This is a genomic window from Galbibacter sp. L-19, assembly GCF_056857615.1.
Genome location: NZ_JBSXNL010000048.1, coordinates 1 through 57,671, shown reverse-complemented (window position 1 = coordinate 57,671; position 57,671 = coordinate 1). Strand labels below are relative to the sequence as shown.

Here is a 57,671-nt window from a genome sequence, read left to right as displayed (position 1 = left end):
AAAACATGCATCGGGCAATTGATAAAGTTGTTGAAGTTATGATTCATGATATTTTTTCGCCAGTGGTAGCGAGTAGGATTTTTGTATATCCAGATATTGCTGCTTATGAAATTATTGCAAAGAATGACCCAAATTACAATTCGCTTGCAGGTACTATAAATGGATTAAAACCCATTCCAAATCCTATTGATACTGTAAATGTAAACTACAAGGTTTCTGCATTGATTGCTCATTTGGAATTAAGTAAGAGTCTTATTTTTTCTGAAGATAGAATAACTGCTTATCAAGATAGCTTATACAATACTTGGAAAAAAACCAACGAAAAAGAGTTTGAAAAATCTAAAGAATATGCCATGCAAGTGGTAACACATATGAAAAAATGGATGGATACGGACAATTATAAACAAACCCGAACCATGCCAAAATTTACAGTAAACACAGACGACCCTTCTCGTTGGCAACCAACTCCTCCTGCATATATGGACGGAATTGAACCCCATTGGATGAAAATAAGAACCCTTGCAATAGACTCTGCTGCTCAATTTAAACCGATTCCACCTCCTGAGTTTTCAATGGAAGAAGATAGTCAGTTTTACAAAGAAACTATGGAAGTTTATAATGTGAGAAATAAAATGACCGAGGAAGGCGATGATTCTGAAGAAATTGCTATTGCTAAGTTTTGGGATTGTAACCCATATGTTTCTGTTACCAAAGGACATTTAATGTTTGCAACCAAAAAAATTACTCCAGGCGCACATTGGATTGGTATTACTAAAATAGCCTGTAGGAAAACAAATACAGATTTCAATAAAACAGTTTTTGCTTATACTAAAACTGCCATTTCTATATTTGATGGTTTTATAAGCTGTTGGGATGAAAAATACAGAAGCAACCTTATCCGTCCGGAAACTGTAATTAATCAATATATAGACGAGAATTGGAAGCCTGTTTTACAAACCCCTCCTTTCCCTGAATATACGAGTGGGCATTCGGTAGTTTCTGGAGCTGCAGCAAAAACACTGACTTCTATTTTTGGAGATGATTTTGCTTTTGATGACGATACTGAAACTCCATATGGAATTCCTGTTCGTTCCTTCTCTTCCTTTAACAATGCTTCTACTGAAGCTGCTTTAAGTAGAATGTATGGTGGAATTCACTACCGTGCAGCTATAGATGTTGGTTTGAGTCAAGGTCGATCTTTGGGAGAGTATGTAATTAATAAATTATCGGTAATGACTAATAAAGAAGTAGCAAGTACTTCCGTAAAGTAATAAAAATCAAATGAAAAAAATTATAAGCGTTTTAATCCTTATTGTTTTATGTATTCTTGGCTGGTATTTATTCATTAAAAAAAGTGATTATATCTATAGATTTGAAACCAAAACTAGTCAGGCTACAGTATTTTATAGTATCTCAAATTGGAAAAAAACTAACGATTCTATTCACACAGAAACCATAGATAGCACCCTATATAAATCCATCACCCAAAAGCTAAATTATTTGGATAAAAACTATACATTATTTTGGGATATTAAAGCTGAAAATGATTCCGTTACAAAAGTAGCGCTTGGCATTAAAGGAGCTAAAAACAATGCCATTAATAGAATTACAGCGCCTTTTTTAAATACTGAATTTAAAAGTATGTCAAAGGATATTGTAATGAACTTTATCCGTAAATTAAAAATGAATCTATCTACTTTTAGAGTAAAAATTACAGGAAAAACAGATTCTCCAGCTAAAAAATGTGCTTGTGTAAATGCAAAAACAAAACTAGAAAACAAGGCTAAACACATGATGCGAAATTACAATTACATAGCCGATTTTGTTGATGAAAACAATTTGCAACCAGATGGCAGACCAATGGTGGTTATTAATAACTTTAATAAAGAGGAAAATACTATTGATATGGATTTTTGTTTCCCTGTAACAAGAATTGATAAACTCCCTGAAAACCCTGATATTTTCTTTAGGGAATTAAAGGCTGTCCCATCTCTTAAGGCTGTTTTTAATGGGAATTATATGTATTCTCATCATGCTTGGTTTCAAATTTTTGATTATGCTGAAAATAATGCTATTGATTTAAAAAACAATATAATAGAGAAGTTTCATAACAACCCTAATTTTGGGGGAGATGCATTGCAATGGACCACAGAGGTATATATTCCAATTAAATAATCCTCTATGCGCCTTTTAATGGAGAGATTTATAACTAAATTTTATAGAAACTAAAAAGAATCATTAATGGTCTCGTATAAGAATAGTAGCGGATTTACGCCCTGATTTTCGGTTAAACACAGACCTTTTTTATATTTACTTACTTTCGTTTTAGCGATAAAACCGCTATTATTTTTATACATTGTAAGGGTTGCTCAAGCCATTAATTTTATAAAAAAAGAGGATTATGCTAATTTTTAATAATAGGTAAATTGTTGTTTTCTAAGCATATGTCATTTTCAAGAACTGGTTTTAATTAGAAATTTGGTTAAAAAAAGCTTGTGCAACAGCCACCATTGTTAGCCACTGGTTTTTCCTTTCAAATAAGTTTCTGGTGTCAATATTGCCAAATCACTTTTTTTGAAATCCTTTATATTTCTTGTCAGGATAATATTTATTTTTCCAATTTGAACCGCAGAAAAATTTTGTAAAGCATCTTCGAAATCTTTAAATTCTGAATTAAGAGCATCCAAAACAACATCTCTGTCCATTTCTATGATTTCTATTATACTTAATAGCTGTTTGATTTTTTCTATTATCAGTTGATGTTTTGCTGTTTTTCTCAATAAATAATAAACATTACAGATTATGACTGGTGTTGTAAAACCATTTAGTCTTTTTTCTTCACAGCGATTTAAAATTTCAGTCGAAAATTGAGCAAAAGGTTCACGGTCAAAAAAGAAATCCATTAATACATCAGTGTCGATTAAAATGTTGTCCATTATAAATATTTTTCTTCTAATCGATTTCTAAGCTCTTTTTTATAATCCATATTTTTAGGCATTTTAAAAGAACCTTTTAAAGACTTCACAACTGGATTTAATTTTGTTGATTTATTGGCTTTTTCTTCTTTTGTTAGAATTTTTAAATAATTTTCTATAATATCAGATAAGCTCCTGTTTTTATCTTTGGCATATTTTTTAGCTTTTTGGATAATTTCCTTCTCTATTGTCAAAGTGAGTTTTGTGTTCATTTTGATTGACTTAATTTATTATTGAATCAAAGATAAGAATTTAATTTATTGCACGTGCTGTTTTGTATTTATTTACACGTTTTCTGGCTTGTGATTATTGTCCGAGTAAAAATACAAGACCGCTTCGCTGTAAGAGAAAAGAACAAAGACTAAATATTAACTATTATAAAATGAGTAGTTTAAAGAAATAACATTACTAAACTCCTCTTTTTATTCATTTTTATTAATAACAAGAGGTTATTTTAAAAACCTCTATTAACCCTTGATATATGTGGAATGAAATAAACGCTGTCTGCTTTTATCAGACAACAATAAAAAAGAATCAAACCTGAATGTTTTTACACAGTCAATTAGGATAGTTTATAAATCATTAATGTCCGAGTAAAAATACAAGACCGCTTTGCTGTAAGAGAAAAGAACAAAGACTAAATATTAACTATTATAAAATGAGTAGTTTAAAGAAATAACATTACTAAACTCCTCTTTTTATTCATTTTTCTTAATAGCAAGGGGGCTATTTTAAAAACCTCTATTAACCCTTGATATATGTGGAATGAAATAAACGCGGTCTGCTTTTATCGGACAACAATATTTATAAATAAAACATAATTCCCTTGACATAAAAAGCTTTCCTGCACCATAAAAAGGCTTTCCCCGCATGGTAAGTACCTATCCCGACGAACTTTTATAGCTTCCTGCAGGTATAGTTACCCTTCCCGCCAGCTTAGTATGCTTTCCCCGCATACTTGGAATGCTTCCCCGCAGCGGGGAAACAATTATTTACCCAATAACCCAACAAAAGTAGGATGTGCAAACATAAAAAGGGCTCAAAAGGAAACAAAATCAACTACCTCTAGGCAAGCCTACGAGGTATTCAAAATAAAAATATTTTAATTCATTTCGACGTAAAGCCCTTCGGGAAACTCAGACAAGCTTTGGGAGATAAACTCTTCCAGAGGGATTAATTTTCAGGAATCCTTTTACATTTACAGTGTAGATTCTCTTTTTACAAGACTGGATTTAATAATTTCGGTTTCGTAAGGACGCGATTCAAAATCTTCTTCTTCCAAACGTTTTATAAGTAAGTCTACTGCCTTCTCTCCTATCTCTTCTCCGTGTTGACTTACGGTGGTTAATGACGGACTGCTACTAATAGATATAATCCCGTCTGTAAAACCAATTACCGAAACATCTTTTGGTGCTGATTTCCCCATTTTCTGAGCAATTTTCATTGCAGAAACAGCAAAAAATTCTGTAACTCCAAAAACAGCATCTACTTCATTATTTTTAAAAAGCTCTTCAACAGGTTCAAAACCACCATAAAAATCTTCTACTTTCACTATTAGGTTTTCATCAACCTCAATTCCAGCATCTGCAAGTGCTTTTTTATAACCTTCGGTACGTAACTTTCCAACACTCATATAATCGGGCATCGTAATTAATGCAATGCGCTTACGCCCACTTTCTATTAAATATTGAACAGCACTGTAAGCCCCATGAAAATCGTCTATAATTACCTTATCACAATTTACTTGATCGGTTATTCTATCAATCATAACCACAGGCATTCCTTGGTTAATTACTTCATTTATATGATGAAAATCTTGCTTTTTTTCGGTGTCTTTAGAAAGCGACATAATAAACCCATCAATACTTCCATTTGCCAACATTTGCATATTGATAACCTCTTTATCAAAAGATTCATTTGAGATACATACAATTACATTATAACCTTTGGCAGTTGCCAAACGCTCTACACCAGTAATTACGGAAGAGAAAAAATAATGAACAATTTCTGGAAGGATTATTCCAATATTTTTTGTTTTCTGATTCTTTAAACTTAAAGCAATATTATTGGGTTTATAGTGATGTTCTTTAGCAAAAGCTTGAATAATTTCTTTTGTTTTTTCACTAATTTCCGGACTATCTTTTAATGCTTTTGAAACTGTAGAAATAGAAACATTAAATCTTCTTGAAATCTCTTTAAGCGTTATTTTTTGCTTCATAGTGTAATCTTCCTTTTATAGCTAAGTTCAAAATTACGCTTTTTCAATTAAATGGAAGTTTTTATTTCGCTAAGTAACTCTTAAATTAATACAATCTACTTGTATTAAATAACTTTCGTAGAATGAAAGTAAATGCTCAATAATAAGCTCATTAAATAGAAAAGAGAATCATAAAATGTTTTTCTCTAAGTATTAAAACTTTAAAACTTAAGTAGCCTATGCAAATTGGGTTATTTGTATTTTATAGATTCCCAGTATTTATCTGCTCTTTCTGCTAATCTATCTGCACCTTCTTCTGTCCATAAAGTCAATGTATTGGTTTTTCCAGCATTATAAAACAGATACAATTTCCCATTTCTAATTTCATAGGTTTCTGGGTTTATTCTGACCTTTTCTCCACTTGCAATTGCATAAGCGCAATAACCTCCATATTGTGGAATGTATTTTTTAGGTGAATTTTTAAATGCTTTTAAATGTGCTTCGGAAGCAAATAAAAATTTAGCCTTATCATAAACAACAGCTAAGTTCTCTATCCCCTTAGTGGGTTTTCCTTCAAAATAAGAAACAACATCATAGCCTTGGGCAACAGCTCCCTTTTTGGTATTGTAATCTATAGAACTTTGTGCAGTGATGGTACTAAAAGTAAGAAGAAGAAATAGAGAAATAAGTGTCTTCATAATAAATACAAAATATATTAATTACTAGCTTAGTAGCCATTATAATAGAAACATTACAGAAGACTTTATAAAACCATTAAATTACAACCACGGATGTCGGAATTATCAAAGCGACCAATAACCTCAAATTCTTTTCCGTTTTTCCTCCCTAAATCTTGAGTAGCAATAAAAGAACAGGAATTTATATTTGCCAAATCAATTACATTGATTCCTCCAGACTTTCCGTCATCAAAAATAGTAAGTGCATCTTCTGGATCTCGAATTATAATATCCATCCACGGAGGACATTCAAAAACTCCATTCCCTTTAGAATACCCTTGTGAAAGCAACTCGGTCATTCCATATTCAGAATGGATTTTATCAACATTAAAACCTGCTGCTAAAACCGAATGAAGTTCGGTGCGAATCATTTCCTTTCTACGACCTTTCATACCGCCAGTTTCCATAACAATGGTATGCTGTAAATTAAAATTGAAGGTTTCTATTAAATCCAATAACGCAAAAGAAACCCCAATAAGCAATACTTTTTTGCCAGCTGCGTCCAATTTTTTGAGATGCTGCGCTAATTCTTCTAAATTGTGAAGGTAAAAGCCACTTTCGGGAGCCTCAGACTGCTCAATCATATCGTTTACCATATAAATAAGCGAAGAACCTGTACGCTCTAAATATGCAGGTAAAAGTGCTAAAACAGTATACTCTTTAATATTTCCATAGAAATAAGAAAACCCTTTTCTAAAGCTTTCTTCATAAACACTTATATCTGTAACCAAATGTTTACTTGTTAAATTTCCTGTGGTTCCGCTACTGGTAAAGATAGTTTGTGGAGGTTTTGAAGAACTTAGAATTTCGCGAGATTTAAAAAACTCAATCGGCAAAAAAGGGATTTCTTCTTTTGTTTTTACATTTTGCGGATTGCGCTTAAGATAGTTGCAAAACTCACGGTAAACAGGATTGTTTTCATACTGAAATCCAAAAACATTTAATGCTGTTTTATTAAAATCGGCATTCGTTTTAATTTCAAAAACACTTTCTGGACTCATACACCTCTTATTATGTTGCAAAAATAAGTTTTAGTTATAAGGTAAAGAAACATAAAAGGCATAAAAAAACCACCCCGCAATGAAGCGGGGTGGTTTGAAAAAATATTTTTATAAATCTGTTAATTTTAATCCTTTTTTATTTTATAGGTTTCATCATTCGCTTTAATAATATAATTTCCTTTGGGCAACGATTGAATAACTTGTTCTTCTTCCTTGCTCATCACTTCTTTTGACAATACTTCATTTCCCGAAAAATCGAAACCTTGGAGTTTATAGGATGTTAATATTGATTTCGAAGCTGTATTTGTAGAATAGATAAATCCTACACGATTTTCATATTCAGACTGGCTATTATCTTCATTTTTATAAACTATTGAAAAAATAAAGTAATATCCTTGATTATTCGAAACACTTGCATTTCCAATATAACCATAATCTGGATTAACATAGGTTCTAAGTGTGGCTTCACCTCCGGGTAAGATAGAACTTATCTCATCATCGGCTATAAAATAATCGTTGTATCTATCAAACGAACTATTATATGAAAAGAACTTAGAGAGGGTTACATCAATAGCATCCCCTCCATTATTTTTTAAGGTATAAATAAATTCATAACTATTATTATAACTTAAAGTAGGTGTACTATTAGTATTCGAATTAAATATTTCGCTGCTGCCGTTACGTAAAATTCTTAGATTGGTAATTTCAATATCAGCTAATTCTACATCTGAACAATCAACATAAAACGATGTACCAACATTATTAGCTCCAATTGTTGTTGGAGCACTTGTTTGTGGAGTATCTTGTGCAGAAGTTACTTCATAATATCTATATCCAATACCGGAGCCTCTATCAATATTGTATATTTTACCAATAGTAAGCTTTTGAGAAATATTAATATTAACTCCTACTGAATTTTCGGAGTCGTTGTTACATTTAGACAAATTCGCTTCATCCTTAGTCTTACCTCGATACTTAATCGTATGATATTTAGCATTTTCTCCTCCCATTGTATAAACATACTGCGTGGTCAAGCCTGCATATTTTACAACTAAAATGAATTTCGTCCCTGGAATAGTCGTGATATTTCTATTATATATAGTTACCCACATTTCTTTTTTAGTATAATCATCAAATTTTAACTGATAATCACCTTCCCTATTCCAATATATCCTATTAATTTCATTACTCGATGAGACACTTCCTTCGTATAATATCAAGTCAATTTGTCTATATCCATGTGTCTTATATGTATAGTCGCCCTTTATCTCAAAACTATAATGAAACCGATCTCCCATAGTAAAGGTTTTGTTTGAACTTTCGTCTATTTTGAAGTTTCTAATATCTATGGTTTGAGCAAAGCCAATAGAGACAATAAATAGAAAGGATAATAATAAAGTAATTTTTTTCATGATTAAAAGATTTAAGGTTAATAGTCTAAATTTAGAAAATAAATCACCTCCCTAATTAACCACTATGTTATGTTTAGTTAAAAAATTTAAAAAAACCACCCCGCAATGAAGCGGGGTGGTTTGAAAAAATATTTTTATAAACTTTATATTAAAAACTCAAACTATACCCTAATGAAAGAGCCATTCCTGGTTCTCTATAGGAGAAATTTTGATCAGCTGCTCCGTATGACTCATAGAAGCTTTGTCTTTTTTCATCTAAAATGTTTTCCATTTTAAAGCTAATTTTGGAATTCTTTTCTTTTCCAAAAGCTTTTGCTAGATTAAAGTTTAAACTATTAAATGGCTGTGTAAATACATCTGGATTTTGACCAAAACCTACAACCTCCAATGTTTTTCCTTGAACATTGAAAAAGACTCCAGTTTCTAAACCTAAATCTCTGTTATTATAACTTAATCCAGCATTAATTAAAAATGGGGATTGACCTTGAAGTGTTCTAGTGTCTTTAATAGTTTCTCCATCTCTAGCGAAAATTACTCTAGAATCATATTCTTGACCTTCTCCTTTTGCCATTTCTATTTCTGAATCAATAATTGAAACATTTAAATTGACACTCAAGTCTGATAATCCTTCAGAAATAAATCCAAAATTCTTTCTAGCCTCTAGTTCAATTCCTAAAACCTCAGCTTCAGGAGAGTTACGAGGTGTAAATTGATTAGGCGCAGTAATATCGTATGCAACAATTTCAATCGGCTTTTTAAACTTCTTATAAAAACTACTAATAGCAAACATTTGTGCTCTATCTCCAAAAATTTCAAATCGGAAATCAAAATTATCAATGTAAGTAGGCTCTAAATTAATATTTCCTAAAAATATAACACCTGTTAACAAATCTGGAATTTGCACCACAGAAAGCTCTTTAAAGCTAGGTCTTGCAGTAGTTCTAGAATAAGAAGCTCTAAAGTTTTTACCTTCTTGAAACTCATAAATTAAATTAGCAGATGGGAAAAAATCTAATTCATCAATAGTTTTTTCATTATCATACACCTCTGAACCTGTATTATTTTGACCGGTAAAGAAAGTAGTAAAATACTCAGCTCTAAGTCCTAAAATAGCCCTGAATTTTTCTGCGAATTTAAACTCATTTGACACATATGCTGCTGCTGTATTTTGATTAGAATCAAAAGTATTTGCTGGTTGATAATTTCCTCTTATATAAGACCCTGAATTATTTTCTGGCGTCCATATATTATCAGGTTCCAGAATAGCATCTGGGTTTCCGTTTAAACTACTTGTATCAAAATCAAAAAAGGCAATATTATAATTATTAATTGAATAATCACGTTGTTTATAACTATATAGTCCTCCAAATTTCAATACTGCTTTATTACTAAACAAATTATAATTTTTTGTAAGATCTAACTTTCCTACGGCATTTACCTCTTCTAAGTTTCTCCATAATCTGTTTGGGAAACCAGCATCAGAACTAATACTATATCCATCTGGTTGAATAATGAAAGTAGTTAATCTTACATCTTTATCTTCTACTTTACTCAGCGTTGGAGAGACACTCCATTCTGTAATAAAAGAAGCATCTTTAGAAGTATGCTTTCCAGAGAGTAAAAGGTTACTAACAGATCTTTGTGTATACTCTAAATTATCTTTAACTACATCTATAGCATTCGAAATCTCTGTTCTTTGATCAAAAATGGCAGCTCTTTTCTCTCCATTCTGTATATGAAGTAAATTTAAACGATATTTAGATCTATTTGTTTTGAATGATAACCCAGCTAATGCAGAAGCTAACACATTATTTTTTCCTAAATCTCCTTGCTGTCTTCTATCAAATCGTAGTTCGTTAATATCACTTTCAGGATTTTTTTGGTAAATACCATTTTCAAAACCTTCATAAAATTCAGTTTCATTTTTATAATCTAAAGAAGCAATTACTCCTAATTTATTTTCTCCTATATCAAATTGATTCCCATAACTAAATCCTAAGCTAAAATCTGGCATTGAAGTCTGCTCCTGCGCTGCCATATTTGGTTCTAATCTACGAGTGAAATCATCTAAAATACTGTTATTAACTTGATCTGAAGGACTAGGTATATTAGCATTTTCAGAAAAAGGCAATTCTCTTGTACCATCATCAAAACCTAAAAAATCTGTAGCACCACCATCGTATGACAAGTAATTGCTTTTAAAATGCATACTAGGTGTATATCCTACAGAGGCTGAAAATGACATCTGCTTTTGCGTAGGAAAATCTTTTGTAATAATGTCTACTACTCCCCCCGTAAAATCGGCAGGTAAGTCGGCAGAAGCAGATTTTAATACAATTATATTTTCAAGGATATTGGTTGGGAAAATATCCATTTGTAACGTATTCTTATCTGGATCTAAACCTGGAACATCCATTCCATTCAAAATAGATTTAGTATATCTATCTCCCAAACCTCTTACATACACATACTTTCCTTCTTGAACCGATACACCTGGCACTCTTTTAATAGCAGAAGCAATATTACTTGCTCCAGTTTTCTTTATCCCTTCAAGAGACAATCCATCCATAAGCGTTACCGAGTTCTTTTGTAAGTTCAATACAGAAGCTTCGGTATTTTTTCTTACAGTAGTTGTAACAACTACCTCATCTAATACTGCTGAAGACGGCTGTAAAGTAACATTCACTTCTACAGTTTTACCTGCTTCAACAACAACATCAGTAATTTCTTGAGATGTATATCCAATAAATGAAAACACAATAGTATAAGTCCCCGCATTTACATCTAAGGAATATGCCCCTTCAAAGTCCGTAGTAGTTCCTTTACTTTCGCCTTTTATTGCAATATTAGCAAAAGGTAATACGTCATTAAATTCTCCATCCATAACCTTACCTTTTACAACTCCTTGCTGAGAAAAAGCAAATTGTGAGAAGATTAATATGAGACCTAATGTTGATATAAAATTTTTAAACATTATTACTTATTTATGTATTTAGTTTTAATTCCGTAAAATGTCCAAAACCTTAAATTAATAAGACTTTGGACATTTGATATTATAGTTTTAATTGTATAAGATTAGATTGCATCTGCAGAAGAAGCACTAGTCCATGTGAAAACCGATACATCAGCTCCAACTGTTCCTTCCGTAACTACAGTTGTATTGTCGATAAATTTAACTTCATCACCTGCTGTATAATCTCCAGCAAAAACATCTGTTAAAACAGTTCCTGTTGGTAAAATAATTTGCCAGTTAGCAAATGTAATTCTATCGTTAGCTAATTCTGTAGCAGAGTCTGCACCGTTTACATTAACTGTAGCGTCTGCTCCAAATCCGTATGCAAATACATTTTCTAAATTTGCTATAAGTCCGTCTCTTAAATCAGCATACTTACTAGAAGTACCAGCTCCGATTAGTGTAAGGTTTTTCATAGTATATCCACCCTCAGTAGTAGCGGATCCTTCTGGTCCATCTAATTCTAAAGCAGTACCAGATTCTGTACCCATAATAGCAACTCCATTATCTAAAGTACCTGTCCAAGCTTGATCTGCATCAAAAGCATCATCTCCTTGAGACCAAACTAAAGCATTTGTTACATTTACACTTCCACCAAACCACTCGATACCATCATCTTGGTTGGCAACAACTTCAATGTTTTCAACTACAGTTCCAGTTCCAACACCTCCTAAAGTAAGACCATTGATTTCGTTGTCTTGTCCTATAGTTATACCTCCATGACGAATAGATACATATTTAATAACTCCAGAGTTATCTGCAGCATCTGTTCCACCGTATTGTCCGTAAGGTTCAGAAGCAGGAATTCCTTCTATCTGAGCTGTTTCAACGTCTCCGTTTACAGAAATAGGTGCTTTACCTAATACAATTACACCACCCCAAAGACCTACGTCTGAGGTTGACAATGTTCCTTCTGTTTGCCCTGGCTCTATTCCATCTAATACAGATGTAAATATAATTGGACTATCTGCTGTTCCTTCAGCCATTAACTTACCTCCTTGATCTACTACTAAAGCAGACGCTAAAGACTCTTGTCCTTCTGCTCCTTTAATAATTGTACCAGGCTCGATTGTTAAAGTAACTCCTTCGTTAACTACTACTTTACCATCTAAAACATATACATTTTGAGATGTCCAAGTTTCATTGCTTAAAAGAATTCCAGATTTAGTAATTGTAGTTCCTATTGGTTCTGTTGGAATTGCTTCTTCAATAGCTGCTAATGTCCAGTTAAAAACATCTACATCTGCACCTACTGTACCTTCTCCAACTGCTGTAGCATTTGCTAAAAACTTAGCCTCATCTCCATCTGTATAGTCTCCAGCAAATACATCTCCAATAACCATTCCTTCTGGTAAAATAATTTGCCAGTTAGCAAATGTAATTCTATCGTTAGTTAATTCTGTAGCAGAGTCTGCACCGTTTACATTAACTGTAGCGTCTGCTCCAAATCCGTATGCAAATACATTTTCTAAATTTGCTATAAGTCCGTCTCTTAAATCAGCATACATACTAGAAGTACCAGCTCCGATTAAAGTAAGGTTTTTCATAGTGTAACCACCTTCAGTAGCAGTAGATCCTTCTGGACCATCTAATTCTAAAGCAGTACCAGATTCTGTACCCATTACAATAACACCGTTATCTAAAGTACCTGTCCAAGCTTGATCTGCATCAAACCCATCATCTCCTTGAGACCAAACTAAAGCGTTTGTTACATTTACACTTCCACCGAACCACTCGATACCATCATCTTGGTTGGCTACAACTTCGATATTTTCTATAACAGTTCCGTTACCAACACCTCCTAAAGTAAGACCGTTGATTTCATTATCTTGTCCTATTGTAATACCCCCATGACGGATAGACACATACTTAATAACTCCAGAGTTATCTGCAGCATCTGTTCCACCGTACTGTCCATAAGATTCAGAAGCAGGTATACCTTCTATTTGAGCTGTTTCAACATCTCCGTTTACAGAAATAGGTGCTTTACCTAATACAATTACACCACCCCAAAGACCTACGTCTGAGGTTGATAATGTTCCTTCTGTTTGTCCAGCCTCAATACCGTCTAATACAGAAGTGAATATAATTGGGTTGCTAGCTGTTCCTTCAGCCATTAACTTACCTCCTTGGTCTACCACTAAAGCAGATGCTAAAGACTCTTGTCCTTCTGCTCCTTTAATAATTGTACCAGGTTCTATCGTAAGAGTAACACCTTCGTCTACTACTACTTTTCCATCTAAAACATATATATTTTCAGAAGTCCAAGTTTCGTTTTCAGTTAAAATACCAGTTTTTGTGATTTCCTCCCCTTCTGGTTCAGGAGTAGGCTCTGGATTGAAATCATCATCACTAGAGCAGGATATTGCAAACATTGCTAATAAAGAAGCAATAGCTAAAAAATTAAATTTTCTCATTTTAATTAAGGATTTTAGGTTTTGATTCATTGTGTTTGTTAATCTATATGTTAAAACAACATATCTTTATTATTCGACTTTAATTCCGATGCAAATAAACGAGCCATCTACAAAAAGGAAGTTACCCGCGTGTTAAACATAAGTAAGTCCAATGTTACATTTGTGTTACCATATTAAATCATTGTTAACTGCTTTCATATTTTAATATTATCTTTACTTTTGACCTCGGAAAGGATAACCGAAAACTTTTAAATCATTAAAAATGTTTTAGTTATCTAAAAAAAACAACTATAAAATGTTTTTGCTGAAGAAATGCGAGACATAACTAAACCTTACAATACAGATGAAAAAAAGGGAAATTAAAATCCTTTTAGTCGATGACGAACCGGATATATTAGAAATCGTAGGATATAATTTATCTACTGAAGGATACAATGTTACTACTGCAAAAAACGGTATTGAAGCAATTGCTAAAGCAAAAAAAGAAAAACCACACCTTATTATTCTCGATGTAATGATGCCAGAAATGGACGGTATCGAAACTTGTGAACAAATAAGAAAATCTACCGATTTAAAAGACACTATTATTACTTTTCTTACTGCACGTGGTGAAGATTACTCTCAAGTAGCAGGTTTTGATGCTGGAGCAGACGATTATATTACCAAGCCTATCAAACCAAAAGTATTGGTAAGCAAAGTTAAAGCTCTACTTAGACGCTTAAAAGAAGATGATGAGCCTGTTGAAAGCATTGTTAAGGTTGGTAATATTACCATTAACCGTGACGAATACAAAATTATTCAGTCTGGAGAAGAAATTATCCTTCCAAGAAAAGAATTCGAATTACTTTCATTATTAGCCAGCAGACCAGGAAAGGTTTTTAAAAGAGACGAAATTCTAGATAAGGTATGGGGTAACGAAGTAATTGTTGGAGGGAGAACTATTGATGTACACATCCGTAAACTACGTGAAAAAATTGGCGACGATCATTTTAAAACTGTAAAAGGAGTTGGCTATAAATTTGTATTATAAATTCTATTATCCAAAGTATAACACCCAGAGAAAACCTGTAATGTATTCAAAAAAAAATCCTTTCACATACTTAATACAGAACCTTTCGATAAAAATTTAATGAGATTTGAGAGGCTTTCTAAAAAGTAATTTGTAGTTATCATCCTTCGACAAGCTCAGGATGACAGACAAGCTCAGGTTAACAGACAATCAGGTTGACATATAAATTTTAAATACTTTTTAGATAGTCTCCAACAAACAAAAGGAACAACATTCTAAAATTAAAAATTGATAGATTTTGATTTAAGTTTATTCTTACAATCTAAATCTATCATCTTTATTTTATAACTTTAACCATGGTTTCATAAACCCTAATTTTTAGTATTTAACAAAACACATAGCAACCTTTTAGCAGATTTAACATAACAATCTTGGAAACCAAATTAAAAAAATCATATCGTTTTGCACTGCGCTCATCAGCAATGATTGCAGCAGTAACAACCATCATTATTTCCTTATTTTTCTATTTCGAACTAAGAGGCTCTATGTATGCTGCAATTCTAATTTTAAGTGTTTTTATTGTTTCCTTTTTTATCATCCAATACCGTGTTGAAAAATTTATATACAAACGGGTTAAAAAAATATATGATGATGTTTCTCTTTTAGAATCTACCAATTTCCAAGCGCAACCTATTACTACAGATATGAGGACGCTAACAGAGGAAATTGAAAAATTTGCAGCTAATAAAAAACTAGAAATTGAAACTCTTAAAATTCGCGAAGGCTATCGAAAAGAGTTTATCGGAAATGTTTCGCATGAGTTAAAAACACCTCTTTTTACTGTTCAAGGCTATATTCTTACGCTTTTAGACGGCGCAATGGATGATAAAGTTATTAGAAAAAAATACTTATCGAGAGCTAGTAAAGGGGTTGAAAGACTTATTTATATAGTGAAAGATTTGGATATGATTACCAAATTAGAGGCAGGCGATTTAAATTTACAACGCGAAAATTTTGATATTGTAGAGCTTACTCAAGCTACTTTCGACTTAATGGAAATGAAAGCTCACAAGAAAAAAATCACCCTTACTTTCGACTTAGATTACAAGGAGCCAATTATGGTTAGTGCCGATAAAGAACGTATTCAGCAGGTTCTTACCAATCTCATTGTAAATTCTATTAAATACGGAAAAGAAGGTGGAACTACCGAAATTAGCATTGAAAACTTAGTAAAAAATAAAGTTATAGTTAGGGTTACCGACAATGGAGAGGGGATTGAAAAACAAAATATCCCTCGCCTCTTCGAACGTTTTTATAGAGTTGATAAAAGCGGAAGCAGAAAAGAAGGAGGCTCTGGACTAGGACTTTCCATAGTAAAACATATTATTGAGGCACATAAAGAAAAGATTTATGTGGAAAGCGTTTTTGGAGTAGGTTCCGAGTTTTCTTTCACCCTAGAAAAGTCTAAAAAGAGCGCTTAAATCGAATCTAGATTCAAAGCTGGCCAAGCCCTTAAAATCTGTAACCGTTTCTAACATTTCAATTTTAAAATCTTCTTGTTTACAATAAGGAACAAGATTTTCTTTTTGCAATCTTTCTGCCAAATACTCTTGCTCATATTGCCCTGGCGTAGGAATAAAAAATGCTTTCTTTCCTAGCTTTGCCAAATCTAAAACTGTAGTATAACCCGAACGCGATAAAACTAATTCACTTTCATTAAACGCCGTTTCAAGCTGGGTAGAATTCATATAATTATAAACTGTTACGTTTCCTTCTTGACAAAAATGCTGCTCGTCTTCAATCTTCCCTCTTACAAATAAAACATTGCCTTTATATTTTTGAGTTTCTTTAAGTAAATTACTTTCTAGTAGAGTACGCTGTGGTTCTGGCCCCGAAATAATAACCATTAACTTATATTTTACGGGCAACTCTTTACGTTCTAATCTACTTAATGGCCCTATGTATTTCAATTTCGGATTTTCTTTTTTTAAATGACCTAAGCGGCCACTTAAATTTGGCTCTCCAGCAACATCTGGCACCCAACATTCGTCAAACTTTTTGATTATTTTCTGATGCATTTCAGAACTAAACCATGTAGTATTTCCCGTCAATACATTTAATTGATGCGTAATAAAAACTGAAGGAACTTTTTTAGAATACACCCCCAAACGATTGTCGGAAATTATTCCGTCTAAAGCCAATTCTTTTACCAATTCTTTGGTTCTCTTTTTCTCCTTTTTGATGGCATTTAAAATTTTGGGCGAGTCCCAAAGCATCTTCAGTTTAAAATTCTTTGCTTTTTCAGCATATTTTATTTTATAAGAAGGCAATTCCACAAATTGCAAATCGGGGAATTCTTTGTTTAATAATTTATAAGCCTCTCCATCTGAAGCAATAATTGGCTCAAAATTTTCGGCTATTAATGCTCTTAATATCGGAATGCATCTTGTTGCATGTCCAAGCCCCCAATTTAAGGGAGCTACAAGAATTTTCTTCTTTTTAATCATAACTACAAATGAAGTTAATTTTTCACTACGAAAGATTTCCTTAATTTTGCCTTTTAATTAAATAATTGTTGTGGGGAGTAAAAACAAACTAAAACGCTTTAAGGAAAACGAAACATTTTCAAATGTACTTCAACCTACGCGTGATGAATTGGTAGAAGGAAACTTCAATCTAAAAGGAAATTGGAAAGCGTCTTTCTTTAAAAACAATAATCCCATTGTATTGGAATTAGGTTGTGGAAAAGGAGAGTATACTGTGAGTTTAGCTCAAAGAAACCCTAACAAAAATTATATTGGTGTTGATATAAAAGGAGCTCGTTTTTGGCGCGGTGCAAAAACATCGGTTGAAGAAAACTTAACAAATGTTGCTTTTATAAGAACCCAAATAGAACTTATAGAATACATTTTTGCTGCTAATGAAGTGGACGAAATATGGATTACCTTCCCCGACCCACAAATAAAGTACAAACGTACTAAGCATAGACTTACAAATTTTAAATTTTTAGAGCGCTACAATAACATTCTAAGCAAAGAGGGAATTGTACATTTAAAAACCGACAGCGAGTTTATGCATGGCTACACTCTAGGGCTACTCCACGGACTAAATTATGAGGTTTTATATGCAAACCACAATATTTATAAAAATGAAGGAAGTCCAGAAGAAGTAACCTCTATTCAAACTTTTTACGAAAAGCAATACCTTGAAGTAGAAAAACCAATTACATATATTAAGTTTAAACCCAACTAATGTCGCATTTATTCATCCTTTTTTTTGCTACTTTTTCGGCATCTTTAATGGCGGTAGTTTTCCCTGGTTTAATTAATATCACAGCAGCAAAAACCAGTGCTAAAAAGGGAAAAACTAGCGGAATGATTTTTGCTCTTGGCGCTTCAACCACAGTTATTTTTCAAGCTTATATTGGAGTTTTAATCTCCAAGTATCTTTATAAAAATCCAAATGTTATTGACATACTGCTAAAAATAGCTTTGGTAGTTTTTGGTTTTTTCGCTATTTATTTTTTCATCTTAGCAAAAAAGAAAAAAGATATAAAGCACCCTAGAAAGGTAAAGATTAATAAAAACAAGAAAAATGTATTCTTTAAAGGAATGCTTATTTCTGCTTTAAACGTTTTACCTATTGCTTATTTCTGCGGACTAAACGCCGCGTGGAATGTTTCTGGCTGGATTAAGTTTCAATTATGGGATATCCTAGTTTTTGTAATTGCTGCAGGACTAGGAACCTTTGCAATGCTCTATATGTATGTTTTTTATTTTGATAAACTTCAAGAACGCACCGATACCTTTTCACGCTATTCGGATTATATTTTAAGCGCCTTAATGGCTGTTTTATTAATCATCACCTTTGTACGTTTGTTTTATTCATAACACATGGAATCTTCAAATTTTTTTGATCGGGTATATAAAGTTGCTAAACAAATTCCCTACGGAAGAGTAACTTCCTACGGAGCAATTGCTACATACTTAGGCGCTGCCCGCAGTGCTCGTATGGTTGGCTATGCCATGAATGGTAGCAGTCTCAAAGAAGATGTTCCAGCCCACAGAGTGGTTAATCGAAAAGGGATTTTAACAGGCAAGCATCACTTTCAAGGCACCAATCTTATGCAGCAATTGCTAGAAAGTGAAGGCGTTGAAGTAATAGACAATCAAATTCAAAACTTCGAAAAGTATTTTTGGAATCCTTCTGAGGAGCTATAGGCATAGTTTTTGAAAACTATGGTTTTTGAATAAGTCAAAGATTACATCCTCAAATTATTCAATTGTAACTTATCAATAAAATAACTTCATAACAACGTAACTCGATAGCTACTTAATTTTAGAGGCGAAGTAATAAAATCTGTAATTTTCATTCCTAACAACGTAATCCCTAAACTTATTCTCTCTTTTACTCAATACTTTGTACTTTGTACTTTTCAACTTTCAACTTTCAACTTTCAACTTTAAATATGTATCTTTGTAATTTAGAATGAGTTTAAAATAAAATCAACTCCAAAAAGACCTAAAAAGCTAGGAAATAGCTTTTTAAACAACTCTTTCTACAAGGAAAAAAGTCACAAAGTGACCACAAGCATAAGAAGAATAAAACATGAAATTAGATAAAAAAGAAATTTTAAAAGCACTCGAAACGATTTCCGCTCCAGGTGAAGGAAAAAACATGATAGAAAGTGGTGCCGTTACAAATGTTATGGTTTTTGGCGATGAAGTAGTAGTAGATATTACTATTAACAATCCAAGTTTACAGGCCAAGAAAAAAACAGAAGTAGAAATTTTAAAAACAATACACGATAAGGTTTTCCAAAAGGCTAAGGTAAAAGTAAACATCAAAGTTCAAGCGCCAGAAAAACCAGAAATTAAAGGAAAAGCAATTCCTGGAATTAAAAATATTATTGCAGTAGCTTCTGGAAAAGGAGGAGTAGGAAAATCTACCGTAACTTCCAATTTAGCTGTTACTCTTTCTAAAATGGGATTTAAGGTAGGACTTTTAGATGCCGATATTTATGGCCCTTCTGCCCCAATTATGTTTGATGTTGTTAACGAAAAGCCACTCGCTATTAATGTTGATGGGAAATCAAAAATGAAACCTATTGAAAGTTACGGAGTAAAAATACTTTCAATTGGATTTTTTACACAACCTAATCAAGCCGTTATTTGGAGAGGACCAATGGCTTCCAAAGCTTTAAATCAAATGATTTTTGATGCCGCTTGGGGCGACCTCGATTTCCTTTTAATAGACCTCCCTCCTGGAACTGGAGATATCCATTTAAGTATCATGCAAGCGCTCCCAATTACGGGTGCTGTTGTGGTAAGTACCCCTCAGAATGTAGCTTTGGCAGATGCTAAAAAAGGAGTTGCAATGTTTCAGCAAGAAAGCATCAATGTTCCTGTTTTAGGTATTGTAGAAAATATGGCGTACTTTACACCCGAAGAACTGCCAGACAACAAATATTACATTTTTGGTAAGGAAGGTGCTAAAAATCTGTCTAATGATTTAAATGTGCCATTTTTAGGAGAAATTCCACTAGTACAAAGCATTCGTGAAGCAGGAGATGTTGGCCGTCCGGCAGCATTGCAAGACAACACACCTCTTGAAATATCGTTTAAAGAAATTACAAAAAATATAGTGCAAGAAGTAGTTGGTAGAAACAAAAGTTTGCCTCCTACAGAAGCCATCAAAATTACCACTATGGCAGGTTGTTCTGCGGTTACTAAGAAATAATTTATACAGCAATGACGTCTGAAGAAGTTAAATTAAATGTACAAAAAGCTCTAGAAGAAATAAGACCTTTTTTAGAAAGCGATGGAGGAGACATCAGTCTAGTTTCCATTGATAATGACAAAATAGTAAATGTAAGACTCGAAGGAGCTTGCGTAGGATGTAGCGTTAACCAAATGACCTTAAAAAGTGGTGTGGAAATGACGATAAAAAAATACGCCCCGCAAATAGAACAAGTAATAAATGTAGAATAATTTGGGCGTATTTCCCTACCAATAAGCGCTGCTTATTGGTAGGGAAACCGGGCTTTTGCCACTCGCTTCTAGGCATTACTATGCCTAAAGAGCTCAAACAAAGGCGCAATCCCTTACGCATACTAACAAATATCATATAAAAAAAAGCATTGGGAGAGTACCTTTGCATTTTCTAAAAGTTATTTTGTAATGATTCAAACAGATATACTTATCATAGGAGCTGGCCCAACAGGACTATTCACTGTTTTTGAAGCTGGTTTATTAAAACTCAAATGCCACCTTATTGACGCGCTACCACAACCAGGTGGACAATGCTCTGAAATATATCCTAAAAAACCAATTTATGATATTCCAGGGTTTCCAGAAGTTTTAGCAGGAGATTTAGTAACCAATCTGATGAAACAAATAGAAGCTTTCGAACCCGGATTTACTCTTGGAGAAAGAGCAGAAACTATTGAAAAGCAAAAAGACGATTCCTTTATTGTTACCACCAATAAAGGCACAAAACACCAAGCAAAAGTAGTAGCCATAGCTGGCGGATTAGGAAGTTTTGAACCTAGAAAACCTCAGCTAGAAAACATTCTTGATTTTGAAGATAAGGGAGTTGAATATATTATTCGTGATCCAGAAATCTATCGAAACAAAAAAGTAGCGATTGCTGGAGGTGGAGATTCTGCGCTTGATTGGAGCATCTTTTTAGCCGATATTGCTCAAGAAGTAACGCTTATTCACAGAAGAAATGAATTTAGAGGCGCGCTCGATTCTGTAGAAAAAGTAGAAGAATTAAAAAAACTTGGTAAAATTAACCTTGTAACTCCTGCCGAAGTTACTGCACTTAAAGGTAGTACAAAACTTGAAAATATTACTATTAAACAAAACAACGAGGAGTTTGATTTGGAATTAGACCATTTTATTCCGCTTTTCGGATTATCTCCTAAACTTGGACCTATTGCCAATTGGGGATTAGAAATAGAAAAAAATGCCATCAAAGTAGATAATACATTAGACTATCAAACTAACATTCCTGGTATTTATGCAATTGGAGATGTAAATACCTATCCAGGGAAATTAAAATTAATATTATGTGGATTCCATGAGGCTACTCTAATGTGCCAAAGTGCCTACAAACGTATTTTTCCTGATAAAAAATATGTTATGAAATATACTACTGTTAGTGGTGTTGATGGTTTTGATGGTTCAAGAAAAGAAGCAGAAAAAGCTGTTGTTAAATCCATTAATTAAAAACTCTACTTATTTACTAGAGTTTTATAGTTTTTCAAGGAAGTTTTATTTATTTTTGCTGCTTTAAAAACACAATGCAATGTCCGACATCACAATAAAAATTAAAGACCGAGAAGGAGAAGTTCACGAAATATTAGCACCAACAGATATGGCTATGAATTTAATGGAAGTAGTTCGTTCCTACGAGCTTGCTCCAGAAGGAACTATTGGTGTATGTGGAGGTATGGCAATGTGTGCTTCATGCCAATGCTATGTAACCTCAGACCACACCCTACCAGAAATGAGTTATGACGAGGATCTAATGCTTGCCGAAGCCTTTAATGTAAAAGATAATAGCCGTTTAGGATGTCAAATCCAAATGACATTTGATTTAGACGGGCTCGAAGTGGAGTTAGCTCCAGAGGTATAAACACCCAATAATTAAAATATATAAGAGTGAGTATTCTAGTTTTGATGCAGAATACTCACTCTTATTTTTTTACTTTAAAAGATTCTTTTTTCGGATCTCAAATAGAATTTGAGTTACAAAACTACTATAAGCTTCTTTAGAAGGATGTAAATCGTCTGAGGCAACCAACAAACTGTTTTTTAAACCTTCTCTAGTAATGTTTGTGACATTTACATAACTCACTCCCATAATCTCTGCAGTCTTTTTAGCAAAGGCATTGTATGAGTCAATTTCGTTTGAAATCTCTTCAGTATTACCTTTCTTTTGTCCAAAAGGTGTATACGCATAATCTGGGATTGAAACCACAATTACTCTACTTTTATCGCCTTTTGCCAATTCAATTGATTTTGCTAATAACGCAGGAAAATCTTCTTGATATAAAGAAAAATCTTTTCCTTGATATTGGTTATTCACCCCTATTAAAAGGGTTACTAAATCAAAAGTACTTGCAGGTTGCTCTTCTTTTATTGCTTGAATAAGATCTGCTGTTGTCCAACCTGTTTTTGCAATAATTTGGAGTCCAATTTTAGCATTGGTATCTTCCGCTAAATCTTCTATTAATTGTATAGGGAAATTACAGCTTTCGCAAACACTTTCTCCTATTGTATAACTATCTCCTAAAGCTAAATAATTAAAATCTTCTGCTGTTGGAGCACTTGTACTCTCCATGGATGTTTGTTGTGTTTTACAACCCACAACAAATACCATCAATATAATTACATATTTTTTCATTTGTTTATTATTTAAGTAGCTAGGGGGATAATAAAGGACTTATGCACTCTTTAGGTTGGCAATTTACTACTATTTAGATAATTTAAGAATATATACCTCTAATTATTGGCTAAAAATTAAGAGTTAACTGATATGGTTTGCGCTTTAATATCTCGCAAAATTCCATCCCAAAGTTGTGTTCTTTTTTCTAAAGATACCAGCGCAACTTCTTCTACTTCTTGCCACTTATTTTCATCATTTCCGCAAAGTTCTTCTACCATTTTATAAGCTAGAGGGCCATGTGTATCTCCATCAACTTCTATATGCCTTTCAAAATAATACACCAATCTAGTCATATCTATTTCTGGATACTCTTGTTGCATATCTTTTAAAATAGCAGTAAACATATCTGGAATTAAATCTTCTCGTCCAAAGGTAAAAGCAGCAGCTATTTTATGTGGTTTTCCTTCAGCAATAACTTCAAAAGTAAATTTTAGAAACTCTTGTATGCCACTCGGCAAGGTATTTTTATCTAAAACACTTTGAACATCTTTTACAGTGGATAAACTATTTACAAAATCTTCTATAGTACTAATTGAAGCTCCACACAGTTGCATGGCTTCTAGATACATTTCATAATGACTTTTGTAAGCTCCATTTTCGTCAACATCTGTTTCTTCTCCTAAAACAATCTCATTAATTAGATACCTAGTTACAGGATTCCCAACAGGTTTCCAAGGCAAAGAAGTACAGGTTAAACTATTTTGAAGCGCCTTTAAAAGCGACATAAAATCCCATACTGCATATACATGGTGCTCTAAAAACGTTTGTAAATGAATTGGAGTTTGGATTGCTTTATACAATGGATGTGCCAATAAAACTTCTCTTTGGCTACCTATATGTTCATTAATTTTTTCTATATTCATAACAATAAATCATGCAAGGCTTATAAACAATCTAAAACCTATACAGTTCTTAATTTGCAAATATAGAAATCTCAGTCCCAAATAAATATAAGAATTTAAGACTTTTATCATAAAAGACATTAATGTCTGAGCAAAAACACAAGACTGCTTCGCTATAAAGAAACAGCGTAAAGACTAAATTTTAGCTATCATAAAGTTATGAGCTTTATATAAATATAGTTGATGGGAACAAATTTGACTCATTTTCAATACAAAGTCCTATAATAAACTCAGGGCAGATGTTGGGGAATTAAACCCTCTACGAGGGATTGAAACGAACTTTCATTTATACTTTTTAACAGCAAGAGGTTATTTGGAAAATATCTTTTAAACCTTGATATAGCTGGAGTTTATATTTATCGGACAACAGTTCTTAAAAGATAGAAACGAAAAACAAACTTTTAAAAACTAAAAATGGACTTAAAATCAATCTAAAACAGTATATTCTCTAAATTAGAGTAAATTATTTATTTTATACTTAATATTGATCTATAGATTACTATTAAAAAGTTTTAATCTCTATTAAATTGTATGCTAAAAAAATTCTTGCTTTTTTTTCTCTTCATATACGCTCCGTATTGTATTGCTCAATACAGTGTAAGCAATGCTTTTTATAATGCTGTTGACGATACACTAAAGCCTGCAAATAGAGAAAACATTAAGTTAATGGAGTTGTTACGAATGATAGATCACAACTCATTATTTTACCCAGAATTTAATAGCGAAAAGGATTCTTTAATAGAAGTTATCAAAAAAAACACCTCCCCACTAGCTATAGAGGACAAAATTGATGCATACTTCATGCTAATGCTTTATAATTTTAATCATAATCATAGAGATAGTACACAAACGCTAAAATATGGAGATTCCTTAAAAATGTTAATTCAAAATAAGGAAGAAGGACATTTTTATCAACTCTATACACAAAATGCCATTGAAGCAATTCATCATCTTAATGCTAACCGATACGGAAAAGCTATTGAAATCCTCAATTTAACTATTGAAGATGCTAATAAAATAGAACACCCTGAATATCTAGCAAATGCCTATTCTGCCCTATCTTTTGCATATTATCAAACTTTTCAGTTTAATGAATCTCTAAAATATTATCATAAAACCGACTCCATTGCAGCACTATATTCCACAAAACAGTTTAGAGAACATATTAAAGTTGTTGCAAAAGATAAAGAAGTTGAAGAGCCAATTCTAAAATATATTGATATCAAAAATGCTGAAATGCTTACAGCTGCTGAAAAACGACTTAAGGAAAATAAAATCTACTATCAAAAAAATAAAAATGATTGGAATTATATATATTTTTTAAGAGCCGCCTATATAGCCTACCTAAAAAACGATGTAGAAAAAGCCAATGAGCTATTTAACAAAATAGACATAGAAAGATTAAGTAATAATACATATTTAACTTCTGTATACCCAGTAAAAACCATGAAAGCCTTATTGCAAGTTCACAATGGGGCTGTGGACGAAGCTTATAACTTCTACAACAATACCGAAGCTTACAAACCTGTGGAACATTTGTATAAAGAGTTACTTATTGAAGCGCTTTACAAAGCATTTTTAAAAAAAGGAGACCTAGAAAAGGTTGAGTTCTTACACAAACAAACAGATAATAATACTATTACCCAAAACATATACAAATACCAGGGTCTGGTAGCAGTTGCAGAAGCAGAACACCTAACACATGTAAAAGAACTAAAAATATTAGACCTAGAAAACCAAATTCAAGAAGACAAGAATCAAGATATTATATTATACGCAACTTCAACTATCCTCATACTTTTATTATTAGGAATTGTAATTATTCGAGCTAAAGAAAATCAGATTAAGCGACTTATTGATGAAGAAACATACAATAACCGAATTAGGTTGTTAGAAGAATCTCTAGAAGAAGTAGATAGAAAAATGAAAGATAATAGAAAAGACATTGGAGAGCAATTGCATAACGAGTATTTAGGCAATCTACTGGCTTTAAAATACCTTGTTTCCGATTATCATGACAAAGCTAAAATCCAAAAAAACAAAGATAAACTTAACGTTATTATTGAGGAACTAGATATGCTCTATCAAGAATCAAGAAATTTTTCGCACCAATTAATCCATGGAAAAGATGAAAATGTATCCTTAAATATTGTTGATTATTTAGACAGTCTACAATCTAGATTTGAAGAAGTAGGACTCTTAAAAATTCATTTACTATTAAACGATGATACAAAAGATAAATTACTAAACATACTCAATAAAGACCAACAACAAGTTATCTTCCAATTATTAAAAGAAACCATTTCAAACACCATTAAACACGCCAATACTCAAAACCTAAGTATTGCCATTCGTTTTACAGATTCCACTTGTGCAATAGTGTTAGAAAATGATGGTATTAAAAATACAATTAAAAAACCGAGTAAAGGTGTCGGCCTTATGAGTTTAAGACAACGTTTTCAAAAAATTAATGGAACTATAGATTTTTCTTTAAGCGCAAACGGATTCAGAACAGAAGCCTCCTTTCCACTTCAAAACAATAGCAAACCAGCTAAAAGCAAGCTCGAAAAACATCAGAAAGAGAACTAAAAAAATTAATTTACAAACTACTTTTTTGTTGATTATAAAATGCATCTGCTTGAAGCTGCATAATCTCTCTTGCCGATTTTCTTTTATATTGATACAACTCATCTTCCGACGCTAAATCTTCATAAACTTTATCGTTTATAGTTGCATCTGTAGCTAATTGTTTATTCCTTTGATACGCTTTTTGTTCAGCCCAATTTCTAACTGTATTTTCAGAATCTTCAAGTTTTATATCATATTCTCCTTTTGGCGCTAATAATTTAGAAATAATGGGAGCCGATTCAATAGCCAAAAACAATAAAAATATAAACAAAGAAGGCAACCAAGGTAATTTATCCAAAGCATTTACTCTGGCCATAAGTCCGTCAAAACCATCTATAGTTGGCTGTGTTGTATTTATTTTATCGTTTAGGTTTGTCTTCAAAACTGCTATTTCATTTTCTTTATTCTGAATAGTATTTTGATTTTGAAGCTTCAATGCCTGTAGTTCTGCTAATGCTTTATCGTGTTTCTCTCGCTTCTCTTTATAAACAGGTCCTTTTCCTATTTTCATAGTCCCTTTTGTCCCTTCAGCTTCAGAAATAAATGTATTATACAAGCTGTTCACTTCTGCTTCTTTTGAAGCTATATCTTCTTTTAATCCTAAAATTTCAGCATTTAATTTTTCTATTTCAGGCGAAAATTGCAACGCTATTTGCTCTTGGTTATCGAGTGTCATTTGGTTTTTTTCCTCTAAAAGAACACGATCTATTTCCTTCTGAAAAATTTTAAGCTCTAATGGTTTAGCAATCACCACAGCTATAATAATTGCCAAAATAAGCCTTGGAATTGCCTGAAGAAATTCACTTTTAAAATTATCCCTCTTCTTTATAGTTGAAACTATAAATCTATCTAAATTGAAAATAAGTAATCCCCATATCAACCCGAAAAAAACAGCAGTATATACATTATCAAAAACAGTATATAGCGCATAACTGGAAGCTATAAAAGCCATAATAGCTGTAAAAAATACAGTCCCTCCTATTCCAGCCTGTTTTATTTGTTCTGCTTTTGAACATTTAGAAAGCAAATCGGTATCTGCGCCAGCGCACATCCAGAAAAAATTTTTAATCATAACATAGTCGATTTTAGATTGATGCTATATATAACGCTAAAACCCTGAAAATGTTACACTTTAAATCATTTTAATCTTTTAAAGATTTGATTTCCAACAACTTTAATTTTTTCCACATATTTGGAGTATCTAAAATAATAGCTCTTGTATCCAACAAATAACGCGCTCTCTTTCCTGCATATGCTTTTTGAAGCTCTTGCTCCAAATTCATAATTTCTCCCAATTCCAAATTTTCGTCTCCATAAACTCGATACACCACATGGTCGTACTTCATTACTGGCTGACTCCTAACGTATGATTTTGTATAAGCTTCTACCTCCTCTATATTTAGCAATGTATTATGGACTTTTATCTTCCCTTCATAATTTATAATTGCATCCACATATAAAGCTTTAGAATGCATCAAATCTGATTGAGAATATAGATGGTTTGCTGAAAAAATCAGTAAGAAAAGTACCCCTGATAGCTTTAAAATATATTTCATAATTAATTGTATATTTCATAATTAATTGTTTCTCAACACACAATCAAAAAATATTCCATAAAAAGGAGTAAACTCCCTCGGAGCAAGCTCACGAAGCACTATAAGGAAAAGCTAAAAATATTTCAACGCAATTCCTTCGGGAAACTCAGGACAGACTTTGGAGCACTCAAACCTCGATTATTGAGTAAATTATCTTGTTCTCGAAACATTAGAACAAGATAATTTACTCCGTTTTTATGAAATATAACTAGCTAAAATTTTAGTCCTATTTATTATGTTCTAATAGATAATTTGTAATTAATGTATACAAATGTCTAGAAGTATTAGCCCCCTCATAAATGCCATGCGAACGATTTGGATATACCATGATGTCAAATTGTTTGTTCTGACGAATTAATTCGTTTATTAAAAACTCCATATTTTGATAATGCACATTATCATCTCCAGTACCATGAATTACTAATAAATTCCCCTCCAAATCTTTAGCATAAGTTACTGGTGAACCTTCTATAAAATCCTCTTCATTTTCTTGTGGCAAGCCCATATAACGCTCTTGGTATACATTATCATAAAACAACTGGTTTGCAACTGCAGCAACTGCAATTCCTGTTTTATAAATATCAGGATATCTAAACATTAAATTCAACGTCATAGATCCACCTCCACTCCAGCCCCAAACAGCAACATTATCGGTATCAACAAAATTCCATTTTAAAACTTCTTTTGCTGCCAGCGCTTGATCTTTTGTGTTAATAACGCCTACTTTTCTATAAATAGATTTTCTCCACTCACTTCCTTTTAAAGAAGGAGTCCCCCGATTGTCCATTTTTATCACCACAAAACCTTGTTGCGCCAAAAAAATATCATATAATCCAATCCAACTATCTACAGCCATTTGCCCCCAAGGCTCTCCATAAACATTAAAAACAACTGGATATTTTTTAGTACTATCAAAATTTGCAGGTTTTGTAATTCTTCCATCAACGTCTATTCCTTCGGAAGTAGTAACCGTAAAAAACTCGGTAGTAGGCAAGGTAAGCGTTTGTAACTTGTCATTCAATCGTTTGTTAGCTACTAAAGTAATTATGGTTTCGTGCTTTGGCAAACTAATTAAACGTGTAGTTTTAGGACTATTAATATTTGTATGATTATGAATAGCATACGCTCCATTTGGAGCTATATTATAGGTGTTAATTCCTTCATACTCACTAGGAGTAATTTTATGTAACTTTCCTTTTCCATTTAAAGAAACGCTGTACAAATAGCGTTGGGTTGGATTATCTGGCGAAGCACTTAAAAATAAATCTTTATCTGAAACAGCATAAAAAGACGCTACGTCATAATCTCCAGGGGTTAAAAGTGTTTTCTTCCCATTTTCAATATTCACTTTATACACATGTCTCCAACCATCGGTTTCTGTCATTCTTAAAAAGGAAGAATTATTATCTGTAAGCAATAACTTATTCCCATCCCATTGATTAGAAGACACATCTGGATATCCTATATCTACCCATGTATCTTCTGTTTCTGTATATATTTTTTTTACTGAATTTGAAGAAGGTTTATAAGTAAAAATATTCAGTTCATTTTGCTTTCTGTTTATCTGCTGAATTAATAAAAGATCACTATTTACCCATTGCATACCTGGAAGATAATGCTGCACAGCATCTCCAGGAATATCAATCCATGTAATATCTTTTGAAACTGTATTTACCACAGCAACCTTTGTGCTGGATGGGTTCTGTCCCACCTTTGGATATTGCACAGGAATAGGCTTTGAGTAAATAGAATCGGTATTATTAATCATATAAAAAGTTCCTATTTCCGAAGCATCCAACTGCCAAAAAGCAATTAATTTTGCATCTGGGCTCCATGAAAAACCATCACGCATTCCAAACTCTTCTTCATATACCCAATCAAAGGTTCCATTGATAATATCTTTAGTACCATCGGTTGTTAATTGCGTAATGTTTCCCGATTTAAAATCCTCTTTATACACATTAAAATTATGCACATAGGCTACATATTTATTATCCTCAGAAAATTTAGCAAACATCAGAGAAGAAGCGGGAAAATTAGCTCCAATCTGTTTTAACGTATTGTTTTCAAAATTGTAGACCCAATAATCGCCTTTTGTATTAGAGCGCCAAACGCGACTAGAATTTGTAAAAATTAACACTTTACTTTCGTCTGAAGACAAGCTAAAATCTTCTATTCTTAGTGTTTTTTCACTTCCTTCAGGTTTTAATCCTTCCGCAGAAACAAAAACGCTTTTTTCATTATTCTTACTGATGTATTTAATGAGCTGGTCTTCACCAGCATCATTTTTTTCAATAGTTACAAATGCTTCCCCATCAGAGATCCAAGAAATTGAACGCTGATGATCGCTTCTAAATTCCGAAGAATTATAAATTCTATCCAGCGTTAACATTTTATCTTGCTGCGCTACAGCATTGGTGCAAATAAAAATTGCAAGGCAAGAGAGCCAAAAGTAGATTTTCATATTTTTTATTTAAGCGTTTTTTAATTCTTCAATATCAGCAACCGTTTTTGCTAATGGATTTCCTAGAATCTGGCTCCCTTCTTTTGTAATCAAGATATCTTCCTCCACTCGGATTCCCCCGAAATTTTTAAACTTTTCAACCTCCTCATAATTCACAAAATCGGTGTATTTACCTTGTGCTTTCCATGCATCAATCAAAAACGGATTAAAATAAATACCAGGTTCTACTGTAATTACAAAATTTTCTTTCAATGCTTTCCCTAAACGTAAAGACTTCAAACCAAACTCGGTACTTTTTTTAAGAGTATCGGTATATCCAACATAAGGCTCCCCAAGATTTTCCATATCATGAACATCAAGCCCCATCATATGTCCTAACCCACATTGAAAAAACAACGTATGTGCTCCTTTCGCAACAGCTTCTTCTACATTTCCTTTCATCAATCCCATTCCCTTTAACCCTTCAACTAATTTAGTAGCTGCCAATAGATGTACATCTCTAAAAAGAATACCTGGCTTTAAAGCATCTATAGCAGAGTTATGAGCATTAAGAACAATAGTATAAACCTCTTTTTGAAGAGTCGTAAAACGCTCTGAAGCGGGGAAAGTACGAGTCATATCTCCAGCATATCCCATGCCTGTTTCTGCCCCACAATCGCAAAGCACCAAATCTCCTTCTTTGATCAAATTCTCCGTGGCATGGTTATGTAAATATTGCCCGTTTGTTGTAAGAATAATTGGAAAAGAAATATTCCCTCCGCCACCAATAGCAATAGCTTGAAGATCTCCAGCAATTTGCTTCTCTGTTTTTCCTGCATTTCCATTTTTAATTGCGTAGGTATGCATTTCTGCAGTAATATTTACCGCTTTTGTAATCTCTTGAACTTCTTCAGTTATTTTAATTTCTCGCTGCGCTACAATTGCTTTCGTTAATGCTACAGAAAAAGCCCCTGCAACTTCTTGCACAGGAACATCCAATAATTCACTTAACTGAATAGTGGTTTCCGAACGATAAGGAGGCAAGTAATGAACTTTTGCCTGTTGCTTTCCATTTTTAATGTAGTTTGCAAGTTCGCTAAGTGGTTTTACCTTTTTTATTCCAGCTTTAGCAGCCAACTCTTCAAGTGGAGTTGTTGCTCCAATCCAAACAATCTCCTCTGGAGTTGGATTATTACCAAAAAGTATTTCTTCATCTTTTTCAACATCTATTACAAAATATACATCTGGAATATTAACTCCTGTATAATATAAAAAAGTACTGTCCTGACGGAAAGGGTACCAATTGTCTTTACAATTCATTCCCATTTCCCCATTCCCTGGAAATAACAGTATTCCACTTTTTAAAGTTGACTTTAAATGATTTCTACGAGCTATATATATTTCTTTGGTAAACATGCTTGAAGTTTTTATGAATTTAATTTAACAAATTTGAAGATAATACTGCATTATAGCAACATTTTAGCACGTTAAGGTTAATATAATACCATTAACAGCTAATATTTGCAGAAAAATCTTCTTGTCTTAAAAGAAAAAAGCCACTTATCTAATTGACAAGTGACTTTTATAATTATGATACTCTTTCTGTATTTACTTACTTAATTCTGTAAAATATTTATAGAAATAAGGAATTGTTTCAATTCCTTTAAGGTAATTCCACACCCCATAATGTTCATTAGGAGAATGTATAGCATCGCTATTGAGTCCGAATCCCATTAAAATAGTTTTGCTTTTCAGCTCTTTTTCAAAAAGAGAAACGATAGGAATACTTCCACCACTACGCTGAGGAATTGGCGTTTTTCCAAACGTTTCCTCGTATGCTTTGCTTGCAGCTTGATACCCTAAACTATCTATTGGAGTTACATATGGATACCCTCCATGATGTGGTTTTACCAAAACCTTTACTCCTTTTGGAGCAAGACTCTCAAAATAAGCTTGAAACAGTTCGGTAATTTCTTTCCAATCTTGATCTGGCACCAAACGCATTGAAATTTTAGCATAAGCTTTACTCGCAATTACTGTTTTAGCACCTTCGCCAATATAACCACCCCAAATTCCATTAACATCTAAAGTTGGTCTAATACTTCCACGCTCGTTGGTACTGTATCCTTTTTCTCCATAGACATCTTCAATAGCCAATGCATCCTTATAATTATCTAAAGAAAAAGGAGCTTTAGCCATTTCAGAGCGTTCTTCTACAGAAAGCTCAGCTACTTTATCATAAAAACCTGGCACAGTAATATGGTTATTTTCATCGTGTAAAGCCGCAATCATTTTAGTAAGTACATTTATAGGATTTGCAACAGCTCCACCATATAAACCACTATGTAAATCTCTGTTTGGCCCTGTAACTTCTACCTCCACATAGCTTAACCCACGTAGCCCCGTAGTAACCGACGGCACATCTTTGGCAATCATCCCTGTATCAGAAATTAAAATTACGTCATTTGAAAGTTTCTCTCTATTATTTTTAACAAACCATTCCAAACTTTCTGAGCCTACTTCTTCCTCTCCTTCAATCATAAACTTAACATTACAAGGAAGATTTCCAGTTTGCGTCATAAACTCCAATGCCTTTACATGCATATACATTTGCCCTTTATCATCGCAAGCTCCACGGGCAAAAATCGCCCCTTCTGGATGAATTTCTGTCTTTTTAATTACAGGTTCAAAAGGAGGAGAATTCCATAAATCTAATGGATCTGGTGGCTGCACATCATAATGTCCATATACCAAAACCGTTGGGAGTGTTTTATCTATAATTTTTTCTCCAAAAACAATTGGATATCCTGGAGTTTCGCAAACCTCTACATGCTCACATCCTGCCTTATCTAACGCTTCTTTTACAGCTTCTGCTGTATTAAGAACATCTTGAGAAAATGCAGGGTCTGCACTTACAGAAGGTAACTTTAATAATTCGATGAGTTCTGCAATAAATCGATCTTTATTTGTATCGATATATGACTTTATATTTTCCATGAAGTATTTTGTTGTGAACTCAAATGTACAAAAAAAGAACTTTTTTTAATTATAAAGTTTGATTATTGAAAAATTGAACTATATTTGCACCCACAAAATCACAACGCGGGTGTGGTGGAATTGGTAGACACGCTAGACTTAGGAGTTAACCAAATAGAGGTTCTTAAAATATTGTTAAAACGCGGGCGTGGTGGAATTGGTAGACACGTCAGACTTAGGATCTGATGCCGCGAGGTGTGGGAGTTCGAGTCTCCCCGCCCGTACAAAAGTCGAAGAGAAATCTTCGGCTTTTTTTTGTTAAAATAGGGGTGATTTCTTGGTTGTTTTTTTGCTCGGGTACAACATAGGTACAACATTTTGCCATTTTTGAGGTTAAAATATAATTTGATAACAATTGAGATTAAAAAATATTGCAGGAGTTAATTACAATAGTATTTCCATTAATTTTATATTCACTCTGTCCCAAAAATGGAATGAATTTAGGACGGCAAATCTTCCATCCCTGCAATGTTGGATGATTATGCCTTCGTCATTTCCGCATTTATCGATTTGTATCAGGCCACTTTTGATGAACAATGGTTAAATAAAGCAGAACTTCTAACGGATTATACCATCAATCACTTTTTTGATGCAAATTCGGGTATGTTCTATTACACGCATAATGAACAATCCAATTTGATTTCCCGTAAAATGGAAATTTCGGATAATGTGATACCGGCTTCTAATTCAGAGATGGCTAAAAATCTATTGTTTCTTGGCAACTATTTATGCAATGAAGATTACATTGATAAATCAAGACAAATGGTAGTGAATGTACAAGGAGAAATTTATAAAACCCCACATTTTTATTCGAATTGGGGCATCGTAGAATCCTATTTCATCCACCCTCCTTATGAGGTGACCATTCTTGGCAATGATCATGAAAAGATAAGAAAAGAAATGGATGCGCACTATTTGCCCCAAGTACTTTTTATGGGAGGTAAAGAAGAAGGGAATCTTGAACTATTGCAAAACAAACTGGTAGAATGGCAAACAACTATTTATGTGTGTCAGGATAAGATGTGTAAGTTGCCCGTAACAGAGGTTGCTAAGGCATTAAAACAGTTAAATTCAAACTGAAGAAGATGTTATTTTACTAGTCATAAAAGTTGTTGACATAAGAGATAAGTCGAATTCTAACGATTGCTACATTTCCAAAAAAAACTGGTTCGGTAAGGTTATTTCTTTTTTATAAAAAGCCTTCAATCAAAGACAAATTTTAGATCAGGTCATCTACAATGGCCCCCCCTAGGGCATTTTTCTTGACCTATGCGATACCGTTTTCCATGGCACTGAAAGAAGAGTACATCTCACTGGTCCCGACAACTTGACCGTTGGAGGCCTTTAGGCGGAACCTGAATTCTCCGCCCCTGTCCTTGTAAATATCAAATTTTTGCATAAATATTGGTATTATGATTGACACTGAAAAGATACGAAAAAAAACAGGATCAGAGCTGCACCTTTATTGACCCGTTTCGGAACACCACTTCGGCATCCACTGTAATAGGGTTTCTGGTCCGTCTTGAGTAATAGATGTCATCCTCGTAATAGTAATCGTCATTGTGGTAAAAGGCATGGTTACAGGTATGGCATTCTTTCAAATGCTCCAATTCCCGTTTTCTTAGTTCCCTGTAATATTCCCTTTCATGTTTTGCCAGCTCACGATAGTTTTCATATTCCTTTTTTTGCATTTCCCTATGGTGTTCCGCTATCTTTTTATCGTGCTCCCGCTGCCGTTCCATTTCCTTTTTATGGTATTCTTTTCTGTGTTTCCACTCGTCCTTGTTTTTGTGCTGGGCAAAGACCTGTCCGGCCATTAAGAGTATGATCGATATAAATAATACTTTGGTTTTCATGATCGTTGATTTTTAATTTTTTTAATTAAAACAAAAGCTGTGCCAAAGAAAATAGCAAAACAACTTTTAATATGTAATTAATTGACTTTTAGTTTTGCGAAATTTAGATTATATTTCAGCCCATTCCCCTGCCTGCCCGTTCCAAAGGCGGGCATTCCGCTGCTCTACATTCCAGAAAAATGCGCTTCGTGGAAAAAGACCTTGGACACAACTTCAAAGATTCCGATTTCCATTCCTCTTACCCACTTCTTCCCAAGAAAATTCGGGGAGCGGACAAATGCTACTTCGGCTCTCTACAGGCATTTCCAATCTCCATCTTTAAAGTCAAGTCCGCTTTAACCATACTTCCAAAAGAATAAGTAGTATGTGGTAATATTCATACAATATTCCCGAAAGATAAACGTCCCAAATGTTTCTGGGACAAAGGAAAGCCACTCCTTTCTTGCTACCTGCTTGGTCGGCCGGCAGGTTTATTCCGTTTCCTTTCCGCTCCAAAATTTTGTCTTCCGTTTGAACGGTACTGCAAATATTGTTTAACTTAAAATTCAATTGTCATGTATTTAAACAAATTACAGCAGGACAAGGTATTGGTGCAAGTCCCATGTGAAACTTTATGGGAACTCACCCAAATGAAACCCCGAAAAGGGCTTGAAAATACTATTGTCTCCAATGGAAAGATTGTCAACGTCTTGTCCAAGAGCTACGAGCATATCCCAATAAATTTTTCCTCAAAAAGGCAGAGCAAATGCTCATTAATGCGTATAATACCAAACTATATAGGTACGGGAATGTTTCCCGTCGAAAATAGCACAAAACTTTCGGGAATTTGAAGGTTATTTTTTATTCCTTTTGTTTTGTATTTCCGGTTTGGTCAAGTGCCTGTTTAAGGCTTTTGGCCAGTTTTTCGGCAGGACCCACTCCCCAGTAGTGCAAAAAATAGATCTGAGGTTCTTCGTGCACCATGTGATTGTGGACCGCCACGACTTCAATACCGTTTTCCACCAGGGCTTTGATCACGGGGGCTACTTCGTTAGCCAACATGGTAAAATCTCCTGCTACGGCGGCTTTTTCCTGTGTACCCTGCCAACTCGCCCAGGTATTGAAACCCATAAATGTACTAACGGGAGCCCCGTGTTCGCGCAAATCCACATCTGGACGGCCTATGGTAATTTTATACACTCCACGGTTCATTTTACCACTATGACCGAGTATTTCAGCGATCTTTTCAGTATCCAGAGTATTTTTAACCTCGATTTTGGGACCATCCACCGGATTGTCTCCCCTGACTTCTTGTACTTTGTCCAAAACAGCTTTAGCTTTGGCGGCCAATATGGCTCCATCTCCCATGCCCCCTATATGCATGTACATCACATTGGGACGGTTTCTTACGAAGTGGTTATGGATGGCTGTGATCGTGAGCCCTTGCCGGATTACCTCTTGCTGTACCGGCCAAAGGTCGGTTTCTGTAACCACTATGTCCCCCATCAGCATAGCCCCTTCTTTTGCAGGGGCAAAAGCAGCCCAGCTTCCCAATCCCATTGGGGGGATGATCTGAAAACCATCAACGATAATCTCCAAATCGTTTTGCGGTATCGTCACCTTATACTCCCCATTATTTTCTGTTCCTTTTAGGCCGTCAAGGGCACTTTCAATGGCCGGAATATCCAGGGAGTCAAGAACCACTTCCTTAGCAGTATGTTGTACCGTTTGTGGGTGGAGCTCCGGTTCTTTCTTTTGGTCTTGTCTGGTATTACAGGAAGAAAGCAATATACAGACAGTTATTATCCCTGTTATGAATTTTTTGATTAGCATAATTGTTATTTTTAATGTTAAATATTTACTCATTGAATTTCTCGATTTCAAAATCATCAAAGTAGGTTACGGCATCCGCTTTTGTCCAGAAACCAACTTTACCGGTACTGACAAAAGTGGTGTCCTGTACGGTAAAAAGTTTTTTGTCATCTAGATAAACAGTAAACAAATCTTCTTTCACTACCAATTTCATCGTATGCCAGCTATTGCCCAAGGGTGATACATCCGTTCCGTAGGTTCTTCCTTTGCCTACTAGGGGCAAATCGGTGCGTTTGCCGTTTTCTACCTTGTACAGTACCATATTGTCTTCAAGCGGATTGGCTCGGACTACATAGTAGTTGTTTTTGTCCGTAAACCGCCATACAAAACCACCACCCTGATCGTGATTCCCGGTTATTCCTTTAAAACGGGCTGTAAGTACCATATCTTTTGCCGTGATATTATTGTTCACTACAACATTAAAGTGATTGTTCGGGTTGTCACTGTACAACTGTGCCAGTACTTTATTTCCGTTATCGTCTACAATTTTCCACTCGGTATCTCCCGAACCGGTATGGTACTCAGACCATTCGCTGGGCAATTCACCAGCAGTGTAATTTTCAAAATCAAACGTGGTTTTTTCTGCCGGATCCACAGTATCCGGAAATTGTGTCCGGGCAGATATTTCTTCTATTTGCGCATCGGAATGCTTCGCTTTTGAATCCTTACAGGCCATAACGGTGAAAACCGATGTTATAACCAATATTAAAATGTGTGTTTTAGTTTTCATGACTTTTAAAATTTTAAAAATGATTTTACATAATTGGATGTTGAGTTGCAGATTTCTTCTTTAGTTCCTGCTGCTTCTATTTTCCCCGCATTCATAACAAGGATGTGATCACCGGTATGAAATGCTTCTTTGTGGTCATGGGTTACATAAAGCATGGCAAATAACTGTTGCTTTTGGACCGTTTTCAGATGCCCCAGTATATCTTCTTTTAAATGGGTATCAATATTGGCCAATGGCTCATCCATAAGGAGTACTTGCGGCTGTAATACCAGCGAACGGGCTATGGCCACCATTTGTTTCTGGCCTCCTGAAAGCTGATGGGGATATTTCTGGGCTTTATCGCTTATACCGAACAAATCCAGTATGTCTGACACTTTCTCTTTAATGTTCCGTTCTCTTTTTTCCTTTAAACCGAAGGCGATATTGTCATACACCGTAAAGTGTGGCCAAAGGGACAGGTCTTGAAAAACAAAACCAATATTGCGCTTATGGGGCGGGACAGCGATCTCCCCGTTTTTGCTTACCGTTGCCCCATCTATTTTCACGATCCCGCTCACCGGGGTTTCCAAACCTGAGATCAACCGTAATACTGTGGTTTTACCACAACCCGATGGGCCCAGTAGACAGGTTGTTTTTCCCTGTACAAAAGAAAAGGAGAAGTCCTTTAAGACCTCTTTATCCCCATAATGATGTGTTATATGTTCCAAAGTGATCTCAGGCATATTGATATTTTTTAAACACCCATTTTCCGATAATAAAAAACAACAGGATCAATAACATTGTCAGCCCCATGTTTATAAGGGTCATACTGCTGGTCAATGCCTGTGGCGCGTTGGCACTAATGGTAAATGTCTTAACGGGCATGAGTTCCATACCGGGCGGATATACCATGACCGTGGCCCCCAATTCCCCCAGGCATAAAATAAAGGAGAGCACAAATGCCGTGAACAAAGACGGGATCATTAAAGGCAGGAGTATCTTTAAAAATATTCTTTTGGAAGGAATGCCTATTACAGAAGCGGCCTCTCCCAGGGAAACAGGGATCTGCTTAATATTATTGCCGATGATCCTGGAGGTGATAAAACCAAATTTCCCCACATAGATAATGAGTAAGATAAGCGAAGTCCCATAAATAAAGTTCAGAAGAGGGAGGTTATAATACCGGATCAACGCAATGCCCAACACTGTCGATGGAACAATGAAGGTCAATAAAAGCAATACATTGGGGAATTGATGTGCCCTGCGTTCTTTCTCGTAAGCGACCCATAATCCTATAACCGTGGTCAGTAACGCACCGGCCACAGCAAGTTTGACAGATTGTACAGCAGCAGGCCAGACCAGTTCCCATGCCCTGGCAAAGAACAATGTTTTTCCGGTCAGGGACTGCACGGTCAGTATGAACACCGGAATCAGTAATACTACAATAAGTAATAACCAGAAGATGCCATGCCACAGCATTTGCCGTTTTTGTACATTGTATTTTTTTGAGACGCTTCCCTTTGTCGATACAGAAAAGAAAGGGGCATCCGACAAATAACGGTGTTCTGTCAGCATAAGTAAAAGGCAAACCAGCAGAAGTAAAACGGATTGACCGATAGCCATCGGAAAGTCATATAAGGCGGAAAACTGTGTGAAAATTTCTGTAGTAAAGGTACGCACACCAAAAAAAGCAGGAACTGAAAAATCACTCAGACTGAATATCAGAATAAGCAGAAAAGAGGTGGTCAAGGCCGGACGGATCAGGGGAAAAATGATCTTTAAGACCATTCTCCGGACTGAAACGACCATCAAGCCCGCTTCTTCATAACCGGCATGAACCTGTGATAGCGCACTTCCGGTAATGAGCATAGCCAGGGGAAAAAAGACAAAAGCGTGGACTGTGATCACACCGGCTTCGGAATATACCGCTGCCGAATTTCCCAAAAGCCAAAAGAGCCCGTCTTTCCAGGCCACGGCAAAAATATAGGGAGAAATGAGCAAGGGCAGTAACAAGGCCAGTTTGTAAAATCCGCTGTATGGAATTTTAAGTTTATACAGTAGAAATCCGCAAATGGTCCCGATACACGTAGCCAGTAATGCTGCTGTAAAAGACATCCAAAGGCTCTTGCCGATCAACAACAAGGTTTTCTGATCCGTGAAAGAGAGCAGAACGGTTCTGTCCGTATCGGTAAGCCATTGGAACAGCAACAGCATAAGTGGTAATACCAGTACTATAAACAATAGCGACAGGGGAACAATCCGTATGATATGGGTGCTTACTCTTCGGTCCATATTTTCAGCCAGGGTTGTATTTCTTCCAGTTTATCGGAGGTCTTTTGATAATCTACTTTCATGGGTTGGATATCATCTAAAGAAGGAACATCATCGGGGACTTCCGTCCCCTGGATCAAAGGTATTTGTGCGCAGGATATTGCCAGTTTGGCTTCGGTCTCCCGGCTCAACAAATAATCGATGAGTTTCTTTCCGTTTTCAGCATGCGGAGCATTTTTGATAAAGCTAACCGCATTGGGCATGATCAGGGTGCCGATGCCGCCATTTTGTTGATCGAGGAAAATATAATCTACGTCGTCAGTTTCTTTTTTGGCTTCGAAGGCATCATCGGTATCCGTGAGCCCAAAGGCCAGCTCCCCGTTCATCACTCGTTTTTTAACATCTCCGTTGCTGGCTGCTATTACCACTCCATTTGTCTTGAGACCGTTCATCCATGCTTTGCCCTTCTCATCTCCCAGGGCAGTATATATAGCAGCCATATGAAAGGTAGTAGTCCCAAACAATGGGTTGGCAATGGCAAATTTCCCTTTGAAACGGGACTTTGTAAAATCAAAAACTGAGTTGGGTAGAGAATCGGGGGCGATCAGGTTTTTGTTATAGATCAATACCCGTGCGCGGGCCGAAAAGCCGATCCACTGATTATCCGGTTCTTTAAAATAATCCGGGATTTGCCCGGTTTGCGCTGATTGGTATGGTTCGGTAATATCCTTGGATTGCAAAACCCCGTTGCGTATTGGGTCGCCGCTCCAAAAGACATCGCATTGAGGATTGTCTTTTTCAGCAATCAACCGGTTCATTACCCCGGTGGATTTAGTTTCCTCCGTATCATATACGGCTTTTACCCTAATTCCTGTTTCCCGTTCAAAATCTTTCAGGACAGGTTCCGAGAAAACCTGGTCCACGGATGTGTATACCGTTACTTCCTCTGCCGAAGGTTTACATGCGGCAAATATGACCATAAGGCCAACCCATAGATATTTCATAGTTTTCATGTGTTTAAAATTTTGTCCATACCTTAAGGGTGTATCTTAATCATCCTACTGTGTGTCTGTTCATCTCAGGCATGGCCTGTTTTTATATTACAAATCTCCATATCAGTTTCCCTAAAATAGTGGTCCGTTCCAATTTCCATGTACCCCCGGAAGTATCATAAGCCTGGTTGACGATAAAAAAGAAATCGGCCCCGATAATGGGGATCCATTGCAGGCGAAAATTAAGCAACGCTTCTTTATCCTCGCTGTTCCATTGGGTAAACAATGCCCCGAACAAGTTGGGATTTACGGCATACTCGAAACGGCTCCCCACCAGACTGGTATCAAAATGGCCTTGCGGAAGGTTTATCCAGTTTTTTTCGTAGTTGGCCCCGATTTTAAAATAGCGGTTGGCCCTCCATGAAAGTTCGTATTGACTTTCAGTACTCTTCCCGGTCAAAAAATCACCCCAGTTTATTTTGGTATAAGTCGACCAGATGCGTCCTTCAAAAGTTGCTGCCTGGATCTCCATACGGTTGTACCAGTATTCGCCTTCGGGTATGGTGATGCCTTCTGCAATTTCAAAAGGCTCTCTAAGGCCTTCTGCTCTTCTTTGCAGGTTAAATTCAAAAAACTCCCCGCTGCGGGTTTCAAATCCCAGGGGCCTGACCTCATAAGAGAAACTTTGTAAATCCTTGGTATCGTCAAAGATATAATAGTTGATATCCAGCCCTTTAAAGCTGAACTGGCGTATCCATTTCAGAAAGCTTTTGGGCCTGGGTTTCCACTCCAGTTCTGTATAAAACTCCTGAAAGTTGTCCCTGCGCAGGAACCCCACTTCCGGATTGAAAGCAGCGGCACTTCGCTGCCAGGCCATATCGAACTCCACCTTGTCGTTGGGATAACTCAAGTAGATGCGGTGTGCATTGGCTTTGCTGTCGAAGTCGTCCGAATCGTAATTCTGAGTAAAGGCAGCTCCCACATTTAGGTTTTTGTCTCCGAAAAGCCGGGAGGTGCTATACAACCCGTAAGCCCCGGTAGTACTGTGCAACTGGCCGTTCTCATATTTGTTGGCCGAAAGGATGCCTACGGAAGACTGTTCCAATACATCCTGCCGCCAGCTCAGTACGGAATAATTGGTCGATGGAATGCTATCGCGCCTTGCGGTTTGGATGGACATCATCCCTAAAGTTGCATTTTTGACCTTGCCCAACAGCCTTGCCCCGGCAATAATGGGTACTGTGGAACGGTCTTCTGCTAATCCTATCCTCCGGCTGTAAAAGGGGATGATCTGATCTCCCATGCCCATATCAAAAAAATCCTGCCCTTCCAGAAAAAATTCCCTGCGTTCTGAAAAAAACAGGGGGAAACGTGTCAGGTTGATCTGTTGCTGGTCGGCCTCTATTTGGGCGAAATCCATATTAAAGGACAGGTTCATACGCAGGGTCGGTGTGATAAGATAGTTGATATCACCGCCAATATCCCATTGCCCCTCTTTTTGGCCCGGGGTAAACTCTCCCCCGCCTATGGTATAGGGTTTTACTTCGATAAAATCCTTACTGCTGATTCTGTCCAGGCCTGCAAGTGTTCCAGCCCGGTTCAGCAGTTCCAGTTCCGAATCGCGGGACCAGCCTTGCCAGAGCAGTTGTTCCCGTTTCCTGCGGATGTTGCGTTCAAAATTGATGCCCCACAGCTGTTTATCTATATCGGTCCGGAATTTTAAGGTAGAAAAAGGGATTTCTATTTCGGCAAACCAGCCTTTGTCGGTAATTGTGGTCCTGGCATCCCACACCCCGTTCCAGAATTCATTTTCGGATTCCCCGTTATTGATCACCTGTACATCGGCCCTGGCACCATTGGGGTTGATCACAAAAAGAAATCCGTTACGGTCGTCGTTGTAGGTATCTATGATCACTTCAAAATTGTCTTCCAGATCAAAGTCAAAGTCGCGCTTCATTTCCCGGGCGACCAGTTTATCCGGGGCACTGTCGTATCCCCAAAAACCAATATAGAGGGTTTTAGCGGTGTAAACGATGGCTACTTCCGTTCGTTCCGTAGGAGGTTCCCCGACATTCAACTCCCGCTGGGTGAAATTACGGATAGGCACCGCCTGCTGCCAGGCCCGTTCCTCCAGCTTTCCATCCAGGTGTATGGTATCTTGTGTATAATACGCGTAAATGGTGTCCGGTTGGCTGGTCTGGGCTGTTGCATTAGATGCGATGATCAAAGTGTTTATGCTAAACAGCAGCCTTTTCATCAGTGCTTTTATGCTAAAATTAAGGAAGGATTCTGTAGAAATTTTGGAATGGGCGGACTCTTTGCTATCCCTTAAATACAAAGTGATAAAATATCCCCAAAACAATACAGGTCAAAATGGTTTTTAGCATATCCCACTTTAAGATAAAATACACAAAAGAAGCTATAAGGGCTATGAGCAGGGAAGCTATGTCAAGGGTACTCCATTCCGGGATCAGCCACCTTACCCCTAAAGACCGGCTTTCATGGACCTGGCCAAAAAGCGTATGTATGGTAAACCATACCCCAAGATTTAATACCACGCCAACCACCGCAGCGGTAATTCCGGATAGTGCTGTGGTCAGGTTTTTATTTCCCCGGAGATACTCTATGTAGGGTGCCCCACTGAAGATGAACAAAAAGCAGGGAATAAAAGTAGTCCAGGTCACCAGCAGGGAAGCTAAAACCCCGGCAATAAGAGGGTCCATAGTACCGGAAAAACGGTAGGCCCCCATAAACCCGACAAATTGTACGACCTGGATCAACGGGCCCGGGGTGGTTTCTGCCATGCCCAACCCGTCCAGCATTTCCCCGCTTTGCAACCAGCCGTAATCCTCCATTGCTTTCTGGGCTATATAAGCCAACACTGCATAGGCACCACCAAAGGTAACCACGGCCGTTTTGCTGAAAAACAGGCCTTCCGAAAAGAAAATATTATCCATTCCGATCCACAGGGCGATCAGTACCAGCGGCAGTGCCCATAAACTTAAAAAGAGGAATACGGTTTTCAGGGTCTTTACCAGGGACGGCTTTACCGACTGGATGTGGCTGTCTATGACGTAGGCACTTTCTTCATCACTTTTTTCTCCATGTCCCTTGATCACATGAAATTTTTCTTCCCAAAGTTTCCCGCCTATAAAACCTGTTAAACCGGCTGCCACAACAATATAGGGAAAATCTACCTGGAAGAAAAAAATGGCGATAAAGGCCAGTACTGCCATGATCAACATGACCTCATTCTTTAGCGCTCTTTTCCCTATTTTGATGACCGCACCGATAACAATGGCCAAAACAGCGGGTTTTATACCAAAAAATATGGCCTCTACAATTCCCATATCCCGGTATGCCGCATAGAGGATACTAAGTATTAATATGGATATAAAACCAGGTAGTACAAACAATATTCCCGCAACCAATCCTCCTTTGGTCCTGTGGAGCAACCAGCCGATATAGGTGGCCAGTTGCTGTGCTTCCGGCCCCGGTAATAACATGCAGTAATTGAGGGCATGCAGAAAACGGTTTTCACTGATCCATTTTTTTTCCTGGACCAATATTTTATGGATCACGGCAATCTGGCCGGCAGGTCCGCCAAAGCTATATATCGCTACCCGGATCCATACCCGGAGGGCTTCTTTAAAAGGAACCTGTTTATCGATCATATATTATGTATATACTGGTAGTGACACAAGCGTGGCCATATGGTTTAATTCTATATCTCGACAAAAAGTTATCCGTGCAGTTTTTTGGCGGTTACAAACCGTTCTGCCACGTTGTCCCAGTCGATAATCTCCAATAAGGTATCTACAAAATCTGCTCTTTTATTTTTATATTTCAGATAATAGGCATGTTCCCAAACGTCTATGACCAAAAGCGGAATAACTCCCCATTGGGTGAGTTTTTGATGGTTTTCGCATTGCAGTAAAGTCAACGATCGGGAATAGGGCTGATATCCCAATATCCCCCAACCACTGCCTTCTACAGTTTTTGAAATTTTGGCAATATAGGCCTTGAGGCGGTCAAACGACCCGAAATCCTTATCTATTTGTTGAAGTAGTTCCGCCTTGGGTTCTGTTTTCTTATTAGTCAGGTTCGTCCAGAAAATGGTGTGCAGGACGTGGCTGGAAAAATGGTACGCCAATTTTCTCGTCCATAGGTCCGACATGTCCATATCCCCGGTCTGTAGATTTTTTTTAATGTTTTCCAGATCCTTATTGGCCCCTTTTACCGCTCCACCGTGGTGGAATTCAAAATGGAGATGCAGTGTTTCCTCATCCATATAAGGCTCAAGGAAATTTTTGTTATAGGGAAGGGACTGTTGAATGAAGTTACCTTCGTTGTCCACCAGTTTGTCGATGCCGTTTCCGGTAACGTTCTGTGAAAAAACACTATTGACGGGCAGGATGGTCGCTCCGCCTATGATGGCACTGTTTTTCAGAAATTCTTTTCGATTCATTTTATTACTGTTTTTATGGTTAAGCCTTCTTTGAGTTCTTCGTTGGGGTTCACGAGTAAAAGGTCGCCGGGTTTGATCTCTCCGAAAACTTCGGTGTGTGACGCATCCTTAATTCCGGAGGTCACATCAACCCATTGTATTTTGCCTCCAAGCACTTTTGCAACGGCTTTACGTTTTAAGGTAGTCAGGACCGCGCTATTGGGAATAAAGATACCGCTTTCTTTTCTACTCAACTGAATATGGGTTTCTGCAAAAAGCCCGGCTTGTAGTTCTCCGTTTTCATTGTCTACCAAAAATTCCCATAATTCTGTCCTTGTTTCAGGTGTGATGCTATGTGCTCTTTTGTAGAACATGCCGTGAAAGGTTTTCCCGGGATGGGATTCAACGGTGAATGTAATACTGTCGTTGTCCGTACTTCCTGTAGAGGCTTCCGGTAAGGGGACTTTCAGCCGGAGCCTGGTATTGTTTTCTATGACGAATACCACCTTGTCAGCGTTATCCCCTACAAAATCCCCCACATCTACATTGCGGACGGAGACCATTCCGGAAAACGGAGCAGTAATGGTGAGATAACCCAATAAATCTCTTTTTGCCGAGACCCTAGCGTTTTGGGCCTGCATACGGCCGCTGTCGGCATCCATTTTATTTTTGGCACGTACCAGGTCTGAGGCGGCAACGGTACCTGGTGTTTCTGCGGCATGCTTTAACCTTTCATATTGGTCTTTGCCCGTAGTGTAATCCGCTCTGGCGGAAGCAGCTTCGCTTACTGCTTCAGTATACTCAGATTGCATTTCTGGGGCTTCTATACGCATCAATACCTGTCCCTTTTCAACTTTATCCCCAATATCGACCCGTACTTCTTTTACATAACCTTTCACTTTGGCAAAAATATTTGCTCTTTCAAAAGGGTGTAGTTCACCGGGCAGTTTCAGCGTTTGTTGAATCGGTTGACTTTGCACTTCTATGACTTCCATGGCCCTGGGGGCATCTTCTGCGGTATTTGATACAGTCCCGGTACTTTTATTAATGCATGACACCGTAGTGAAAGCCAGGATAGCGATATAAAAAAGGTTAGATTTCATTTTTCGGTTATTTTAATTGCTCTTAATATGATTTTCATCGTCCGGATCAAGCGAGACGCTTTTATATGGCCTTTTGCCCGTCAATACCCAATAGATGGAGGGCAATACCAGGATGGTGGCGAATACGGAAAACAACAGTCCGCCAATGACTGCGATCCCCAAAGGGGCCGTTTGTTCCCCGCCTTCTCCCATACCCAGGGCCATGGGGGTCATTCCTGCTATCATGGCCAAACTGGTCATGATGATCGGGCGGATACGATCCTTGATCCCGAGGATATGCACTTGTATTTCAGGGTTGTTTTCTTTGCGGTACTGTTCTGCAATGGTTACGAACAGAATGGCGTTGGCAACGGCCACCCCAATGGCCATGATACTCCCCATAAAGGATTGAATATTTAAGGTGTTTCCGCTCAACCAAAGTAAAAGGAATGAACCGACAACTACGGCGGGAACAGTTGAAAGTACGGCCAAGGACAGCCTGAAGGACTGGAAACTGGCAGCGAGCAACAGGAAGATCACTATTACGGCCAAAAGCAGTCCTGTGCTTAATTCGTCAAATGTTTGTATAAGCGTTTCCGCCAACCCGCGGTATTTTATGCTCATCCCGGCAGGCGGGTCACCCAATGAGGTCACTTGTTTCTTTACTTGCTTGATAGCTGTGCCCAGGTCCATAGCATGGATATTCCCTGTAACAGTGATAAAACGCTGCTGGTTAAGGCGATCGTATTCCCCTATCATCGTGGAAGCTTCCCATTTGCTTACATCCCTGACATATACGGTGTTGCCGTTGTCGGATTTTAACGGTATCCCGGCTATATCTCCCGGATCATTGACCTGGTATTGGGGAAATTCTACCTGGACCTGGTAGGCGTGTCCGGAACCTGCATCCAGCCAGTAATTCGGCTGTGTAAAACGGCTGGACGATGTGGAGGCCGTCACCGAACGGCTGATATCTTCAACGGTCAGCCCCAATTGCCCTGCTCTTACACGATCGTACTTCAGGTCAATGGATGGGTAATTCAATGGGATACCAAACTGCACATCCCGCACGAAGGACAGTTCATCCACTTTATCTTTGACCTGTTGGGCAAACTGTTTTGATTCTTCCAGGTTTTTGCCCTGTATGGCGATTTCAATGGAGGTATTTGCACCCTGGCTCATCACCTGGTCCACCAGGTCGGCCGGTTCAAACGAAAGGCTCATTCGGGGAATTCTTTCACGAACTTTCTCCCTGAGGGTTTCCTGGAGCTCATCCAGGTCAGTTTTTGTGTCCTTCAATTTGATCTTGACCACACCTTCATGCGGTCCGCCTGTCCAGAGAAAAATAGTATTGACCGGGTAGCTTGGGGGCTGGATACCTACGAAAGCAGAAGTGATCTCGATATTTTCCTTTCCCGCGACCTCTTCGACAATACTTAAAAACTCCTTGGTCTTTTCTTCCGTAGTTTCGACCCGCGTTCCATCGGGCATCCGTACGCGTACCTGCAACTGTCCTGAATCGATCTTGGGGAATATTTCGGTCCCGATCATGGAGAACAGCAGCAACAATATACCGGCCAGGCCAACGATATAAGCGGGAATAACAATCCTGCGCCATTCAAAAATACGTTTTGTATATCCCAGCAATTTGTCTTTGAACCGACTGAATCTTCCATGTGCATCCTGATGATTTAAGGGCTCGTCTTTCAACCACCAGTTGGCCAGTACGGGCACCAGGGTCTGCGACAAGATAAAGGAAGCGATCATGGAAAAACCTACGGCAAGGGTTAAGGGCAAAAACATGGCCCTTGGGGTACCGGACATAAAGAAGGACGGGACAAAAACAGCCAGAATGCTGACAAGGATAAGCAGTTTTGGAAGCGCAATTTCCTTACAGGCCTCCAGTATGGCCCGGGATTTGGGTTTTCCCGTTTCCAGATGCCGGTGTATGTTCTCTATCGTTACAGTGGATTCGTCCACCAAAATACCGATCGCAAGGGCCAGGCCGCCCAAAGTCATGATATTTAATGTCTGGCCGGAGAGGTACAGGCATACGATTGCCGATAAAATGGCCAATGGGATGGTTACGATCACGATCAGGGCACTTCTCTTGTCCGAGAGAAAAAGCAATACCATAATCCCGGTCAGCAAAGCTCCCAAAAAACCTTCAAACGAGAGGTTTTTAAGGGAATTGATCACATAGCCCGATTGATCAAACTCATAACTTACTTTAATATCGTCCGGAACTGCTGCCTGCATTTCGGGGAGCGCAGCTTTGATACGCTTCACCACATCCCACGTGGATGCGCTGGAGCGTTTGGTTACCGGAATATATACCGAACGCTTGCCATTTATCAGGGCGTAGCCGGTGGCCACGTCCGCACCGTCCTGTACTTCTGCGACATCACGCACATACACAGCTGCTCCGGAACCCAAAGTAAGCGGAATGTTCTCTAATTCTTTGATGTCGCTTACAACCGTATTCTGATTGGCAATGAGGAGTTGGTCCTGAGTACGGATATTCCCCGAAGGAGCAATGGTATTTCCCTTGGCCAAAGCAGTGACCAGTTCGTCCGGGCTGATGTTGTAACTGCGAAGTTTTTCCGGATTGGCTTTGATAAGTACCGTACGTTGGTTCCCTCCAAACGGAGGCGGTGCAGACACCCCGGGTATAGACGCAAATTTGGGCCGTACTTTAAAAAGAGCCAGATCCTGAATTTCGGCATTGGACCGGGTTTCACTGCTGAAAACCAGCTGCCCCACAGGGGCACCTCCGCCATCAAAACGGGTAATAAAGGGAGTTACCGTGCCCGGCGGCATAAAGGCACGGGACCGGTTTACCTGGGCTACCGTTTCTGCCAGTGCCTGTGACATATCCGTTCCCTCATGAAAGGTAAGCTTCATCAACGAAACCCCCTGAATAGTCTTACTTTCCACCTCCTTGATACCGTTGATATAAAGGAAATGATATTCGTAATAGGAGGTCATAAACCCCTCGATCTGGTCGGGTGCCAGTCCGCCATAGGTCTGTGCCACATAAATGGTGGGAGTTCCCAGTCTGGGGAAAATGTCCACTGCCATGTTCCGAATGGCCAAAACCGAAAAGAAAACGACGGCCAAAAGGGCTACAACAACGGTAATGGGTTTGCGTAAAGCGCTTATAATGAGTCGTATCATTTGTTCAATTCATTTAAAAATATTTCCAGATTACCATATACCGCAGCTTTGTAAAGCAAAGCCTTCCATACTTCCCAAAAGGTCTTTCGATAATTGATCTCTGTGGCGACCAATTCGTGCTGCGCTTCGGCCAGCTCCGTAAAATTGACCAGTCCTGATGCGTATTGTGTTTTTAATGCGGTGTAAGAAAACTGTGCATTCTTATATTGGGCAGGTAATTCCCCGGCCACGAGGATGGCCGTTTGTAATGTGGAATCTGCGGTATTCTGTTGTTGCTTTAATTCTAAACGGGTTTCTTTGAATTCTTCCTCCAGGGCATCCGACCGGTACTTTAATACTTTACTTTCCGAATGGTAGCGAAACTGCTGTGCAATTGGGATGGAAAGTTGAAGGCCGACGCCGTAGTTATACCGGTTGATGTCAAAACCCCTGGCGGCATCTTCAACAAACAAGTTGCCATTTGCATCGGTTTCTACCCCGGATCCCCTGCCATATGCCGTGCCCCATAAACTTAAGGAAGGCATTCCTCTTTTTTGCGAGGTTTTGTATTGATACTGTGCCGTCTGCCATTCAGATTGTGCCAGCCGTGCCTTCGGATGGTCGAATACCGGGGTATCCGTATCAAAACCGGGAAGATCCTTGAAGAAAGTTTCATCCGACAGGTCTTCCGGTAATTCGGATGCGATATATAATTGCAGCCGATCCTTTAATTCAAACAATCGCTTTTTTTGATTTAGCATCCGGATCTTTGCATTGGAGAAGGCCGATTGAAAACGGGCGGTATCCACCCCCGCAATTAAACCGCTTTGGGCCAGCCGGACAGATTGCCCGTAGTTTGTTTTGGACCGTTCAAGGTTACTCTGCAGGCTCTTTAACACCTCATTGGCCAGGAGAAAGTCCAGATACGTATCGGTGAGTCTGATCTGATGTCTAAAGGTAGTAAGATCAAGCTCACCTGTTTTTTCCTGTACCTGGCTTTCCGCGGCTTTTATGGCATTGGCCCTGCGCCCAAAAGTGAAGGCTTCCCATTTGAGCAATAAACTGGCTGCGCTGCCATATACCATTTCGCTACTGTTATCCATCGAAGGAGGTCCGCTTACGGGCAATACATATTCGGGATAGAACATTCCTGTCAGATTGTTGTATGTGGAATAATTGGCCTGGTATGATGCGGTAATATCCGGAATGAGTGTTTGTTTGGCAGCACTTGCATTACTTTGGGCTGCCTGTGCCCGGAGCTCAGCTGCCCGGATGGAAGGATAATTATCCAGGGCTATTTCCAACAGTTTGTTTAGCGGAATGCTTTCCTGGGCAAAACTCCCGGTCCCGGATAACAGGAGGGCCCAAAACAATCCCTTGAAATTGGTCGACATTCTATTTTGTTTTTGTAGAAACAAATGTACAGGCCAATTCTGTAGAAAGTTGGGAAGAAAGAATCACAGGGTATACGGATTTGAAAGTTTTAGGTTTTTGGCCTCTAAGTGGCATTATTCAAAAAGCACCGTAAAAATATGAAATCCCTCTCCTTGGTGATAGTTGACATCCCAACTGCTTACCTCTGCTATTTTGTGGACAATGGCCAATCCCAGTCCCCAAGTGTCCGGGTTGCCGGATTGTTTATAAAAACGGTGAAACAGTTTTTCTTTGTCCAAGGCTTTTTGATAGCCCGTGTTAGCGATGGAAAGTCTGTTTTTCATTATGGAAATAATGACCTTCCCCTCCTTGATGTTGTGCAGGAAGGCATTTTTAAGCAGGTTCTGCAGCAGTATTTCGGTAAGCATGGTGTTTCCCTGAACGATCAGTTCGTCCTCTTTTTTTATGACGATTTCAATATGCTGTGCAACTTTCTGTTCTTCATAATAGGCTAGGGACCAGTTTACTATCTTATTTATATGAATTTCTTCGGTAAGGAGAAATTGTCGGTTTTCGATCCTGGACAAAAGCAACAGGGTCTTATTTAACTTTTTTAACCGTTGTGTCGATCCGATGATACTTTCTATGATGGACGCTTGCCCCAATGTAAGTTCTTCCTGGCTGATCAGGGCTTCCAAACGCGATTGGATAACGGACAGCGGGGTTTGCATTTCATGGGAAGCATTTTCAATAAACTGCTTTTGACTGTCAAATACTTCCTTGTTCTTTTGCATCAGTTCTGTGATCGCATCCCGAAGTGTCCGGAATTCATCGATCCGGGAATGGGATAATACCGGGACTTGTTTATCCAGGCGATAATGTCGCAACTTCTCCAGCATTTCATAGAAAGGGTTCCATATTTTTCTGGATATAACACGCTGCGACAGGTAGTAACACAAGGTCATTCCCAGGAACAGCCCTCCCAGGGCAATGGCAATGGCACCAACAATTTCTGTCACTTCCAGGTGGGGCTTTACAATCTCCAGTCGGTAATAGTTCCCGTGCAATTCCACAGGGGTGGTGAGTTTCCGATATTCGTCCAGTTCATCGTCCACTGGTTCGTAGACCAGGGTATCGGCATAGATCTCCCTTCCTTTTTGAAAGGCTTCCTCGTCTATAAGATAAAAAGTAAAATCGTCCAATGGATTATCTTCCGTAAACGGCGCCCGGGGGTTTTCTTTGAGATAGGCCAGAAGGTTCATTTTCCGGTTATACAATACCTCGTCAACATTTTGCAGGACATTCCAACTCAATACCAAATAGAACAATATGGAAAACCCTCCAAAGAGCACCAGGAAAAAGAATAATTGAATACGGGAAGTATAGGTAAGCAGCTTCATATGACTTTAATTTGGTACCCTACCCCATAGATGTTATGGATCACCACCTGTGCCCCTGCCTTTTTCAGCTTCTGTTTCAGGTTCCGGATCTGGGAGAACAAAAAATCAAAACTCTGGGCCTCGTCCACATAATCGCCCCAGATATATTCGGCCAGGGCTACTTTGGTGATGACCCGTTTGTAATTGCTGACCAGGTGGGCAAGAATGGCATATTCTTTTTTGGTCAGGGAGATAGGGCTTTTATCGTTATTTACACTTACCAGATATTGATCTGGGTCTATGATCAGGTTGGCGAATCGGACCAGCTTATTGGTTTTAAATTGTTTTCTCCGGATAATGGCTTTGATCCGGGCATTGAGTTCGGAGAAATAAAATGGTTTGGTCAAATAATCATCAGCTCCCAGTTCCAGACCTTTTAGTTTATCATCCAACGAGTTCCGGGCGGATAGGATGATAACCCCATCGGTCTTGTCTTCTTTGTGAAGGATTTTCAGCAGGTCGAACCCATTGCCATCCGGCAGGTTGATGTCCAGAATGATACAGTCATAATCGTAGAGTGCGATACGCTCAAGGGCAGATTGGAATTCTGCCGCAGTATCGTACATGAAATCTTCTTTGGAAGCAAATTCTTCCAGACTTCTTAACAATTGGGGTTCATCTTCTACAATAAGTAACTTCATAACACATACAAAGTACGTAATTAATTTTGTAGAAATACTGGCAGGACTTTAGAGATTGTTATTACGTTCCTTTTTGCTCCCGTTCTGTTTAACCCAATGTGGAAAACCTGTAATGGAACACTACACTTCTCAATAAATTATCAGGACACAAAAAGGAGTGGGTCAGGTCTGCTTTAGCCTTACTTCCAATAGAATAAGTAGTACGTAGAATGTATTCAATACAATATTTCCGAAAGTTAAGCTCGCAAAATGTTTCTCGGACAAGGGACGGCATAAAGCCGCTCCTACCTCGCTATTTATTCCGTTTCCTTGCCACTCCAAAATTTTGTCTTCCGCTTGGGTCCATGCTCAAATATTGTTTAACTAAAATCCAAGTATCATGGAAACACAAACAAAACAAAAGCAAACCGGGAAAACTGCGGTAAGGAAGAAAACAAATCCCAACAGTTCCAAAACAGCTGTGAGCAAGAAAGACACTGTCCTACAGATCCTGAACCTGGATATGGCTTCGGTCATTCCCGACCCCTCGCAACCCAGAAAGACCTTTGACGGGGACAGCCTCCAACTGCTTTCCCAAAGTATTAAGGAACATGGGGTACTACAGCCCATCACCGTCCGTAAATCCGGAAGGGATCATATCATCGTGATGGGGGAGCGTCGGTACCGTGCCAGTAAGCTGGCGGGACAAAAGACCATTCCGGCCATCGTCAGGGAATATGCCGACAACGATGTCCTTGAGGTGCAGATCATCGAAAACCTGCAACGCAGGGACGTGGAACCCACTGAAGAGGCCGAGGCCATTGCCTTTCTAATGGATAAGTACAACCCGGCGGAGATTGCAAAACGGTTGGGACGTACCGAAAACTTCGTAAGGCAACGGCTTAAACTGGCAGGGTTGATAGAAGGCTTCAAACACTATGTGAGAAGTGGGGAGATGACCATTTCCCTAGGGGTGGCCGTGGCCCTGTTCGAGGCAGGGGAACAACAGATGATGTTGGAGAGCTTGGACGGGGAGTTCCATGCCAATAGGCTCAAACGGATAGTCGATAACCGGACCTTTGACCTGGCCAACGCCCCTTTTGACCTAACGGATAAAAAACTGCTCCCCAAGGCAGGGGGCTGCACCCTATGTCCGTTCAATGCGGCCAATCAGGGCAACCTGTTCGGGGACGGAAAGATGGTCTGTACCCGAACGGCCTGTTTTGAGAGCAAGAAACAGAAGACCCTGTTGAACCTTATAAAAAGGGCCAAAACGGAACAATTACTGTTGGTTCCCAAGATAAGCCGCTATTGGAAAGATGAGGAACACAACCAGCTGGTGGCTGCCCAGATGGAAAAGCAGGGCCTTACCGTCCACCTTACCGATGCGTTGGAGATCATCGAAGAACCCATTGAACCGACCTTGGACACCATCAAGGAAGAATACCGGCATTACGATTACAGTGATGAAGAGCTACAGGAAGAACTGGACGAAGCCTTGGAGGCTTATATGGAGGAAAGGGAGAGATACGATACCGCCCTTGAACATGGATTTGTAAAGGGCATCCTCCTCCATACCGATACCTATAAGAGCAAGGAGGTTTTCGTGAAGGTTAAGGAAAAGCAGGAAGATATCGAAGATGTACGTTCCGCTCCATTGGAACAACGCAAGATGTCGGAATGCACCCCAGAGGAACAGATTATCAAGATTAATACCCGTGAGGCCCGTAAGAAACAGATCGAGAACAACCGACAGTTCAAGGAAGTGGCTGAAATGGTTCGTATGACGGATTATATCAACATTGATAAGCCCCTGTCCGTTGATGAAATGGTCGCTTTTTCCATCTCCCTGTACGAGAACAATGTCGGCTATTCTGATCAACGGGAGCATTTTCAGGAATTTTTCGGGGACACGACCAATACGACCCGTGAAGAGATTGTCGCCAGATTCAGGAAGGAATTCAAGGAGGAAACCCTCAACAGGCTCATCCGGTTCCTATTGACCAGACAGGTCCACTTTGGGGAGAGCAACCATATGAACAATCTGACCAATAGCTCCTTTTACACGGCCATACAGGAATACCATAAGTCCAATATCGATACGATAGAAGCAGGGTATGCCAAGACACGCAGCAAACGTGAAAAAAGGCTAAAGGAACGGGTGGAAGCACTGCAGCAACAGGACAAGGCCATGGCAGGATAACCATCCATAAATCAAGTATCGGAAGGGTTCGGATTTTTGAACCCTCCCTTTTTTTTGTCTTTCAATAGGGTCAACAGACAAAAGAAACTTCATGACAATCGACCTTTTGGACGATGTCTGGATAGGTTGAGATCACTGTACATTTTTAAAACCCTTTTTGAACTGGGAGAACTGATGGAATCGTTTAATTCCCACCAATATTTCCTCAAGGTAAACCCGCAAAATGTTTCTCGGACAAGGGACGGCATAAAGCCGCTCATACCTCGCTATTTATATCCGTTTCCTTGCCGCTCCAAAATTTTGTCTTCCGTTTGGCAAATCCCTGAAAATATTGTTGAACCATAAAACAGTTATCATGGAACATCCAAACATGCACCAACTTGATTTTGGCTTTGAGGTGGAGCCAACCACCGAACCCAAATCCAAACCCAAATCCTTTAAAATGGCCCAGTCCGATTTTGTCTTCGACTTCATGGACTGCCTGAGCAGTCCCATCATCGTCTTTCCGTCCGCTTGGCAGGATGCCGTACCGCAACTGCTCCTGAAGAACATAACCCTGGCCCGCCTGCTGACACAGATGCAGGGTGAGCGGATGGCCTCCCTGACAGAAGTAGTGGCCTATATGATGCCCAGGACCTTTGAGTCCCCTATGCCGGGTGAATGGGTCAATATCTATACTTGGTGCGGGCTTCATTACGCCAAGACCTTTAAGAATGCCGGACAGATGGAAGCCATGATGGAGATTGCCCCAGAGAACCTGTCCGATTATGAGCAGATCCTGTTGAAACGGCTTAGGGTATGGATTTACGACAAACGGCGCAAAGCCCTTAAGCAGAAACTTAAGGAAGGCAAACCTGCTATCAAGGAAAGTGCCAACCAAAAAAAGCTGCCCCTTTAAGGGATAGCTTTTCAACTTTTACAGATTTGGTCACGGCCTCTATTGGGTCAGGTCATCGACGGTTGCTCCGGGAGCATTTTTCTTGACCGATGCTATCCCGTTTTCCATGGCACTGAAAGAAGAGTACATCTCACTGGTCCCGATAACTTGACCGTTGGATGCCTTTAGGTTAAAGTAGGGGCTTCCTCCCTGGGATTCCAAGCGTTCGAATTTGCTGTCGTCCTGGGAATTGTTTCTCACGGATTCAATGCCATTGGTACAACCGGTCTTGGCCTTGTAGCCTTCGCTGGCAAGGATGTTCTGTCCGTTGGCGGCCTTCAGGCGGAACCTGAATTCACCGCCCCTGTCCTTGTAAATTTCGAATTTTTGCATAAGTATTGGTATTATGATTAATGCTAATAAGGTACCAAAAAAAATTTGATTTATACCAACCGGGCATGATTTATGGATTTCCTGGGTGACGGGCTTATTAAAAAGATGGATGGGCGAATAAAAAGTAATTTACCATCTATGCCATTGCCTATATAATATTGCCGAACAACTCCGATTTATGGCATTTAGATTTATTTGGGCGTGTCACCGCCCGCATTCTGCCCACGCACAATAGCCTCCGCAAAAATGCAAGCGGGTCGGGTCATCCGCTATATCTTTTGTGGTCAAAAAAGACCACAAAAGGATGCCGCTGCTACCCCTCACGCTCTATATACCGTTCAGAAATTGATAGTTTAATAGTACCCTCAGCCCATTCCCCCGCATTCCGTCAAGCCTGTCCCCTCCAATAGAGTAATCCGATTTATAGACCATTCAGCACATTGTAAATTCCTGTAAAGTTGACCCACCCATTCCTGTTTAAATTGAGCATAGTAAAACAGGTTCTAAAAAGAGCAGTTTTGTGCTTATAAAAATATAAAATTTATCATTGTTTTTTTCTTTTTTTTCTCATGGATTCACCTT

General features: G+C 37.8%; 47 protein-coding genes and 1 tRNA gene (1 of these 48 running past the window's edge). 16 read left to right on the top strand and 32 right to left on the bottom strand.

Annotated features, from left to right (window positions below; all coding sequences use genetic code 11):
- Positions 1-1,271, top strand: the 3' portion of a protein-coding gene (locus AC13CQ_RS07235; protein WP_456867844.1) for a vanadium-dependent haloperoxidase. Its footprint begins 91 nt before the window's first position; 1,271 of the gene's 1,362 nt are visible here — the last part of the coding sequence; the start codon falls outside the window, past its left edge; the stop codon is at positions 1,269-1,271.
- A 10-nt stretch (positions 1,272-1,281) separates the two neighbouring features.
- Positions 1,282-2,175 carry a GyrI-like domain-containing protein gene (locus AC13CQ_RS07230; protein WP_456867845.1) on the top strand — a complete coding sequence of 298 codons (894 nt, stop codon included), beginning with the start codon at positions 1,282-1,284 and terminating at the stop codon, positions 2,173-2,175.
- Between the two features lie 338 nt (positions 2,176-2,513).
- On the opposite strand, the gene AC13CQ_RS07225 is transcribed toward AC13CQ_RS07230, so the two are convergent.
- The 8 genes from AC13CQ_RS07225 to AC13CQ_RS07190 form a co-directional block, all read right to left on the bottom strand.
- Positions 2,514-2,936 (bottom strand): type II toxin-antitoxin system VapC family toxin, encoded by a 423-nt coding sequence (locus tag AC13CQ_RS07225; protein WP_456867846.1) that lies wholly within the window; start codon positions 2,934-2,936, stop codon positions 2,514-2,516.
- Positions 2,936-3,187: a DUF6364 family protein gene (locus AC13CQ_RS07220; protein WP_008610720.1), complete on the bottom strand. Its 252-nt coding sequence runs from the start codon at positions 3,185-3,187 to the stop codon at positions 2,936-2,938. Before AC13CQ_RS07220 ends, AC13CQ_RS07225 begins: the two co-directional genes overlap by 1 nt.
- 986 nt (positions 3,188-4,173) lie before the next feature.
- Positions 4,174-5,193: a LacI family DNA-binding transcriptional regulator gene (locus AC13CQ_RS07215; protein WP_008610721.1), complete on the bottom strand. Its 1,020-nt coding sequence runs from the start codon at positions 5,191-5,193 to the stop codon at positions 4,174-4,176.
- Positions 5,194-5,423: 230 nt separating this feature from the next.
- The gene (locus tag AC13CQ_RS07210) at positions 5,424-5,870 is read right to left on the bottom strand and encodes a YHS domain-containing (seleno)protein (protein ID WP_456867847.1); all 447 of its coding nucleotides are present in this window, start codon (positions 5,868-5,870) and stop codon (positions 5,424-5,426) included.
- Positions 5,871-5,935: 65 nt separating this feature from the next.
- Positions 5,936-6,910 carry a LuxE/PaaK family acyltransferase gene (locus AC13CQ_RS07205; protein WP_456867848.1) on the bottom strand — a complete coding sequence of 325 codons (975 nt, stop codon included), beginning with the start codon at positions 6,908-6,910 and terminating at the stop codon, positions 5,936-5,938.
- A 125-nt stretch (positions 6,911-7,035) separates the two neighbouring features.
- On the bottom strand, positions 7,036-8,322 hold the full coding sequence (locus AC13CQ_RS07200) for a hypothetical protein (RefSeq protein ID WP_456867849.1): 1,287 nt from the start codon (positions 8,320-8,322) through the stop codon (positions 7,036-7,038).
- Between the two features lie 148 nt (positions 8,323-8,470).
- Positions 8,471-11,296, bottom strand: a complete 2,826-nt coding sequence (locus tag AC13CQ_RS07195) for a TonB-dependent receptor (RefSeq protein ID WP_456867850.1) — start codon at positions 11,294-11,296, stop codon at positions 8,471-8,473.
- 101 nt (positions 11,297-11,397) lie between these two features.
- Complete coding sequence (locus AC13CQ_RS07190; protein ID WP_335587863.1) at positions 11,398-13,752, bottom strand: hypothetical protein; 2,355 nt, start codon at positions 13,750-13,752, stop codon at positions 11,398-11,400.
- 343 nt (positions 13,753-14,095) lie between these two features.
- Here AC13CQ_RS07190 and AC13CQ_RS07185 point away from each other — a divergent pair, with 343 nt between their 5' ends.
- Positions 14,096-14,782 carry a response regulator transcription factor gene (locus AC13CQ_RS07185; protein WP_008610726.1) on the top strand — a complete coding sequence of 229 codons (687 nt, stop codon included), beginning with the start codon at positions 14,096-14,098 and terminating at the stop codon, positions 14,780-14,782.
- A gap of 524 nt (positions 14,783-15,306) precedes the next feature.
- On the top strand, positions 15,307-16,242 hold the full coding sequence (locus AC13CQ_RS07180) for a sensor histidine kinase (RefSeq protein WP_008610727.1): 936 nt from the start codon (positions 15,307-15,309) through the stop codon (positions 16,240-16,242).
- Here AC13CQ_RS07180 and AC13CQ_RS07175 read toward each other — a convergent pair.
- Complete coding sequence (locus tag AC13CQ_RS07175) at positions 16,216-17,268, bottom strand: glycosyltransferase (protein WP_474507370.1); 1,053 nt, start codon at positions 17,266-17,268, stop codon at positions 16,216-16,218. The two genes, AC13CQ_RS07180 and AC13CQ_RS07175, sit on opposite strands and share 27 nt — an antisense overlap.
- A gap of 70 nt (positions 17,269-17,338) precedes the next feature.
- On the opposite strand from AC13CQ_RS07175, the gene trmB reads away from it, so the two are divergent.
- The 7 genes from trmB to AC13CQ_RS07140 all read left to right on the top strand — a co-directional run bounded on the left by trmB (position 17,339) and on the right by AC13CQ_RS07140 (position 22,402).
- Positions 17,339-18,013, top strand: coding sequence for a tRNA (guanosine(46)-N7)-methyltransferase TrmB (gene trmB / locus AC13CQ_RS07170; RefSeq protein WP_008610729.1), 675 nt, complete (start codon positions 17,339-17,341; stop codon positions 18,011-18,013).
- Positions 18,013-18,651: a LysE family transporter gene (locus AC13CQ_RS07165; RefSeq protein WP_008610730.1), complete on the top strand. Its 639-nt coding sequence runs from the start codon at positions 18,013-18,015 to the stop codon at positions 18,649-18,651. The genes trmB and AC13CQ_RS07165 overlap by 1 nt, the downstream gene beginning before the upstream one ends.
- Before the next feature lie 3 nt (positions 18,652-18,654).
- Positions 18,655-18,981 (top strand): MGMT family protein, encoded by a 327-nt coding sequence (locus tag AC13CQ_RS07160; RefSeq protein ID WP_335587865.1) that lies wholly within the window; start codon positions 18,655-18,657, stop codon positions 18,979-18,981.
- Between the two features lie 388 nt (positions 18,982-19,369).
- Positions 19,370-20,500, top strand: coding sequence for an Mrp/NBP35 family ATP-binding protein (locus tag AC13CQ_RS07155; RefSeq protein WP_474507369.1), 1,131 nt, complete (start codon positions 19,370-19,372; stop codon positions 20,498-20,500).
- A gap of 11 nt (positions 20,501-20,511) precedes the next feature.
- Entirely contained in the window at positions 20,512-20,751 is a 240-nt protein-coding gene (locus AC13CQ_RS07150) for a NifU family protein (protein ID WP_008610733.1), read from the top strand.
- Between the two features lie 189 nt (positions 20,752-20,940).
- Positions 20,941-21,993, top strand: a complete 1,053-nt coding sequence (locus tag AC13CQ_RS07145; protein ID WP_008610734.1) for an NAD(P)/FAD-dependent oxidoreductase — start codon at positions 20,941-20,943, stop codon at positions 21,991-21,993.
- Between the two features lie 79 nt (positions 21,994-22,072).
- Positions 22,073-22,402, top strand: a complete 330-nt coding sequence (locus tag AC13CQ_RS07140) for a 2Fe-2S iron-sulfur cluster-binding family protein (protein ID WP_008610735.1) — start codon at positions 22,073-22,075, stop codon at positions 22,400-22,402.
- A gap of 69 nt (positions 22,403-22,471) precedes the next feature.
- Here the strand turns inward: AC13CQ_RS07140 and AC13CQ_RS07135 are convergent, their stop codons facing one another.
- Together AC13CQ_RS07135 and AC13CQ_RS07130 are read right to left on the bottom strand one after the other, a co-directional pair.
- Positions 22,472-23,173, bottom strand: coding sequence for an SGNH/GDSL hydrolase family protein (locus AC13CQ_RS07135; protein WP_474507368.1), 702 nt, complete (start codon positions 23,171-23,173; stop codon positions 22,472-22,474).
- Positions 23,174-23,289: 116 nt separating this feature from the next.
- Entirely contained in the window at positions 23,290-24,078 is a 789-nt protein-coding gene (locus AC13CQ_RS07130) for a DUF3050 domain-containing protein (RefSeq protein WP_474507367.1), read from the bottom strand.
- A gap of 570 nt (positions 24,079-24,648) precedes the next feature.
- Here AC13CQ_RS07130 and AC13CQ_RS07125 point away from each other — a divergent pair.
- Entirely contained in the window at positions 24,649-26,706 is a 2,058-nt protein-coding gene (locus tag AC13CQ_RS07125; RefSeq protein ID WP_456867854.1) for a sensor histidine kinase, read from the top strand.
- A gap of 10 nt (positions 26,707-26,716) precedes the next feature.
- Here the strand turns inward: AC13CQ_RS07125 and AC13CQ_RS07120 are convergent, their stop codons facing one another.
- The 5 genes from AC13CQ_RS07120 to AC13CQ_RS07100 form a co-directional block, all read right to left on the bottom strand.
- Positions 26,717-27,817, bottom strand: coding sequence for a DUF4407 domain-containing protein (locus AC13CQ_RS07120; protein ID WP_456867855.1), 1,101 nt, complete (start codon positions 27,815-27,817; stop codon positions 26,717-26,719).
- A 70-nt stretch (positions 27,818-27,887) separates the two neighbouring features.
- Positions 27,888-28,301 (bottom strand): hypothetical protein, encoded by a 414-nt coding sequence (locus AC13CQ_RS07115; protein WP_008610739.1) that lies wholly within the window; start codon positions 28,299-28,301, stop codon positions 27,888-27,890.
- A 265-nt stretch (positions 28,302-28,566) separates the two neighbouring features.
- On the bottom strand, positions 28,567-30,804 hold the full coding sequence (locus AC13CQ_RS07110; RefSeq protein ID WP_456867856.1) for a S9 family peptidase: 2,238 nt from the start codon (positions 30,802-30,804) through the stop codon (positions 28,567-28,569).
- 9 nt (positions 30,805-30,813) lie between these two features.
- The gene (locus tag AC13CQ_RS07105; protein WP_008610742.1) at positions 30,814-32,199 is read right to left on the bottom strand and encodes an aminopeptidase P family protein; all 1,386 of its coding nucleotides are present in this window, start codon (positions 32,197-32,199) and stop codon (positions 30,814-30,816) included.
- A gap of 192 nt (positions 32,200-32,391) precedes the next feature.
- Positions 32,392-33,780, bottom strand: a complete 1,389-nt coding sequence (locus AC13CQ_RS07100) for a dipeptidase (protein WP_008610743.1) — start codon at positions 33,778-33,780, stop codon at positions 32,392-32,394.
- Between the two features lie 181 nt (positions 33,781-33,961).
- On the opposite strand from AC13CQ_RS07100, the gene AC13CQ_RS07095 reads away from it, so the two are divergent.
- Together AC13CQ_RS07095 and AC13CQ_RS07090 are read left to right on the top strand one after the other, a co-directional pair.
- Positions 33,962-34,043 (top strand) — tRNA-Leu (locus tag AC13CQ_RS07095).
- A gap of 244 nt (positions 34,044-34,287) precedes the next feature.
- Positions 34,288-34,899 carry a YyaL domain-containing protein gene (locus AC13CQ_RS07090; protein WP_337899823.1) on the top strand — a complete coding sequence of 204 codons (612 nt, stop codon included), beginning with the start codon at positions 34,288-34,290 and terminating at the stop codon, positions 34,897-34,899.
- A 187-nt stretch (positions 34,900-35,086) separates the two neighbouring features.
- Here AC13CQ_RS07090 and AC13CQ_RS07085 read toward each other — a convergent pair whose 3' ends face one another.
- The 15 genes from AC13CQ_RS07085 to AC13CQ_RS07015 all read right to left on the bottom strand — a co-directional run bounded on the left by AC13CQ_RS07085 (position 35,087) and on the right by AC13CQ_RS07015 (position 53,637).
- On the bottom strand, positions 35,087-35,218 hold the full coding sequence (locus AC13CQ_RS07085; RefSeq protein ID WP_117019446.1) for a YegP family protein: 132 nt from the start codon (positions 35,216-35,218) through the stop codon (positions 35,087-35,089).
- A 49-nt stretch (positions 35,219-35,267) separates the two neighbouring features.
- The gene (locus tag AC13CQ_RS07080) at positions 35,268-35,675 is read right to left on the bottom strand and encodes a hypothetical protein (RefSeq protein WP_117019445.1); all 408 of its coding nucleotides are present in this window, start codon (positions 35,673-35,675) and stop codon (positions 35,268-35,270) included.
- Positions 35,676-36,515: 840 nt separating this feature from the next.
- Positions 36,516-37,520: a DUF1259 domain-containing protein gene (locus AC13CQ_RS07075; protein ID WP_337899825.1), complete on the bottom strand. Its 1,005-nt coding sequence runs from the start codon at positions 37,518-37,520 to the stop codon at positions 36,516-36,518.
- On the bottom strand, positions 37,513-38,256 hold the full coding sequence (locus AC13CQ_RS07070) for a hypothetical protein (protein WP_337899826.1): 744 nt from the start codon (positions 38,254-38,256) through the stop codon (positions 37,513-37,515). Before AC13CQ_RS07070 ends, AC13CQ_RS07075 begins: the two co-directional genes overlap by 8 nt.
- Positions 38,257-38,261: 5 nt before the next feature.
- Complete coding sequence (locus tag AC13CQ_RS07065; protein WP_117019441.1) at positions 38,262-38,978, bottom strand: ABC transporter ATP-binding protein; 717 nt, start codon at positions 38,976-38,978, stop codon at positions 38,262-38,264.
- Positions 38,971-40,527, bottom strand: a complete 1,557-nt coding sequence (locus AC13CQ_RS07060; RefSeq protein WP_117019440.1) for an ABC transporter permease — start codon at positions 40,525-40,527, stop codon at positions 38,971-38,973. Before AC13CQ_RS07060 ends, AC13CQ_RS07065 begins: the two co-directional genes overlap by 8 nt.
- Positions 40,512-41,519: an extracellular solute-binding protein gene (locus AC13CQ_RS07055; RefSeq protein ID WP_220377740.1), complete on the bottom strand. Its 1,008-nt coding sequence runs from the start codon at positions 41,517-41,519 to the stop codon at positions 40,512-40,514. Before AC13CQ_RS07055 ends, AC13CQ_RS07060 begins: the two co-directional genes overlap by 16 nt.
- 82 nt (positions 41,520-41,601) lie before the next feature.
- Positions 41,602-43,755 carry a DUF5916 domain-containing protein gene (locus AC13CQ_RS07050; protein WP_117019863.1) on the bottom strand — a complete coding sequence of 718 codons (2,154 nt, stop codon included), beginning with the start codon at positions 43,753-43,755 and terminating at the stop codon, positions 41,602-41,604.
- A gap of 64 nt (positions 43,756-43,819) precedes the next feature.
- Complete coding sequence (gene chrA, locus AC13CQ_RS07045) at positions 43,820-45,172, bottom strand: chromate efflux transporter (RefSeq protein ID WP_117019438.1); 1,353 nt, start codon at positions 45,170-45,172, stop codon at positions 43,820-43,822.
- A gap of 68 nt (positions 45,173-45,240) precedes the next feature.
- Entirely contained in the window at positions 45,241-45,966 is a 726-nt protein-coding gene (locus tag AC13CQ_RS07040; RefSeq protein WP_117019437.1) for a superoxide dismutase, read from the bottom strand.
- Positions 45,963-47,048, bottom strand: a complete 1,086-nt coding sequence (locus tag AC13CQ_RS07035; RefSeq protein ID WP_117019436.1) for an efflux RND transporter periplasmic adaptor subunit — start codon at positions 47,046-47,048, stop codon at positions 45,963-45,965. The genes AC13CQ_RS07040 and AC13CQ_RS07035 overlap by 4 nt, the downstream gene beginning before the upstream one ends.
- A 12-nt stretch (positions 47,049-47,060) precedes the next feature.
- Positions 47,061-50,204, bottom strand: coding sequence for an efflux RND transporter permease subunit (locus AC13CQ_RS07030; RefSeq protein WP_117019435.1), 3,144 nt, complete (start codon positions 50,202-50,204; stop codon positions 47,061-47,063).
- Positions 50,201-51,577 carry a TolC family protein gene (locus AC13CQ_RS07025; protein ID WP_117019434.1) on the bottom strand — a complete coding sequence of 459 codons (1,377 nt, stop codon included), beginning with the start codon at positions 51,575-51,577 and terminating at the stop codon, positions 50,201-50,203. The genes AC13CQ_RS07030 and AC13CQ_RS07025 overlap by 4 nt, the downstream gene beginning before the upstream one ends.
- A 114-nt stretch (positions 51,578-51,691) precedes the next feature.
- Positions 51,692-52,957 carry a sensor histidine kinase gene (locus tag AC13CQ_RS07020; RefSeq protein WP_117019433.1) on the bottom strand — a complete coding sequence of 422 codons (1,266 nt, stop codon included), beginning with the start codon at positions 52,955-52,957 and terminating at the stop codon, positions 51,692-51,694.
- Positions 52,954-53,637 carry a response regulator transcription factor gene (locus AC13CQ_RS07015; RefSeq protein ID WP_482882759.1) on the bottom strand — a complete coding sequence of 228 codons (684 nt, stop codon included), beginning with the start codon at positions 53,635-53,637 and terminating at the stop codon, positions 52,954-52,956. Before AC13CQ_RS07015 ends, AC13CQ_RS07020 begins: the two co-directional genes overlap by 4 nt.
- 379 nt (positions 53,638-54,016) lie before the next feature.
- Here AC13CQ_RS07015 and AC13CQ_RS07010 point away from each other — a divergent pair, with 379 nt between their 5' ends.
- Together AC13CQ_RS07010 and AC13CQ_RS07005 are read left to right on the top strand one after the other, a co-directional pair.
- On the top strand, positions 54,017-55,819 hold the full coding sequence (locus tag AC13CQ_RS07010; RefSeq protein WP_117019431.1) for a ParB/RepB/Spo0J family partition protein: 1,803 nt from the start codon (positions 54,017-54,019) through the stop codon (positions 55,817-55,819).
- Positions 55,820-56,174: 355 nt separating this feature from the next.
- Positions 56,175-56,717, top strand: a complete 543-nt coding sequence (locus tag AC13CQ_RS07005) for a hypothetical protein (protein ID WP_117019430.1) — start codon at positions 56,175-56,177, stop codon at positions 56,715-56,717.
- Positions 56,718-56,756: 39 nt separating this feature from the next.
- Here AC13CQ_RS07005 and AC13CQ_RS07000 read toward each other — a convergent pair whose 3' ends face one another.
- Entirely contained in the window at positions 56,757-57,089 is a 333-nt protein-coding gene (locus AC13CQ_RS07000) for a YegP family protein (RefSeq protein ID WP_117019429.1), read from the bottom strand.
- Positions 57,090-57,671: the final 582 nt, after the last annotated feature.

Coding starts and splice junctions, on each gene's coding strand:
- AC13CQ_RS07030 (WP_117019435.1), bottom strand. CDS start 50,204: ATGATACGACTCATTATAAGCGCTTTACGCAAACCCATTACCGTTGTT.
- AC13CQ_RS07080 (WP_117019445.1), bottom strand. CDS start 35,675: ATGAAAACCAAAGTATTATTTATATCGATCATACTCTTAATGGCCGGA.
- AC13CQ_RS07020 (WP_117019433.1), bottom strand. CDS start 52,957: ATGAAGCTGCTTACCTATACTTCCCGTATTCAATTATTCTTTTTCCTG.
- AC13CQ_RS07180 (WP_008610727.1), top strand. CDS start 15,307: ATGTATGCTGCAATTCTAATTTTAAGTGTTTTTATTGTTTCCTTTTTT.
- AC13CQ_RS07220 (WP_008610720.1), bottom strand. CDS start 3,187: ATGAACACAAAACTCACTTTGACAATAGAGAAGGAAATTATCCAAAAA.
- AC13CQ_RS07140 (WP_008610735.1), top strand. CDS start 22,073: ATGTCCGACATCACAATAAAAATTAAAGACCGAGAAGGAGAAGTTCAC.
- AC13CQ_RS07010 (WP_117019431.1), top strand. CDS start 54,017: ATGGAAACACAAACAAAACAAAAGCAAACCGGGAAAACTGCGGTAAGG.
- AC13CQ_RS07210 (WP_456867847.1), bottom strand. CDS start 5,870: ATGAAGACACTTATTTCTCTATTTCTTCTTCTTACTTTTAGTACCATC.
- AC13CQ_RS07025 (WP_117019434.1), bottom strand. CDS start 51,577: ATGTCGACCAATTTCAAGGGATTGTTTTGGGCCCTCCTGTTATCCGGG.
- AC13CQ_RS07065 (WP_117019441.1), bottom strand. CDS start 38,978: ATGCCTGAGATCACTTTGGAACATATAACACATCATTATGGGGATAAA.
- AC13CQ_RS07000 (WP_117019429.1), bottom strand. CDS start 57,089: ATGCAAAAATTCGAAATTTACAAGGACAGGGGCGGTGAATTCAGGTTC.
- AC13CQ_RS07200 (WP_456867849.1), bottom strand. CDS start 8,322: ATGAAAAAAATTACTTTATTATTATCCTTTCTATTTATTGTCTCTATT.
- AC13CQ_RS07040 (WP_117019437.1), bottom strand. CDS start 45,966: ATGAATCGAAAAGAATTTCTGAAAAACAGTGCCATCATAGGCGGAGCG.
- AC13CQ_RS07110 (WP_456867856.1), bottom strand. CDS start 30,804: ATGAAAATCTACTTTTGGCTCTCTTGCCTTGCAATTTTTATTTGCACC.
- AC13CQ_RS07175 (WP_474507370.1), bottom strand. CDS start 17,268: ATGATTAAAAAGAAGAAAATTCTTGTAGCTCCCTTAAATTGGGGGCTT.
- AC13CQ_RS07115 (WP_008610739.1), bottom strand. CDS start 28,301: ATGAAATATATTTTAAAGCTATCAGGGGTACTTTTCTTACTGATTTTT.
- AC13CQ_RS07155 (WP_474507369.1), top strand. CDS start 19,370: ATGAAATTAGATAAAAAAGAAATTTTAAAAGCACTCGAAACGATTTCC.
- AC13CQ_RS07215 (WP_008610721.1), bottom strand. CDS start 5,193: ATGAAGCAAAAAATAACGCTTAAAGAGATTTCAAGAAGATTTAATGTT.
- AC13CQ_RS07185 (WP_008610726.1), top strand. CDS start 14,096: ATGAAAAAAAGGGAAATTAAAATCCTTTTAGTCGATGACGAACCGGAT.
- AC13CQ_RS07145 (WP_008610734.1), top strand. CDS start 20,941: ATGATTCAAACAGATATACTTATCATAGGAGCTGGCCCAACAGGACTA.
- AC13CQ_RS07060 (WP_117019440.1), bottom strand. CDS start 40,527: ATGGACCGAAGAGTAAGCACCCATATCATACGGATTGTTCCCCTGTCG.
- AC13CQ_RS07005 (WP_117019430.1), top strand. CDS start 56,175: ATGGAACATCCAAACATGCACCAACTTGATTTTGGCTTTGAGGTGGAG.
- AC13CQ_RS07105 (WP_008610742.1), bottom strand. CDS start 32,199: ATGTTTACCAAAGAAATATATATAGCTCGTAGAAATCATTTAAAGTCA.
- AC13CQ_RS07150 (WP_008610733.1), top strand. CDS start 20,512: ATGACGTCTGAAGAAGTTAAATTAAATGTACAAAAAGCTCTAGAAGAA.
- AC13CQ_RS07090 (WP_337899823.1), top strand. CDS start 34,288: ATGTTGGATGATTATGCCTTCGTCATTTCCGCATTTATCGATTTGTAT.
- AC13CQ_RS07130 (WP_474507367.1), bottom strand. CDS start 24,078: ATGAATATAGAAAAAATTAATGAACATATAGGTAGCCAAAGAGAAGTT.
- AC13CQ_RS07100 (WP_008610743.1), bottom strand. CDS start 33,780: ATGGAAAATATAAAGTCATATATCGATACAAATAAAGATCGATTTATT.
- AC13CQ_RS07125 (WP_456867854.1), top strand. CDS start 24,649: ATGCTAAAAAAATTCTTGCTTTTTTTTCTCTTCATATACGCTCCGTAT.
- AC13CQ_RS07135 (WP_474507368.1), bottom strand. CDS start 23,173: ATGAAAAAATATGTAATTATATTGATGGTATTTGTTGTGGGTTGTAAA.
- AC13CQ_RS07050 (WP_117019863.1), bottom strand. CDS start 43,755: ATGAAAAGGCTGCTGTTTAGCATAAACACTTTGATCATCGCATCTAAT.
- AC13CQ_RS07120 (WP_456867855.1), bottom strand. CDS start 27,817: ATGATTAAAAATTTTTTCTGGATGTGCGCTGGCGCAGATACCGATTTG.
- AC13CQ_RS07195 (WP_456867850.1), bottom strand. CDS start 11,296: ATGTTTAAAAATTTTATATCAACATTAGGTCTCATATTAATCTTCTCA.
- AC13CQ_RS07205 (WP_456867848.1), bottom strand. CDS start 6,910: ATGAGTCCAGAAAGTGTTTTTGAAATTAAAACGAATGCCGATTTTAAT.
- AC13CQ_RS07230 (WP_456867845.1), top strand. CDS start 1,282: ATGAAAAAAATTATAAGCGTTTTAATCCTTATTGTTTTATGTATTCTT.
- chrA (WP_117019438.1), bottom strand. CDS start 45,172: ATGATCGATAAACAGGTTCCTTTTAAAGAAGCCCTCCGGGTATGGATC.
- AC13CQ_RS07070 (WP_337899826.1), bottom strand. CDS start 38,256: ATGAAAACTAAAACACACATTTTAATATTGGTTATAACATCGGTTTTC.
- AC13CQ_RS07035 (WP_117019436.1), bottom strand. CDS start 47,048: ATGAAATCTAACCTTTTTTATATCGCTATCCTGGCTTTCACTACGGTG.
- AC13CQ_RS07190 (WP_335587863.1), bottom strand. CDS start 13,752: ATGAGAAAATTTAATTTTTTAGCTATTGCTTCTTTATTAGCAATGTTT.
- AC13CQ_RS07055 (WP_220377740.1), bottom strand. CDS start 41,519: ATGAAAACTATGAAATATCTATGGGTTGGCCTTATGGTCATATTTGCC.
- AC13CQ_RS07160 (WP_335587865.1), top strand. CDS start 18,655: ATGGAATCTTCAAATTTTTTTGATCGGGTATATAAAGTTGCTAAACAA.
- AC13CQ_RS07015 (WP_482882759.1), bottom strand. CDS start 53,637: ATGAAGTTACTTATTGTAGAAGATGAACCCCAATTGTTAAGAAGTCTG.
- AC13CQ_RS07075 (WP_337899825.1), bottom strand. CDS start 37,520: ATGAGTAAATATTTAACATTAAAAATAACAATTATGCTAATCAAAAAA.
- AC13CQ_RS07225 (WP_456867846.1), bottom strand. CDS start 2,936: ATGGACAACATTTTAATCGACACTGATGTATTAATGGATTTCTTTTTT.
- AC13CQ_RS07085 (WP_117019446.1), bottom strand. CDS start 35,218: ATGCAAAAATTTGATATTTACAAGGACAGGGGCGGAGAATTCAGGTTC.
- AC13CQ_RS07165 (WP_008610730.1), top strand. CDS start 18,013: ATGTCGCATTTATTCATCCTTTTTTTTGCTACTTTTTCGGCATCTTTA.